53 protein-coding genes and 1 pseudogene (2 of these 54 running past the window's edge) are annotated in these 56667 nt (G+C 60.5%); 31 read left to right on the top strand and 23 right to left on the bottom strand.

The window, feature by feature from the left end; translation table 11 throughout:
* Positions 1-1278, bottom strand: partial view of a sensor histidine kinase gene (locus tag BLS87_RS25815; RefSeq protein ID WP_074757050.1) — the 5' portion only. The gene continues 690 nt to the left of window position 1, outside the view; the window shows 1278 of its 1968 coding nt (coding positions 1-1278); it begins with the start codon at positions 1276-1278; its stop codon lies off the left edge, out of view.
* A gap of 328 nt (positions 1279-1606) precedes the next feature.
* On the opposite strand from BLS87_RS25815, the gene BLS87_RS25810 reads away from it, so the two are divergent.
* The 4 genes from BLS87_RS25810 to BLS87_RS25795 all read left to right on the top strand — a co-directional run bounded on the left by BLS87_RS25810 (position 1607) and on the right by BLS87_RS25795 (position 5335).
* Complete coding sequence (locus BLS87_RS25810) at positions 1607-2404, top strand: hydroxymethylpyrimidine/phosphomethylpyrimidine kinase (protein WP_074757048.1); 798 nt, start codon at positions 1607-1609, stop codon at positions 2402-2404.
* A gap of 23 nt (positions 2405-2427) precedes the next feature.
* Positions 2428-3054 carry a thiamine phosphate synthase gene (thiE, locus tag BLS87_RS25805; protein WP_074757046.1) on the top strand — a complete coding sequence of 209 codons (627 nt, stop codon included), beginning with the start codon at positions 2428-2430 and terminating at the stop codon, positions 3052-3054.
* A 57-nt stretch (positions 3055-3111) separates the two neighbouring features.
* Positions 3112-4395, top strand: a complete 1284-nt coding sequence (gene hemL, locus BLS87_RS25800; protein WP_074757044.1) for a glutamate-1-semialdehyde 2,1-aminomutase — start codon at positions 3112-3114, stop codon at positions 4393-4395.
* Positions 4396-4771: 376 nt separating this feature from the next.
* Positions 4772-5335: a tetratricopeptide repeat protein gene (locus BLS87_RS25795; RefSeq protein WP_074757042.1), complete on the top strand. Its 564-nt coding sequence runs from the start codon at positions 4772-4774 to the stop codon at positions 5333-5335.
* A 941-nt stretch (positions 5336-6276) separates the two neighbouring features.
* On the opposite strand, the gene BLS87_RS25790 is transcribed toward BLS87_RS25795, so the two are convergent.
* Positions 6277-6603, bottom strand: coding sequence for a DUF1820 family protein (locus BLS87_RS25790; protein ID WP_062384926.1), 327 nt, complete (start codon positions 6601-6603; stop codon positions 6277-6279).
* A 129-nt stretch (positions 6604-6732) separates the two neighbouring features.
* Here BLS87_RS25790 and miaB point away from each other — a divergent pair, with 129 nt between their 5' ends.
* The 5 genes from miaB (at position 6733) to lnt (ending at position 12246) form a co-directional block, all read left to right on the top strand.
* Entirely contained in the window at positions 6733-8061 is a 1329-nt protein-coding gene (gene miaB, locus BLS87_RS25785) for a tRNA (N6-isopentenyl adenosine(37)-C2)-methylthiotransferase MiaB (protein ID WP_074757040.1), read from the top strand.
* Between the two features lie 291 nt (positions 8062-8352).
* A complete protein-coding gene (locus BLS87_RS25780; RefSeq protein ID WP_074757038.1) occupies positions 8353-9357 on the top strand; it encodes a PhoH family protein in 1005 nt (334 codons plus the stop codon).
* Positions 9350-9850 (top strand): rRNA maturation RNase YbeY, encoded by a 501-nt coding sequence (gene ybeY, locus BLS87_RS25775; protein ID WP_074757036.1) that lies wholly within the window; start codon positions 9350-9352, stop codon positions 9848-9850. Before BLS87_RS25780 ends, ybeY begins: the two co-directional genes overlap by 8 nt.
* A 5-nt stretch (positions 9851-9855) precedes the next feature.
* Positions 9856-10698, top strand: a complete 843-nt coding sequence (locus tag BLS87_RS25770; RefSeq protein WP_074757034.1) for an HlyC/CorC family transporter — start codon at positions 9856-9858, stop codon at positions 10696-10698.
* 27 nt (positions 10699-10725) lie between these two features.
* Positions 10726-12246, top strand: a complete 1521-nt coding sequence (lnt, locus tag BLS87_RS25765; RefSeq protein ID WP_074757032.1) for an apolipoprotein N-acyltransferase — start codon at positions 10726-10728, stop codon at positions 12244-12246.
* A 139-nt stretch (positions 12247-12385) separates the two neighbouring features.
* Here lnt and BLS87_RS25760 read toward each other — a convergent pair whose 3' ends face one another.
* Entirely contained in the window at positions 12386-13147 is a 762-nt protein-coding gene (locus BLS87_RS25760) for a YdcF family protein (protein WP_074757030.1), read from the bottom strand.
* 86 nt (positions 13148-13233) lie between these two features.
* On the bottom strand, positions 13234-13617 hold the full coding sequence (locus BLS87_RS25755; RefSeq protein WP_074757028.1) for a hypothetical protein: 384 nt from the start codon (positions 13615-13617) through the stop codon (positions 13234-13236).
* Between the two features lie 303 nt (positions 13618-13920).
* Between BLS87_RS25755 and leuS the strand changes: the two genes are divergently transcribed.
* The 5 genes from leuS to BLS87_RS25730 all read left to right on the top strand — a co-directional run bounded on the left by leuS (position 13921) and on the right by BLS87_RS25730 (position 20132).
* A complete protein-coding gene (leuS, locus tag BLS87_RS25750) occupies positions 13921-16527 on the top strand; it encodes a leucine--tRNA ligase (protein ID WP_074757026.1) in 2607 nt (868 codons plus the stop codon).
* Positions 16528-16614: 87 nt separating this feature from the next.
* Positions 16615-17220, top strand: coding sequence for an LPS-assembly lipoprotein LptE (locus BLS87_RS25745; RefSeq protein ID WP_074757024.1), 606 nt, complete (start codon positions 16615-16617; stop codon positions 17218-17220).
* A 42-nt stretch (positions 17221-17262) separates the two neighbouring features.
* Positions 17263-18300: a DNA polymerase III subunit delta gene (gene holA / locus BLS87_RS25740; protein ID WP_074757022.1), complete on the top strand. Its 1038-nt coding sequence runs from the start codon at positions 17263-17265 to the stop codon at positions 18298-18300.
* Positions 18301-18550: 250 nt separating this feature from the next.
* The gene (gene arfA, locus BLS87_RS25735) at positions 18551-18709 is read left to right on the top strand and encodes an alternative ribosome rescue factor ArfA (protein WP_074757020.1); all 159 of its coding nucleotides are present in this window, start codon (positions 18551-18553) and stop codon (positions 18707-18709) included.
* Positions 18710-18797: 88 nt separating this feature from the next.
* Positions 18798-20132, top strand: a complete 1335-nt coding sequence (locus BLS87_RS25730; RefSeq protein ID WP_074757018.1) for a lytic murein transglycosylase — start codon at positions 18798-18800, stop codon at positions 20130-20132.
* A 215-nt stretch (positions 20133-20347) separates the two neighbouring features.
* On the opposite strand, the gene lipA is transcribed toward BLS87_RS25730, so the two are convergent.
* The 12 genes and pseudogenes from lipA to BLS87_RS25670 form a co-directional block, all read right to left on the bottom strand.
* Complete coding sequence (gene lipA, locus BLS87_RS25725) at positions 20348-21388, bottom strand: lipoyl synthase (protein ID WP_074757016.1); 1041 nt, start codon at positions 21386-21388, stop codon at positions 20348-20350.
* Position 21389: 1 nt separating this feature from the next.
* Complete coding sequence (lipB, locus tag BLS87_RS25720) at positions 21390-22037, bottom strand: lipoyl(octanoyl) transferase LipB (protein ID WP_074757014.1); 648 nt, start codon at positions 22035-22037, stop codon at positions 21390-21392.
* Positions 22037-22312, bottom strand: coding sequence for a DUF493 domain-containing protein (locus BLS87_RS25715; RefSeq protein WP_074757012.1), 276 nt, complete (start codon positions 22310-22312; stop codon positions 22037-22039). Before BLS87_RS25715 ends, lipB begins: the two co-directional genes overlap by 1 nt.
* 96 nt (positions 22313-22408) lie before the next feature.
* A complete protein-coding gene (locus BLS87_RS25710; RefSeq protein ID WP_074757010.1) occupies positions 22409-23569 on the bottom strand; it encodes a D-alanyl-D-alanine carboxypeptidase family protein in 1161 nt (386 codons plus the stop codon).
* A gap of 195 nt (positions 23570-23764) precedes the next feature.
* Positions 23765-24796, bottom strand: coding sequence for a septal ring lytic transglycosylase RlpA family protein (locus BLS87_RS25705; RefSeq protein ID WP_074757008.1), 1032 nt, complete (start codon positions 24794-24796; stop codon positions 23765-23767).
* The gene (gene mltB, locus BLS87_RS25700; protein ID WP_074757006.1) at positions 24796-25806 is read right to left on the bottom strand and encodes a lytic murein transglycosylase B; all 1011 of its coding nucleotides are present in this window, start codon (positions 25804-25806) and stop codon (positions 24796-24798) included. The genes BLS87_RS25705 and mltB overlap by 1 nt, the downstream gene beginning before the upstream one ends.
* Before the next feature lie 17 nt (positions 25807-25823).
* Positions 25824-26927, bottom strand: coding sequence for a rod shape-determining protein RodA (gene rodA / locus BLS87_RS25695; protein ID WP_167362106.1), 1104 nt, complete (start codon positions 26925-26927; stop codon positions 25824-25826).
* Between the two features lie 31 nt (positions 26928-26958).
* Positions 26959-28860 (bottom strand): penicillin-binding protein 2, encoded by a 1902-nt coding sequence (gene mrdA / locus BLS87_RS25690; RefSeq protein WP_074757002.1) that lies wholly within the window; start codon positions 28858-28860, stop codon positions 26959-26961.
* A 31-nt stretch (positions 28861-28891) separates the two neighbouring features.
* Positions 28892-29359 carry a 23S rRNA (pseudouridine(1915)-N(3))-methyltransferase RlmH gene (gene rlmH, locus BLS87_RS25685; protein WP_062384870.1) on the bottom strand — a complete coding sequence of 156 codons (468 nt, stop codon included), beginning with the start codon at positions 29357-29359 and terminating at the stop codon, positions 28892-28894.
* A gap of 9 nt (positions 29360-29368) precedes the next feature.
* Positions 29369-29755 (bottom strand): annotated as a pseudogene (rsfS, locus tag BLS87_RS25680) (ribosome silencing factor); the annotation flags it as partial.
* A gap of 105 nt (positions 29756-29860) precedes the next feature.
* A complete protein-coding gene (nadD, locus tag BLS87_RS25675; RefSeq protein WP_074757116.1) occupies positions 29861-30544 on the bottom strand; it encodes a nicotinate-nucleotide adenylyltransferase in 684 nt (227 codons plus the stop codon).
* 43 nt (positions 30545-30587) lie between these two features.
* On the bottom strand, positions 30588-31862 hold the full coding sequence (locus tag BLS87_RS25670; protein ID WP_074756998.1) for a glutamate-5-semialdehyde dehydrogenase: 1275 nt from the start codon (positions 31860-31862) through the stop codon (positions 30588-30590).
* A gap of 364 nt (positions 31863-32226) precedes the next feature.
* On the opposite strand from BLS87_RS25670, the gene BLS87_RS25665 reads away from it, so the two are divergent.
* Positions 32227-32910, top strand: coding sequence for a DNA-3-methyladenine glycosylase (locus BLS87_RS25665; RefSeq protein WP_074757114.1), 684 nt, complete (start codon positions 32227-32229; stop codon positions 32908-32910).
* Between the two features lie 3 nt (positions 32911-32913).
* Positions 32914-34230 carry a bifunctional DedA family/phosphatase PAP2 family protein gene (locus BLS87_RS25660; protein ID WP_074756996.1) on the top strand — a complete coding sequence of 439 codons (1317 nt, stop codon included), beginning with the start codon at positions 32914-32916 and terminating at the stop codon, positions 34228-34230.
* Between the two features lie 127 nt (positions 34231-34357).
* On the opposite strand, the gene BLS87_RS25655 is transcribed toward BLS87_RS25660, so the two are convergent.
* The 3 genes from BLS87_RS25655 to BLS87_RS25645 are packed head-to-tail and all read right to left on the bottom strand — an operon-like array spanning position 34358 to position 36034.
* Positions 34358-34948 carry an LON peptidase substrate-binding domain-containing protein gene (locus tag BLS87_RS25655; protein WP_074756994.1) on the bottom strand — a complete coding sequence of 197 codons (591 nt, stop codon included), beginning with the start codon at positions 34946-34948 and terminating at the stop codon, positions 34358-34360.
* A 10-nt stretch (positions 34949-34958) separates the two neighbouring features.
* Positions 34959-35675 carry an LrgB family protein gene (locus BLS87_RS25650; protein ID WP_074756992.1) on the bottom strand — a complete coding sequence of 239 codons (717 nt, stop codon included), beginning with the start codon at positions 35673-35675 and terminating at the stop codon, positions 34959-34961.
* Positions 35672-36034: a CidA/LrgA family protein gene (locus tag BLS87_RS25645; protein WP_074756991.1), complete on the bottom strand. Its 363-nt coding sequence runs from the start codon at positions 36032-36034 to the stop codon at positions 35672-35674. The genes BLS87_RS25650 and BLS87_RS25645 overlap by 4 nt, the downstream gene beginning before the upstream one ends.
* A 327-nt stretch (positions 36035-36361) precedes the next feature.
* Between BLS87_RS25645 and BLS87_RS25640 the strand changes: the two genes are divergently transcribed.
* From BLS87_RS25640 to BLS87_RS25630, 3 genes are all read left to right on the top strand, one after another.
* Positions 36362-36817 (top strand): MaoC family dehydratase, encoded by a 456-nt coding sequence (locus tag BLS87_RS25640; protein WP_074756989.1) that lies wholly within the window; start codon positions 36362-36364, stop codon positions 36815-36817.
* 141 nt (positions 36818-36958) lie between these two features.
* Positions 36959-38683 (top strand): C13 family peptidase, encoded by a 1725-nt coding sequence (locus BLS87_RS25635; protein ID WP_074756987.1) that lies wholly within the window; start codon positions 36959-36961, stop codon positions 38681-38683.
* Between the two features lie 127 nt (positions 38684-38810).
* Positions 38811-39452, top strand: coding sequence for an oxidoreductase (locus BLS87_RS25630; RefSeq protein ID WP_074756985.1), 642 nt, complete (start codon positions 38811-38813; stop codon positions 39450-39452).
* Positions 39453-39593: 141 nt separating this feature from the next.
* Here the strand turns inward: BLS87_RS25630 and BLS87_RS25625 are convergent, their stop codons facing one another.
* The 4 genes from BLS87_RS25625 to BLS87_RS25605 all read right to left on the bottom strand — a co-directional run bounded on the left by BLS87_RS25625 (position 39594) and on the right by BLS87_RS25605 (position 44019).
* On the bottom strand, positions 39594-39884 hold the full coding sequence (locus BLS87_RS25625; RefSeq protein WP_074757112.1) for a YceK/YidQ family lipoprotein: 291 nt from the start codon (positions 39882-39884) through the stop codon (positions 39594-39596).
* A complete protein-coding gene (gene ubiX, locus BLS87_RS25620; protein WP_074756983.1) occupies positions 39877-40506 on the bottom strand; it encodes a flavin prenyltransferase UbiX in 630 nt (209 codons plus the stop codon). The genes BLS87_RS25625 and ubiX overlap by 8 nt, the downstream gene beginning before the upstream one ends.
* On the bottom strand, positions 40503-41852 hold the full coding sequence (mpl, locus tag BLS87_RS25615) for a UDP-N-acetylmuramate:L-alanyl-gamma-D-glutamyl-meso-diaminopimelate ligase (protein ID WP_074756981.1): 1350 nt from the start codon (positions 41850-41852) through the stop codon (positions 40503-40505). The genes ubiX and mpl overlap by 4 nt, the downstream gene beginning before the upstream one ends.
* Before the next feature lie 250 nt (positions 41853-42102).
* Positions 42103-44019 (bottom strand): sigma-54-dependent Fis family transcriptional regulator, encoded by a 1917-nt coding sequence (locus BLS87_RS25605; protein WP_074756977.1) that lies wholly within the window; start codon positions 44017-44019, stop codon positions 42103-42105.
* A gap of 322 nt (positions 44020-44341) precedes the next feature.
* Between BLS87_RS25605 and exaC the strand changes: the two genes are divergently transcribed.
* The 12 genes from exaC to BLS87_RS25545 all read left to right on the top strand — a co-directional run.
* Complete coding sequence (gene exaC / locus BLS87_RS25600; RefSeq protein WP_074756976.1) at positions 44342-45862, top strand: acetaldehyde dehydrogenase ExaC; 1521 nt, start codon at positions 44342-44344, stop codon at positions 45860-45862.
* Positions 45863-46210: 348 nt separating this feature from the next.
* Positions 46211-46663, top strand: a complete 453-nt coding sequence (locus BLS87_RS25595) for a GNAT family N-acetyltransferase (RefSeq protein ID WP_074756974.1) — start codon at positions 46211-46213, stop codon at positions 46661-46663.
* 348 nt (positions 46664-47011) lie between these two features.
* Positions 47012-47659 carry a DedA family protein gene (locus BLS87_RS25590; RefSeq protein ID WP_074756972.1) on the top strand — a complete coding sequence of 216 codons (648 nt, stop codon included), beginning with the start codon at positions 47012-47014 and terminating at the stop codon, positions 47657-47659.
* 4 nt (positions 47660-47663) lie between these two features.
* Positions 47664-48482, top strand: coding sequence for a M90 family metallopeptidase (locus BLS87_RS25585; protein ID WP_074756970.1), 819 nt, complete (start codon positions 47664-47666; stop codon positions 48480-48482).
* 107 nt (positions 48483-48589) lie between these two features.
* On the top strand, positions 48590-49117 hold the full coding sequence (gene ppa / locus BLS87_RS25580) for an inorganic diphosphatase (RefSeq protein WP_062384817.1): 528 nt from the start codon (positions 48590-48592) through the stop codon (positions 49115-49117).
* A 511-nt stretch (positions 49118-49628) separates the two neighbouring features.
* Entirely contained in the window at positions 49629-50351 is a 723-nt protein-coding gene (locus BLS87_RS25575; protein WP_074756968.1) for a LexA family transcriptional regulator, read from the top strand.
* An 840-nt stretch (positions 50352-51191) separates the two neighbouring features.
* A complete protein-coding gene (locus tag BLS87_RS25570; RefSeq protein WP_074756966.1) occupies positions 51192-52217 on the top strand; it encodes a glycosyltransferase in 1026 nt (341 codons plus the stop codon).
* Positions 52217-53338, top strand: coding sequence for an NAD(P)/FAD-dependent oxidoreductase (locus BLS87_RS25565; protein WP_074756964.1), 1122 nt, complete (start codon positions 52217-52219; stop codon positions 53336-53338). Before BLS87_RS25570 ends, BLS87_RS25565 begins: the two co-directional genes overlap by 1 nt.
* Positions 53325-54824: a hypothetical protein gene (locus BLS87_RS25560; protein ID WP_074756962.1), complete on the top strand. Its 1500-nt coding sequence runs from the start codon at positions 53325-53327 to the stop codon at positions 54822-54824. Before BLS87_RS25565 ends, BLS87_RS25560 begins: the two co-directional genes overlap by 14 nt.
* Positions 54821-55603: an NAD-dependent epimerase/dehydratase family protein gene (locus tag BLS87_RS25555; RefSeq protein WP_074756960.1), complete on the top strand. Its 783-nt coding sequence runs from the start codon at positions 54821-54823 to the stop codon at positions 55601-55603. Before BLS87_RS25560 ends, BLS87_RS25555 begins: the two co-directional genes overlap by 4 nt.
* On the top strand, positions 55600-56436 hold the full coding sequence (locus tag BLS87_RS25550) for a sugar phosphate isomerase/epimerase family protein (protein ID WP_074756958.1): 837 nt from the start codon (positions 55600-55602) through the stop codon (positions 56434-56436). Before BLS87_RS25555 ends, BLS87_RS25550 begins: the two co-directional genes overlap by 4 nt.
* On the top strand, positions 56433-56667 hold the 5' portion of the coding sequence (locus BLS87_RS25545) for a DMT family transporter (protein WP_074756956.1). The gene runs 122 nt beyond the window's last position; only the first 235 of its 357 coding nucleotides appear in the window; it begins with the start codon at positions 56433-56435; its stop codon lies off the right edge, out of view. Before BLS87_RS25550 ends, BLS87_RS25545 begins: the two co-directional genes overlap by 4 nt.

The following is a 56667-nucleotide window of genomic DNA, read 5'->3' as shown; positions in this document are numbered from 1 at the left end:
CAGCGTGGCCAGGAACTCGTCCTTCAACCGGTTACTCACCGCTAGCTGCTGGTTGAGCTTTTCAAGGTCTTTGCTCGACTGCGCCATGATTTGCGCCTGACGCTCGCGCATGGTGTTGATGCGGTCGGCCAACGCCAGCGACAGCAACGCGACCTCCACCACCGAGCCGATCTGGCTGGCGTACATCGTCCAGAAATTGTTCGGCAGATGCCCCAGCAGCATGGTGGCGTTGATCACCCCACCGATGAGAAACGCCGACCAGGCAAAGATGAAATACCGCGCAACCCGACGCCCTTTCAGCCAGGCAACGATGCCGATCAGGAGAATGACAGGCGTGAAGATCAACACCAATGCCGTGACCAGGCGCAGGGCAATGCCGTAATCCATGGTCAGCGACAAGACCATGATCACCGCCGCGCACACCATCATCAGCAACAGCGGGCCATCCATCCAGAAACCGAGCCGGGGCGTCTGCAGGAACTTGCGAGCAAACTGACTGGCAAACAGGATCGCGGCGGCAATCAGGAAGGTCGTGGACGTGTTGGCCCACCACGGATCGTCAGGCCACAGAAACTCGATCCCGGCACCATTGACCGACACCTGATACAGACCGAAGCAGCTGATATAGAGGATGTAATAGAGGTAGCTGGTGTCCCGCACGCTCAGGTAGATGAACAGGTTGTAGACCAGCATCACCGCCAGGACGCCGTAGATCATCCCGAGGATGTACAACCGCGACGGCTGCTCCTCGATGTACGCGTGGCTGGCCCACAGATTGAGGGGTGCCTGCATCGAGCCATGACTTTCGACGCGCACGTACGCCGTCTTGCTCTGATTGGCCTTCAGATTCAGGTCGAACAGGTAGTTGTTCTGTTTTATCTGGCGGCTCTGGAAAGGCAGCATGTCACCGGTTTTCCAGGTCAGACTCGGCTGCCCGGTGTCGCTGGCCAGGTAAAGGTCTACGTGATCCATCGGCGGGTAGGCCAGCTCAAGCAGCCAGTCGGCCGACGCCACGGGGTTGGTCGGGCTGTAGGTCAATTGCACCTTCAGCCAGAACGCCGACCGCGAGTAACCGGCGTTGAGCGACCCGGCGTCCAGTGCACGAAATTTTGCGGCGCCCTGGGGCGAGGAAACGTCTTCGATCGTGGCGGTGCCGGTGGGGTCTTCGAAGACCTGAGTCGCAGGGCCCAACGGCAACGACCGGGTGTTTTCGTCGAACTCGACGGCGCCTGCCAGCATCGGCAGCAGCATGAAAAGCAGCGTCAGTAAAAAGCGCATGCAACACCACCCGCTTCATTCTGGGCGGCGTGGTGAATGCCCCGTTCCATTGGAGACAACACGATCCTGAGAGGGGCCGACAGGCTTAACGGGCAACGCACTTGCATTCACTCTTCTGGCAGGGACGACGAACTAAGCCAACAGCATAGCGATTGATAGCTAGATGACACCATCTTAATCGTCGCACGCCAAGCTTTCCTTTTCCTTTCAAGACGATCGGCACAGGCATCCCCGAAACCATCGCGCTAGAGCCTTACAGTGCCTGGCCGCGAAAAATCTACGGCCGACCAGCGGCCCGGCAAAAGCTTTAGTGGTAAGCTCGCGCACCATGAATATCTATAGCTCCCGCCCCGTTGTCCTCTGTCTCTCCGGCCACGACCCCAGTGGCGGCGCCGGCTTGCAGGCAGATATCGAAGCCCTGCTCGCACAGGGTTGCCACGCCGCTCCTGCGGTCACGGCCCTGACCGTGCAAGACACCGTGAACGTCACTGACTTCCGGGTCCTTGACCGCGATTGGGTGATGGCTCAAGCCAATGCCGTGCTCAACGACTCGACTGTAGCAGCGGTAAAGCTGGGGATGCTCGGCTCGCTGGAGATGGTGGATACCGTTGTCGAGCTGCTTGAGGCCCATCCGCATCTTCCGCTGGTATGCGATCCGGTGCTGCGCGCCGGTGGCGGCGGACGCCTGGGCAAAGATGAAGTCGGTTATGCGATGCGCGAGCGCCTGCTGCCGCTGGCCACGATTGCCACGCCGAACCTCCCTGAAGCACGCATCCTCGCCGAACTGCCCGAGGGCACGGCCGACGAATGCGCAGAAAAGCTGCTGCCTTTCTGCGAGCACTTGCTGATCACCGGTGGCCACGGCGACGAGCACGAGGTGCACAACCGCCTTTACTTGCGCAACGGCCAGTCGCGGACATTTACCTGTCAGCGCCTGCCAGGCAGTTATCACGGTTCAGGCTGCACGCTGGCCAGCGCCCTGGCCGGGCGCCTGGCGCTCGGCCAAGACGTGATCAGCGCTGTGCAGACCGCGCTGGACTACACTTGGCGCACGTTGCGCGACGCCGAACAATTGGGCAAAGGCCAGTTCGTTCCTCGCCGCCTGCCGCTGGATTTTTGCTCGTAACGCCACGATAAAGAGGCACCTTCATGAAACTACGTGGCTTGTATGCCGTGACCGACAGTCAACTGTTGGCCGGCAAATTCCTGTCTTATGTCGAAGCCGCCCTCGAGGGCGGTGTGACCCTGCTGCAATACCGCGACAAATCCGGCGACGAAACCAAACGCCTGCGCGAAGCCTCGGCGCTGCTCAAACTGTGCGAGCGCTACAAGACCCGCCTGATCATCAACGATGACGCCGAAGTCGCCGCGCGCCTCGGCGTGGGCGTGCACCTGGGTCAGACCGATGGCTCGCTGCCGGACGCCCGCGCGTTGCTCGGCCACAAGGCCATCGTCGGTGCCACCTGCCACGCGCAGCTGGAGCTCGCCGATAAAGCCAAAGCCGATGGCGCGACTTATGTCGCGTTCGGTCGCTTTTTCAACTCCAACACCAAGCCTGGCGCGCCGACCTGTAGCCTCGACCTGCTCGATCAGGCGCGCAAACGCATCCATCTGCCGATTGCCGTCATCGGCGGCATCACCCTGGAAAACGCCGCCCCGCTGGTGGCCCATGGCGCCGACCTGCTGGCCGTGGTGCATGGCCTGTTCGGCGCTGACAGCACCCAGGAAGTGACACGCCGCGCCCGCGCTTTCAACGATTTGTTCAAGTCGGCCTGATCCCGAATCTGGCCGACCGCACGCCCTCTTATGACCGATTCAAACAGAGACCTCATCATGTCCCGTTCTGAAACCTTGTTCGCCAACGCACAGAAACACATCCCCGGTGGCGTCAACTCGCCGGTTCGCGCCTTCAAAAGCGTCGGCGGCACCCCGTTGTTCTTCAAACATGCCGCGGGCGCCTACGTCACCGACGAAGACGACAAGCGCTATGTGGATTATGTCGGCTCGTGGGGCCCGATGATTCTGGGCCACAGCCACCCGGACGTGCTGGACGCCGTGCGCAAACAGCTGGAACACGGCCTGTCCTACGGCGCGCCAACTGCGATGGAAACCGAGATGGCCGATCTGGTCTGCTCGATCGTGCCGTCAATGGAAATGGTGCGCATGGTCAGCTCCGGCACCGAAGCGACCATGAGCGCAATCCGGCTGGCGCGCGGCTACACCGGCCGTGACAGCATCATCAAATTCGAAGGCTGCTACCACGGCCACTCCGACAGCCTGCTGGTCAAAGCCGGCTCCGGCGCACTGACTCAGGGCGTGCCGAGCTCTGCTGGCGTGCCCGCGGCGTTCGCCAAACACACCCTGACCCTGCCGTTCAACGACATCGACGCGGTCAAGGCGATGCTGGCGGAAGTCGGTCAGGAAGTGGCGTGCATTATCGTTGAGCCTGTGGCGGGCAACATGAACTGCGTGCCGCCTGCGCCGGGTTTCCTGCAAGGCCTGCGTGAAGAATGCGACAAGCACGGCGTGGTGCTGATTTTCGACGAAGTGATGACCGGCTTCCGCGTCGCCCTCGGCGGCGCTCAGGCGCACTACGGCGTCAAACCTGACCTGAGCACCTTCGGCAAGATCATCGGCGGCGGCATGCCGGTCGGCTGCTTCGGCGGCAAACGCGAAATCATGTCGCACATCGCGCCGCTCGGGCCGGTCTATCAGGCCGGTACGCTGTCGGGTAACCCGCTGGCGATGGCGGCCGGACTGACCACCTTGCGACTGATCAGCCGTCCTGGTTTCCATGACGAACTGAGCGCCTACACCACGCGCATGCTCGAAGGGCTGCAACAGCGTGCCGACGCGGCGGGCATTCCGTTCGTGACGACACAGGCTGGCGGTATGTTCGGTTTGTATTTCACCGACGCCAAGGCGATCGTCACCTTCCAGGACGTGATGAGCAGCGACGCCGACCGTTTCAAGCGTTTCTTCCACGCGATGCTCGAAGGTGGCGTGTACCTGGCGCCGAGTGCATTCGAAGCGGGCTTCACCTCGATCGCCCATGGCGAAGCAGAGTTGCAGTTGACGCTGGATGCGGCCGAGAAGGCGTTTGCGAAGCTGAAGTAATGAGCCACCGGTGAAACAACGGCTGCTCAAAACTCGTAGGAGCGTGGCTTGTCCCGCGATCTGTCGCGCAGCGACAGCAGAATCGGTGAACGCGGAGTGTCAGAGATAATCGCGTCAGTAGGGGTTACTGCCGGTACCCGGCAGATCGCGGGACAAGCCACGCTCCTACAGTTGAATTGCGTTGTTCTCGGGTTATTTTGTTAGATATTTACTTTCGCAGATCGGCCAGACCGCCTGATTACAGGCGAATCAAGCCCGCGCAGCAGAAATTCTGCAAAGACTTTGTAAGGTTGGCCCTGCTTATTTCATAATGCGCAGCCAGCACGTTTAGCTGGACGGGCATGCCCGCACCTTTTTCAGAGGTAAGTCGACTTCCATGAACCGCACCGGCCGCACCCTTGCATTGGGCTGCCTGTTGCTTCTTCATCCCCTGCTGGCGAACGCAGGTGGCAACTCGTTGTTAATCCCAGCGGTGGGTCGTTGCACCCTCAATACCCAGCCAGACAACCTGCCCGCAGCGTTGTCGGCCTGCCAGCAGGCGGCGCAAGGCGGGGATGCGCAGGCACAATACGAGTTGGGACAGTTTTATTACGACGGCAAAAGCACGCCGCGTGACCTCACTCAAGCGCTCAACTATTTCGAACAGGCTTCGTTACAGGGTCATGCACAGGCGCAGTATCAACTGGGTCTGATGTTCTTCCGTGGCGAGGGCGTGCAGGCCAATAACATTCAGGCTTACATCGTGCTGAAGATGGCGGCGGTCAACGGTTCGGAAGATGCACTGGATCAGGCCGACGAAGTGTCGGGGCAGATGAAGAAGGAAGATCTGGAAGTGGCGACTCAAGTATTGGGTCAGATCTTCCGCAAGTACCTGCTTGAACTGCAAACGGCTGAAGGGCGCACGCCGTTTGCGCCGTTTCCTGATAGCGCCAAGCCCTGAGCGGATTCAATTTCGCCTGGCTTGGCGACGAAAGCTCGTCACTCCCGAAATTAGCAAAGCCTCAAAGCAAGAAGGTTTGAGAGCTTATCCATTTTCTCGGGTGGCGCTGAATCACCTTTCCGCCCTTACGGCGGGTCACTTTTTCCAAGAGCCGAAAAAGTAACCAAAAAGGCCCTGCTCCTGGTTTGGCCCTCCTCCGTCGGGTTCCTTCACTCCGGCGACGCTCCGTGGGCCCGCGCCGAACGGGCATCCATGCCCTGACGGCGCTCTCGCGGCATCCATGCCGCTCGACCCACTGCGCATCGCCTGCGTTCAGCCTGCACCCAAGTCGCGATGTGTGTCGTCTGGACTGTCGAGTACGAAGATCAAAAGCAAAGCAAGAACAGAGCTGCGAATGACCGCTCTGCTGTTGATTCTGCCGAAGGCGTAGGAGCGTGGCTTGTCCCGCGATCTGCCGGGAACCGGCAGCAATCCCTGTGAATGCGGTCTGTCGGGCAGACCGCGTGGGCATGGTTTACGACGGGTTCCCCGCCGATCGCGGGACAAGCCACGCTCCTACAGTTGAGAGTGGAGTAAGGGTAATTGATGCACGATCAAGAATGCGATGAGCGTTAGCTCCAGCCCGAGTTGCTCTTGTACGCGACGGTCCAGACACCGCCAAACGCGACTTGGGTGCAGGCCAAACGTAGACGACGCGCAGTGGGTCGAGCGGCATGGATGCCGCGAGAGCGCCGTCAGGACATGGATGTCCGTTTGGCGCGGGCCCACGGAGCGTCGTCGGAGTGCGGGAATCCGACGAAGTCGGACCCAACCAGGAGCAAAGCGTTTTTGGTTACTTTTGTCGCTTTTACAAAAGTGACCCGCTGTAAGAGCGGAACCCTAGGTCGCCGTTACCGCAGAAACGGATATTCACACCATCCAAAACCCAAAAACCCAGAAACCTACTTATCAGGCATCGGCATCGGAAACGGCATCACATTTCCGGTCTGACGCGCTTCGCTGATCTTCGCCGTCCCCATCCGCTCGACCTCATCGATGCGCACGATCGAATGCATCGGCACGAAACTGCGCACTACGCCGTCGAACTGCGCCTTCAGCTTCTCTTCGCTGGGATCCACCACCACCGTCGTGCGCTCACCAAAGACGAACTCCTCCACCTCCAGGAAGCCCCACAGATCACTCTGATAGATCTGCTTGGCGTACATTTCGTACACCTGTCCCTGGTTGAGAAAAATCACCTTGTAGATTGGAGCTTCGCGTTTGGTCATAACAGGCAGGCAATGATCGGGGTTTGAAAAAGGGCGCGAACTATAGCATGCCGCTCGGTAGACGACGCTAGGAACCCGAGGCCGGGGTCACTATAATGCGCGGTTCTTTGAATCACCTGATGAACCCGCATGGCCAAGAAGCTTTACATCGAAACCCACGGTTGCCAGATGAACGAGTACGACAGCTCGCGCATGGTCGACCTGCTGGGCGAACATCAAGCACTGGAAGTCACCGCTCGCGCGGAAGATGCTGACGTCATCCTGCTCAACACCTGCTCCATCCGCGAGCGGGCGCAGGACCGCGTCTACTCCCAGCTTGGCCGCTGGCGCGAACTGAAACTGGCCAATCCCGACATGGTGATCGCCGTCGGGGGTTGCGTGGCCAGTCAGGAAGGCGCGGCGATTCGTGATCGCGCGCCCTATGTTGACGTGGTTTTCGGCCCGCAGACCCTGCACCGTCTGCCGGACATGATCGACGCCGCGCGTTCGACACGCCTGCCTCAGGTCGACGTGTCATTCCCGGAAATCGAGAAGTTCGACCATTTGCCCGAGCCACGCGTCGATGGTCCGAGTGCGTATGTGTCGGTGATGGAAGGCTGCAGCAAGTACTGCACGTTCTGCGTAGTGCCCTACACCCGTGGCGAAGAAGTCAGCCGCCCGTTCGATGACGTCATCACCGAGGTTTTCCATCTGGCGGAAAACGGCGTGCGCGAAGTGACGCTGCTGGGCCAGAACGTCAACGGTTATCGCGGCACGACCCACGACGGTCGCGTTGCGGACCTGGCTGAGCTGATTCGCGTTGTCGCGGCCATCGACGGCATCGACCGTATCCGCTACACCACCTCGCATCCGCTGGAGTTTTCGGACAGCCTGATCCAGGCCCACGCCGAAGTCCCCGAACTGGTGAAGCACCTGCACTTGCCGGTTCAGTCGGGCTCGGACCGTATTCTGGCAGCGATGAAACGCAATCACACGGTGCTCGAGTACAAGTCACGCCTGCGCAAGCTGCGCGCGGCGGTGCCCGACATCTGCATCAGCTCGGACTTCATCGTCGGCTTTCCCGGTGAAACCGAGAAGGACCACCAGCAGACCATGAAGCTGGTCGAAGACGTCGGCATGGACTTCTCGTTTTCCTTTGTTTACAGCGCCCGCCCAGGCACGCCCGCGGCGGACCTCGCCGACGACACCTCGGAAGAGGTGAAGAAGGAGCGACTGAAGCAGCTGCAGGACCTGATCAACCGCCAGGGCTTCGAAATCAGCCGCAAGATGGCGGGTACCGTGCAGCGCATTCTGGTGACCGACTACTCGAAAAAGGACCCGGGCGAGCTGCAAGGCCGTACCGAGAACAACCGCATCGTCAACTTCCGCTGCGACAACCCGAAGCTGATCGGTCAGTTCGCCGACGTCTACATTGACAGCGCGCAACCTCACTCGCTGCGCGGGTCGTTGTTGCAATAAGCCGAAGCAAGCGCCCGCATCTGAAAGGCGATACGCCAAGGATTTTGCGGATGACTGCATGACCTGTGGGAGCGAATTCATTCGCGAGGCGGACTATCAGGCGATAAATATTTATCGACGGTAAGGGCCTATCGCGAATGAATTCGCTCCCACAGGGGTTCACATCCGGCTTGACGACAATGTGCGATTGCAACCGCGACCCAACCATTAGTAAGTGAGCCCTTTCGGACACCGTCCGCAGGGGTTATCCTTCCTTTCACCTTTATTGCCGTCGGGCGGCTAAAAACCACTTTGAACGCACCTATCGAACCACATCGTTTCAGCCTCGAACCTATCGAGGCCCACCGCTTCGCCAATCTGTGCGGGCAATTCGACGAGCATTTGCGCCTGATCGAACAGCGCCTGGACATCGAGATCCGCAATCGCGGAGGCCAGTTCGAGATGATCGGTGAGCGAAAACAAACCACTTCGGCAGAAAACCTGCTGCGCCGACTGTACCGGGAAACCAAAAGTACCGAGCTGTCGCCAGACATGGTGCATCTGTTCCTGCAGGAGTCCGGCGTTGAAGAGCTGGATAACCACCCTGCCGCCGAAGTCGGCGTAGCCCTGCGTACCAAGAAAGGCATGATTCGCCCTCGCGGCCTGAATCAGCAGCGGTACGTGAAGGAAATCCTCGCCAACGACATCAACTTCGGCATCGGGCCAGCCGGTACCGGCAAGACCTACCTTGCAGTGGCTGCCGCTGTCGACGCGCTGGAGCGCGAGCAGATCCGCCGCATCCTGCTGGTGCGTCCGGCGGTTGAAGCGGGTGAGAAGCTCGGGTTCCTGCCCGGCGATCTGGCGCAGAAGATCGACCCTTACCTGCGACCGCTCTACGACGCGCTGTACGAGATGCTGGGCTTCGAATACGTGGCCAAGCTGATCGAGAAACAGGTCATCGAAGTCGCGCCGCTGGCCTACATGCGTGGCCGGACCCTTAATAACAGCTTCATCATTCTCGACGAGAGTCAGAACACCACTGTCGAGCAGATGAAGATGTTCCTGACCCGTATCGGCTTCGGCTCAACGGCCGTGATCACCGGTGACATCACCCAGATCGACCTGCCCAAAGGCACGAAATCCGGCCTGAATCACGTCATCGAAGTGCTCAAGGACGTTCCCGGCATCAGCTTCACCCACTTCAAGCCCAAAGACGTTGTGCGCCACCCGCTGGTGCAGCGCATTGTCGAGGCGTACGAGCGCTTCGAAGAGCGCAACGATCAGGACGGCTCACGGGACAACCGCCGCGATGCTTGAGCTGGATCTGCAGGTCGCCAGTCAAGCCAGCGCGCCGAGCGAAGCCCAATTCCGCCTCTGGTGTGAAATGGGCCTGCGCCAGCGCTCGGCGGATTCAGAAATGACCATCCGGCTGGTCGACGAAGCCGAGGGCCGGGAACTGAATCACACGTGGCGTCACAAAGACTACGCCACCAACGTGCTGTCGTTTCCCGCCGATGTTCCCGACGAACTCCTGGATATCCCCTTACTGGGTGATCTGGTGATCTGCGTCCCTGTCGTGGCCCGCGAGGCCGCCGAACAGGGCAAGGCACTGGACGCGCACTGGGCGCATTTGGTGATTCACGGCTGCCTGCATTTGTTGGGCTACGATCACATCGAAGATGACGAAGCCGAAGAGATGGAAGCACTGGAACGGGAGTTGCTTGCAGAGTTGGGCTATCCCGACCCCTACGCCGACGATGAACGCGTCGACACCCCAAACACAGAAACACCAGGCAAGGACCACGAGTAAGGGCTATGAGCGAAGACCGATCGAGCAACGGGCAAAAGTCATGGTTGGGCAAACTGACCCAGGCATTTGCCCATGAGCCGAAAAACCGCCAGGAGCTGCTTGAGCTGCTGCGCGAAGCCCATCAAAACAAGCTGCTGGACAGCGAAGCCTTGGCCATCGTCGAAGGCGCCATTCAGGTCGCAGACCTGCAGGTGCGCGACATCATGGTGCCGCGCTCCCAGATGATCAGCATCAAGGCCAGCCAAAGCCCTCGTGAATTCCTGCCAGCGGTCATCGACTCCGCGCACTCGCGCTACCCGGTGATTGGTGAAAGCCACGACGACGTGCTGGGCGTCCTGCTCGCCAAAGACCTGCTGCCATTGATCCTCAAGGACAACGGCGGCGCTGGCGACGTCAAGAACCTGCTGCGTCCGGCGACGTTCGTGCCGGAATCCAAACGCCTCAACGTGCTGCTGCGTGAGTTCCGTGCCAACCACAACCACATGGCCATCGTCATCGACGAATACGGCGGCGTGGCGGGTCTGGTGACGATCGAAGACGTGCTGGAGCAGATCGTCGGCGACATCGAGGACGAACACGACGTCGAGGAAGACAGCTACATCAAGCCGTTGCCAAGCGGCGACTTCCTGGTCAAGGCGCTGACGCCGATCGAAAGCTTCAACGAGTTCTTCGACAGCGAATTCTCCGACGACGAATTCGACACCGTCGGCGGTCTGGTGATGAATGCGTTCGGGCATCTGCCCAAGCGTAACGAAATCACCGAAATCGGCGCGTATCGTTTCCGCATCCTGAATGCCGACAGCCGTCGTATTCACCTGCTGCGCCTGAGCCCGATCTCCCGCTCGTAACGTCGTATCCCTTAATAAGGAATGTAAATGCGCTGGATCACCCGCCCCGGCTGGCCCGGTAACCTGCTGGCCATGGTGGCCGGCGCGCTGATCACCCTGGCGTTGGCGCCGTTCGATATCTGGCCACTGGCGATCGTTGCGCTGGTGGTTTTTTATCTCGGGCTGCGTGACCTCAAGCCCCGCCAGGCTCTGTGGCGTGGCTGGTCTTACGGTTTCGGCCTGTTCGGCGGCGGCACCAGCTGGATCTACGTGAGCATTCACACGTACGGTGAAGCACCGGTCTGGCTCGCCGTTTTCCTTATGGTGCTGTTCTGCGCTTCCGTTGCCTTCTTCTTCGCCCTGCCCGCCTGGCTGTGGGCACGCTGGATCCGCCGCAATGAAGCGCCGCTGGCCGATGCGCTGGCGTTTGCTGCGCTGTGGTTTGGTCAGGAAATGTTTCGTGGCTGGTTTCTGACCGGTTTCCCGTGGCTGTACTCCGGTTACAGCCAGCTTGACGGGCCGCTCAAAGGCCTCGCCCCGCTCGGCGGCATGTGGCTGATCTCCTTCAGTCTGGCGCTGACCGCAGCACTGCTGTGCAATCTGCACCGCTTGCGCGCACGTAAAAGTTTTCTGGCGACCGCCATTGTTCTACTGCTGGCACCGTGGGTGATCGGCCTGGCACTCAAGCACCACGCCTGGACCGAACCGTCGGGCGAGCCGCTGAAGGTCGCGGCCATGCAGGGCAACGTCGAGCAAAGCATGAAGTGGGACCCGGCGGCGCTGAATGCCCAGCTCGCGCTTTATCGGGACATGACGTTTACCGCACAAAAAGCCGATCTGATCATCTGGCCGGAAACAGCCGTGCCCGTCCTCAAAGAGTCGGTCGAAGGCTACCTGTCGGTGATGGGGAAATTCGCAGCCGAACGCAACTCGGCATTGATCACGGGCGTCCCTTTGCGTCAGAAAGGTGGCCGTGGCGAGTACCGCTACTACAACGCGATTACGGTCGTCGGGGAAGGCGACGGCACTTACCTGAAACAGAAGCTGGTCCCCTTCGGCGAGTACGTGCCCTTGCAGGACCTGCTGCGCGGGCTGATCACCTTCTTCAACCTGCCGATGTCGGACTTCGCGCGCGGCCCTGCCGAGCAGCCGCTGCTGCAGGCCAAGGGCTATCAGATCGCGCCGTTCATTTGCTATGAAGTGGTGTATCCAGAATTCGCGGCCAGCCTGTCGGCACAAAGCGATCTGTTGCTGACGGTGAGCAACGACACCTGGTTCGGCACGTCCATCGGGCCTTTGCAGCACCTTCAGATGGCGCAGATGCGGGCACTGGAGGCCGGCCGCTGGATGATTCGTGCGACCAACAATGGCGTCAGTGCGCTGATCGACCCGTTCGGCAAGATCACCACCACCGTGCCGCAATTCGAGCGAGCGGTGATGTACGGCGAAGTCACGCCCATGCACAACCTGACGCCTTACCTGCACTGGCGTTCGTGGCCGCTGATCATTGTGTCGGTGCTGCTGATTGGCTGGGCGCTGGTGGCGAGCCGGATTGCAAAAACCGTTTAACAGGCTAGCAGCGACGAATATTATCTGTGGGAGCGAATTCATTCGCGATGCGTTTGCACATCCAATAAACATCTGTCGGATGTAACGCCTCTTCGCGAATGAATTCGCTCCCACAGTTGAATCCGACTCGTCAGCCCGATCATCGGTAAAACAACCGATACCCCACCAGCCCCGCCACTTCGTTCAACAGCTGGCCGCTCTGCCAGACCGCCTTCGATTCGGGCATCCAGCCGCCAAACGGCCGCGCGTTGTCCACGCTCAAAAAACCGACTGGCGCCGGGACCACGCTGAATCCGGCCTTTTCGAAACTCCACACCGAACGCGGCATGTGCCAGGCCTGGGTCACCACCACCACGCGCTTGATCCCTTGTGGCAGCAGGATCGCGGCGGTCATGTTGGCGTTTTCCCACGTCGTGCGGCTCTCGCCCTCCTGCCAACGCACATTTACGCCGAAGTCATCACGCAACGAATCGGCCATGATCGCCGCCTCACTGGGCGGCTCACCGTAATGCAGCCCGCCCGTCGTCAGAATCGGCAAGCCGGATGCCTTCGAAAGCCTTGCTGCAAACCGCATTCGCTCCAGCGCCACGCCCGTGGGGATATCGCGGTCCCACGTCGGATCGTTTCGCTCTCGCCCGGACCCCAGCACCACGATGGCGTCCGCGCGCTGGGCCAAAGTGGTCCATTGATCCTGTGGCAACGGCGGGATGCTTTCGATGCCCCGCGCCGACCACTGCACCACCACCGGCAGGCTCATGGACAACATGCCGACAAACCCGATCACAAACAGCGCGCGCGCCAACCGTGGCCTGCGACTTCTCAGCCACCAGGCAAGCACTAGAAGAAGCAGGAAAATACCGGGCGGCAACAACAGGTTTTTGATGAAGTAACGAAAAGGCATCGGGCATCTCCAGAAGATGCCCGAAGCCTAAAAGGATTGACGCTAAGCAACAATGCTTAATCAGACGGGGTTAATACCCGTGAAGGTTAACGCTTGAAATGCTTACTGGAACTGTAACGACTCAACTTTGCCGACACTTTGGCGCGACGCTGATCCTTCAGCCAGATGACATTGGCTAGAGGGTGCGGGGCGCGCATCGGCTCCGAAGGCTCCCGTGAAGTGCTGGAACTCCCCTTCTTTGTGTTCAGTGAATCCTCTTTTACAACGATGTTCTTCGTATCCGGACAGGCATCCAGATACGCCTCGATCAACTGGAATTCGGCTTGGCTCAATCCACGCAACTCCAGTTCAACGGGGTATTCATTGCGAAGCCGGACTGATGTTTTCGCCATGTCCAGAGCAAGCCCCAGACGATCAATCAAACGGTCATACAGATCAGGTTTCTTTACTTGGTGCCGCAGCTCTGCCATCCGTTCACCTCACTGAAGATAGACACATACCCTCGTAATTGAGCTTAGCGGCACTGCAAAAACAGGCGCGATGCCGCGACCAACGGCGGCTAGCGGGGCTTATGCGGTTATCAACGGCACAATCTTGGTTTCCCTCGATCCTTCGGCCTCATGTATGCTACGGCGCTTTCCTGTAATTCCACTTCGGCTCACTCGGACCCGAATGCATCGCACCGCCGAAGGCTCAGCCAGGCAAGCGAATGTGTCCGCTCCGGGAACGCAGCGAAGCGGTCAAGGGTCACCAATCTCTAGTCAAAAGTAGCCATGCACGAACTCTATCAGCCCCGCGAAATCGAAGCCGCCGCTCAGTCGTTCTGGGACGAGCAAAAGTCCTTTGAAGTCAGTGAACAGCCAGGCAAGGAAACGTACTACTGCCTGTCGATGTTCCCTTACCCAAGCGGCAAGCTGCACATGGGTCACGTGCGCAACTACACCATCGGCGACGTCATTTCCCGCTACCAGCGCATGCTCGGCAAGAACGTCCTGCAACCCATGGGTTGGGACGCCTTCGGGATGCCGGCTGAAAACGCCGCGATGAAGAACAACGTGGCGCCTGCCAAGTGGACCTACGAAAACATCGCCTACATGAAGACCCAGCTGCGCAGTCTGGGTCTGGCGGTTGACTGGTCTCGCGAAGTCACCACCTGCAAGCCGGATTACTACCGCTGGGAACAATGGCTGTTCACGCGCCTGTTCGAGAAGGGTGTGATCTACCGCAAGAACGGCACCGTGAACTGGGACCCGGTCGACCAGACCGTTCTGGCGAATGAGCAAGTGATCGACGGGCGCGGCTGGCGTTCGGGCGCGGTCATCGAAAAACGCGAAATCCCGATGTACTACTTCAAGATCACGGCCTACGCCGATGAACTGCTGGAGAGTCTCGACGAGCTGCCGGGCTGGCCTGAGCAGGTCAAGACCATGCAACGCAACTGGATCGGCAAGTCGCGCGGCATGGAAGTGCAGTTTCCGTACGATCAGGCGTCCATCGGAGAAGCCGGTGCGCTGAAAGTCTTCACCACCCGCCCAGACACGTTGATGGGCGCGACTTACGTCGCCGTCGCTGCCGAGCACCCACTCGCGACACTGGCCGCGCAGAACGACCCGGAACTGCAAGCGTTCATTCACGAATGCAAAAGCGGCAGCGTCGCCGAAGCTGACGTCGCCACGCAGGAAAAGAAAGGCCTGCCGACCTCGCTGTTCGTCGAGCACCCGCTGACAGGCGAAAAACTGCCGGTGTGGGTCGCCAACTACGTACTGATGCACTACGGCGATGGCGCTGTAATGGCAGTCCCTGCACACGACGAGCGTGATTTCGAATTCGCTAACAAATACAGCCTGCCGATCAAATCGGTGGTCCGCACCAGCGCGGGCGACACATCGCCTGCGCCATGGCAGGACGCTTACGGCGAGCACGGTCAACTGATCAACTCCGGTGAGTTCGACGGCCTGGACTTCGCGGGCGCATTCGATGCCATCGAAGCCGCCCTGCTCAAGAAGGAGCTCGGCAAGTCGCGCACCCAGTTCCGTCTGCGTGACTGGGGTATCAGCCGCCAGCGCTACTGGGGCTGCCCGATCCCGATCATCCACTGCGACGCCTGCGGCGACGTGCCTGTGCCGGAAGACCAACTGCCTGTCGTCCTGCCGGAAGACGTGGTGCCGGACGGCGCAGGTTCGCCATTGGCGCGCATGCCCGAGTTCTATGAGTGCAAGTGCCCGAAATGCGGACAGCCTGCCAAGCGTGAAACCGACACCATGGACACGTTCGTCGAGTCGTCGTGGTACTACGCTCGCTATGCTTCGCCGCACTTCGAAGGTGGCCTGGTGGAGAAATCCGCAGCCGACCACTGGCTGCCGGTAGATCAGTACATCGGCGGGATCGAACACGCCATCCTGCACCTGCTGTATGCGCGCTTCTTCCACAAGCTGATGCGTGACGAAGGCCTTGTGAGCTCCAACGAGCCGTTCAAGAACCTGCTGACTCAAGGCATGGTGATCGCCGAAACTTACTACCGTCGCGAAGCCAACGGTGCCTACACCTGGTTCAACCCGGCGGATGTCGAACTCGAGCGTGACAGCAAGGCCAAGGTCATCAGTGCAAAACTGATCGCGGACGGCCTGCCGGTCGAGATCGGCGGCACTGAAAAGATGGCCAAATCGAAGAACAACGGCGTCGACCCACAGTCGATGATCGACCAGTTCGGCGCAGACACCTGCCGCCTGTTCATGATGTTCGCGTCGCCACCTGACATGAGCGCGGAATGGTCCGACTCGGGTGTCGAAGGTTCTCACCGCTTCCTCAAGCGTGTCTGGCGCCTGGCGCAAGCCCACGTGTCTCAGGGCTTGCCGGGTAAACTCGACATCGCCACCCTGAATGAAGAGCAGAAAGCCGTTCGCCGTTCGATTCACCTGGCCATCAAGCAGGCCAGCCACGACGTCGGGCAGAACCACAAATTCAACACCGCCGTCGCTCAGGTCATGACGCTGATGAACGTGCTGGAAAAAGCCGCGCAAGCCACTGAACAGGATCGCGCGCTGCTTCACGAAGGTCTGGAAACCGTGACGTTGCTGCTGGCGCCGATCACACCGCACATCAGCCATGAGCTGTGGGCCCGACTGGGTCACGCCGACGCGGTGATCGATGCGACCTGGCCCGTGCAGGATGACAGCGCGCTGGTACAGGACAGCCTTACGCTGGTGATTCAGGTCAACGGCAAGCTGCGCGGCCAGATCGACATGCCGGCCAGCGCCAGCCGGGAAGACGTGGAAGCCGCAGCACGGACCAACGAGAACGTCCTGCGCTTTATCGACGGCCTGACGATCCGCAAAGTGATCGTGGTGCCCGGCAAACTGGTGAATATCGTCGCCAGCTGATTGGATCGGGCGCCCGGTGAGCCGGGCGCCCAACATACTTCCAGGGCCCGCACTTCGGGCTCAAACGGATTCAAGGGGAGCAACAAGATGATCAAACGCAATCTGCTGGTAATGGGCCTCGCTGTTCTGCTGAGCGCCTGCGGTTTCCAGCTGCGTGGCACCGGCACCAACGCCTTGTCGATCAAGGAACTGGACGTGAGCGCGCGTGATGCCTACGGCGAAGTCGTGACTCAACTGCGTCAGACGCTGACCAACAGCGGCGTGCACGTTTACACCGGCGCGCAATACAAGCTGTTCCTGGCCCGCGAAGACGAAACCCAGCGCACTGCGAGCTATGTCGGGTCGGGCCGCTCGGCTGAATACGAGCTGACCACCGTGCTGAAGTACGAAATCCAGGGCAGCAAGGGCGTTACGCTGCTGGACGATAACGTGCAATCGACCAAAATCTTCGTTCACGACGGCAACAACCTGATCGGTTCCGACCAGGAAGCCGATCAGATCCGCAAAGAGGTGCGCAGCGACCTGGTGCAGAAGATGTTGGCCCGCCTGCAACAGCTGACACCTGAGCGTCTGGATGAACTGCAAGCCAAGGCGGACGCCGCTGCTCGTGCACAGGCTGACGCGGAAGCGGCCGCTCAACGCATTCGCGACGAGACGCCGCAGCAGTCTCCCGTCGAAATCCCGTCCAAGTAATGGCACTGGGGCCGGTTCGCCGGCCCCATCCTTTTCTGACTCATGAAACTCGCCCCCGCCCAGCTCTCCAAACACCTCCAGGGTGCGTTGTCGCCCGTGTACATCGTCAGCGGCGATGACCCGCTGCAATGCCAGGAAGCCTGCGACGCCATCCGTGCCGCTGCCAGGCAGCAGGGTTTCGATGAACGCCAGGTATTCAGCGCCGATTCAAGCTTCGACTGGGGCACCTTGCTGCAGGCGGGTGCGAGCATGTCGTTGTTCGCCGAACGTCGCCTGCTGGAACTGCGTCTGCCGTCTGGCAAACCCGGCGATAAAGGCGCCGCAGCACTTCTGGAGTACTGCAGCCGCCCTGCCGAAGACACGCTGCTGCTGATCAGCCTGCCCAAGCTCGACGGCTCCGCCCAGAAAACCAAGTGGGGCAAAGCGCTGGTTGAAGGCGCTCAAACCCAGTTCGTGCAGATCTGGCCGGTGGATGCGAGCCAGTTGCCACAATGGATTCGCCAACGGCTTTCGCAGGCAGGTCTGGCCGCAAGCCCCGACGCCGTCGAACTGATCGCCGCGCGCGTTGAAGGCAACTTGCTGGCAGCGGCGCAGGAAATCGAGAAGCTCAAGCTGATGGCCGAACAGGGTCAGATCACCGTCGAAACCGTGCAGGCCGCCGTGGCGGACAGTGCGCGCTTCGACGTGTTCGGGCTGACCGATGCCATTCTCAATGGTGAAGCCGCCCATGCCCTGCGCATGCTCGAAGGTCTGCGCGGCGAAGGCGTTGAGCCTCCGGTGATTCTCTGGGCGCTGTCCCGTGAATTGCGCGTGCTCGCCAACCTGGCCTTGCAATACAGCCAGGGCGTGCCACTGGACAAGGCGTTCAGCCAGGCGCGACCGCCCATCTGGGACAAGCGCAAACCGCTGATGAGCAAAGCACTGCAACGGCACTCGGCGCGTCGCTGGGCACAATTGCTGATGGACGCGCAGCACATTGACGCACAGATCAAGGGCCAGGCCCAAGGCTCGGTGTGGAACGGCTTGAGCCGGTTGTCGCTGCAAATGGCGGGACAGCGGTTGGCGTTGCCGCCGGAATGATTCACAACGCCCCCCTGTAGGAGCGTGGCTTGTCCCGCGATCGGCGACGCAGTCGTCGTAAATTCGAAAGACGCGGTGTGTCAGCCAAGCTGCATTTGCCTGATTTTGCGGCGGGTTCCCCGCCGATCGCGGGACAAGCCACGCTCCTACAGGTCGCACGTCTAACCCATAGCGCAGATCAATTAGACCTCTGCGCTGACATGCCCGATGATCACCGCCGCTTCCACCACCCCGCAGAGAGAGACCTGCCATGAGCAAGCCAAAGAAACGGCCGAACAAGGCCAAATCCATCATCGCCCAGCCACTGTTCCGAAGCCGTCAGGAACAACCCGCCAAGGGCAAAGGCAGCTACCGCCGCGAAGCCTTCCAGTCGAACAACTGGGAGGCTTCTTCCGTTATGGCGGCCTGAAAACATTTCAGGTTACTGACCGGCGCCCCGCCAGCCGGGCCAGCATGTTAAGGTCTGCACCTTACGGTTTATACCTGTGGACCCCAGAATGCCCTTTAGTTTTCCCCGTCGTTGGCCTGTTCGCCAACTGATCGCCGCCTCCGGTCTCTCTGTACTGGTCGCCTGCGCGGAGCAACCCACCGCTGCCGTCGCAACACCTCTTCAAACCGCGCCTCTCAATGTCGCCAAAGCTTCGCCCACCGTGCCCTCTGCCGTGGCCCAGCCCGACGACAGCAACTTTGAAATCCAGCCTGCGATGAGCTTCAGCGAGTGGCAGAGCATGTTCCGCGCCCAAGCCTTGAATGCAGGCATTCGTCCTGACGTGTTCGACCGCGCCTTCGCCGGTGTCACACCGGACATGAGCGTGGTCAAGGCTGATCGCAGCCAGCCCGAATTCACCCGTCCAGTCTGGGAATACCTCGACAGCGCGATGTCTGCCGTGCGCGTACGCAAAGGCCAGGCATTACTGGCGCAGTACGCGGACGCCCTGACGGCGATCGAACAGCGCTACGGCGTGGATCGTCAGGCACTGGTCGCGGTGTGGGGCATGGAAAGCAGTTTCGGCCAGTTTCAGGGCACGCAATCGGTGATTCGCTCATTGGCGACCCTGGCCTACGAAGGCCGACGCCCGCAGTTCGCTCAGGATCAGTTGATCGCAGCCTTGCAGATCATTCAGCACGGCGACATTGATGCGCCTAGCATGCTGGGCTCGTGGGCGGGCGCGATGGGGCAGACGCAGTTCATTCCCACGACCTACAACACCCACGCTGTGGATTTCGACGGTGACGGTCGCCGCGACATCTGGAACTCGCCACTGGATGCGCTGGCGTCCACCGCGCACTATTTGCAAAGCTCGGGCTGGCAAAAAGGCCAACCGTGGGGCTTTGAAGTGCAACTGGCCCCGGGCTTCGATTACGCCCTGGCTGACGCCTCGACACGCAAAACCATCGCTGAATGGCAGCAGATGGGCCTCAAGCTGCCAAACGGTTCGGCGCTACCGGCCAATCTGTTGCAGCAGCAAGCCGCCTTGTTGCTGCCAGCGGGCTACAAAGGCCCCGCATTCCTGGTCATGGATAATTTCCGGGCGATCCTCAAGTACAACAACTCGTCTTCCTACGCACTGGGCATCGGGCTGTTGTCGGAACGCTTCACCGGTGGCGGCTATGTGTCAGGCCAATGGCCACGCGGTGACCGCCCACTGAGTCGCTCTGAGCGCATCGAACTGCAAACCCTGCTCTCGGCCCGCCAGTACGACGCCGGCGCTCCAGACGGGATCATCGGCGCCAACACACGCAAAGCCATTCGCAGCGCCCAGCAATCCTTTGGCTGGCCGGCCGATGGTTATCCGACGCAAGAGCTGCTGGATAATCTCAGAAGACCCTAGAAATCCGCTGTAGGAGCCGGCTTGCTGGCGAATGCGGTGTGTCAGTCAACTGTTTCGTACCTGACTCACCGCGTTCGCCAGCAAGCCGGCTCCTACGAGAGGTGGCCTCAACCGAAGCACCGTGAACGTTCATAAAGCGGTATTGGCGGGCAAACAAAAACGGGCCGGATATTGCTATCCGGCCCGTTTTTTTTGCGGGTCGATAACGCTGGCGATCAGCCCGCCGTCAGCAACGACTTGACCAGCTTGGCCTGCTCGTCGGCGTGGTACGAAGAACGCACCAGAGGACCCGACGCAACGTTCTTGAAGCCCATCTTGTAGCCTTCTTCGGCGAACCAGGCGAAGGTGTCCGGGTGCACGAAACGCTGAACCGGCAAGTGGCTGCGCGAAGGCTGCAGGTACTGGCCCAGCGTCAGCATGTCGATGTTGTGCTCACGCATGCGCTGCATCACTTCGATCACTTCTTCGTCGGTCTCGCCCAGGCCCAGCATCAAGCCGGATTTGGTCGGCACGTGAGGAACCATTTCCTTGAAGCGTTGCAGCAGGGTCAGCGACCACTGATAGTCCGAACCCGGACGCGCAGCCTTGTACAGGCGCGGCACGGTTTCCAGGTTGTGGTTGAACACGTCTGGCGGCGTGGCTGCGGTGATTTCCAGCGCAATGTCCATACGGCCGCGGTAGTCCGGCACCAGCGTCTCCAGTTGCACGTTCGGCGACAGGGCACGGATTTCACGGATGCAATCGGCAAAGTGCTGGGCACCGCCGTCACGCAGGTCGTCACGGTCAACCGAAGTGATCACGACGTATTTGAGTTTCAGGTCGGCAATGGCAACGGCCAGGTTCTTCGGCTCGTCGACGTCCAGTGCTTTCGGACGGCCATGGCCGACGTCGCAGAACGGGCAACGACGGGTGCAGATGTCACCCATGATCATGAACGTCGCGGTGCCGCCCGAGAAGCACTCGCCCAGGTTCGGGCAGGAAGCTTCTTCGCACACGCTGTGCAGCTTGTGCTTGCGCAGCAGCGCCTTGATACGGTCGACCTCAGGCGATACTGGAATACGGACACGAATCCAGTCCGGCTTTTTCGGCAATTCAACCGTCGGGATGATCTTTACCGGGATGCGCGCCACTTTTTCCGCGCCACGCAACTTCACACCCGCTTCAACTTTCGGACGTGCAGCACGCTCAGGCGTCACCACGTTCGCTGTCGGGATCAGGGTTTGCACGGCATCTGCCGTCTCATGCGCAGTAGTCATATCAGTCGATTCCGCCCGTTAGGGTCGTCTGCTCAGCGTAGTCGAGGTGTTTGACGAGCTGCGCACGCAGCCGGGCACTAACCTCGGCAAATTCAATCGGGCCTGCCTGTTCGCGCAGCTGGGTCATCGCCAGCCCCGCATACCCGCAGGGATTAATCCGTTTAAACGGGTCCAGATCCATGTCGACATTCAGCGCCAGTCCATGGAATGAACAGCCATTACGGATACGAAGGCCCAGGGACGCAATTTTCGCCCCGTCGACGTAGACCCCCGGTGCTTCGGGTTTGGCTGCTGCCGTTACGCCGTAACTGGACAGCAGGTCGATCAGGCTGTGCTCGATCCGGGTAACCAGTTCGCGCACGCCATAACCCAGGCGGCGGACATCCAGCATCAGATAGGCCACCAGTTGACCGGGGCCATGATAAGTCACTTGGCCACCGCGATCGACCTGTACCACCGGAATATCACCCGGAAGTAGCAGATGCTCGGGTTTTCCGGACTGTCCCTGAGTGAAAACCGGCGGGTGCTGCACCAGCCACACTTCATCGGGCGTGTCGCGGTCGCGTCCGTCCGTGAAGCGTTGCATGGCTTGCCAGGCGGGCTCGTAGGCGACCGTTCCCAGATCGCGAAAGCCCAGACAACCGCCCATCACAGCACCATGTGCACTTTGCCCGTGGCGCGCAGCTCGCTGTTGATGTCGTAAAGCTGATCCTGGCCGGTCGCGACGATATGCAGCTGCAGCGTGGTGTACTTGCCGTTGCTGCTTTGGCGCTCGGCCTCCTTCTCATCGAGGAGCGTTGCGTGCTTCTTGACGATGGCGATGACCTCGTCTCTGAAGCCCACCCCGGTGTCGCCGATGATCTTGATCGGGTAGTCCGCGCAAGGGAATTCGATTTTCGGTGCTTTTACTTCGGAATCTGTCATGGCAGTGACGGCCTCGTAAGCCGGAAAACGGACAGTCCCCCACCGCGATGGCGGCAGGGGCGTAGGGAGCAACGGTCAGTCAGTGATCAATCGCGATCAGTTGAACAGACTGTAGAAGAACATGCGAATGCTGTCCCACAGGCGGCGGAAGATACCACCTTCTTCGACAGCGTCCATGGCGATGAGATTAGCGGTGCGAACGACCTTGTCGTCCAGCTTCACTTCAACCTGACCGATCACGTCGCCTTTGGCGATGGGAGCAACCAGTTTCGGGTTGATGGTCATGCTGGCGGTCAGCTTCTTCATCTCGCCCTTAGGCATGGTCATGGACAGATCGTCCGCCAGACCGGCCTTTACCTGACGCTCGGTGCCTTTCCAGACGGCAGCCTGAGCCAGCTCGGTGCCCTTCTGATAGAAGGTCTGGGTTTCAAAGAAACGGAAACCGTAGGTCAGCAGCTTCTGGGTTTCAGCCGCACGAGCCTGTTCACTGTTGGTGCCGAACACCACGGCGATCAGACGCATGCCATCACGAACGGCCGAGGACACCATGCAGTAGCCCGCTTCTTCGGTGTGACCGGTTTTCAGACCGTCGACGGTCTTGTCACGCCACAGCAGCAGGTTACGGTTTGGCTGTTTGATGCCGTTCCAGAAGAACTCCTTCTGCGAGTAGATCGCGTAGTGAGCCGGGTCTTCGTGGATGATTGCACGGGCCAAGATCGCCATGTCGTGAGCGGTGGCGTAGTGATCAGGGTTTGGCAGACCGGTAGGGTTCATGAAGTGGCTGTTGACCATCCCCAGATCGCCTGCGGTCTTGTTCATCATGTCGGCGAACGCGTCTTCGCTGCCGGCGATGTGCTCGGACAGCGCCACGCTGGCGTCGTTACCGGACTGGATGATGATGCCGTGCAGCAAGTCGCTGACGGTCACCTGGCTGCCCACCTTGATGAACATCCGCGAACCGCCGGTACGCCAGGCGTTTTCACTGACGGTGACCGGGTCGTTCTCACCGATCTGGCCACGGCGGATTTCCAGCGTAGCGATGTATGCGGTCATCAGCTTGGTCAGACTGGCCGGCGGCAGACGCTGGTCACCGTTGTTTTCGACCAGAACGTTGCCACTGTTGGCATCCATCAGCACGTAAGCCTTGGCAGCCAGTTGGGGTGCCGACGGCGTCATCTGTTCTGCTGCGAACGCGACAGGTGCGGTGAATAGCGGGATTAACAGGCAAAGGCGTTTTGCAAAGGTGGTGATGTTCATCCGTCTCTCGAAAATGCTAATGGGCAAACATGCCCTCGCGGGCAAAGCGGTGGTGCCGGGCTACCCCGGCAAACGGGCTCACATTCTACAGATGAACCCGTGAAATGCTGCTGACAACGCTTGCTCTGGCGGCAAGTCGCTTGCCAGGCAACGTCGACTCGCTCCCGTTACGGGAAGCGAATCACTGGTCTGACGTTACTGATCCGATGTAACCACGCTTGGCGAGCCCAGATTGGCCGACCTTACGCTGTTTTGCAGTTGCTGGGCTTCACCCGGCGTGTCGACCGGCCCCATCCGCACGCGATAGAGCGTCTGTTGATTGCGCGCTATCGAGCTCACGAAAACCGGGGCCCGAACCATCCCGCTCAGTTTCGACCTCAGGAGTTCCGCAGCGTCCGGGTTGGCGAAGGCTCCCACTTGGAGAAACAGCCCAGACGCTTGTCCGGAAACGTTTTTTTTTGCGTCGATCGGAACCGGTGATACCGGCGCGGCGTGTTGGGCCGGTGGCGGCGTCCATTGCTCGATGGTGCCCGCCGATGCGGTGATCACCGGCGCTGCAACCGGCGCCTGCCGTGGCGGAGGATTACTTGCCACTTGCGGCTGATCGAGCATCAGCGGCGCAGGTTTGCCGCGCTGCGCCCAATACTGGGCAGGATCGATGCCTTCAACTTTTACCCGAGCGGTGCCGATTTCGGCGTAACCCAGTTTTTTCGCTGCGGCGTAGGACAGGTCGATGATGCGATCCGAATAGAACGGCCCACGATCGTTGACCCGCAGGATCACAGTGCGGTTGTTGTCCAGATTGGTGACGCGTACGTAACTGGGCAGCGGCAGCGTCTTGTGCGCCGCACTCATGCCGTACAGGTCATACACTTCACCGTTGGCAGTGTTCTGCCCGTGAAATTTGGTGCCGTACCAGGACGCAGTGCCGGTCGCGGTGTAGTTACTGGAGTCGCTGAGCGGAAAATACGTCTTGCCCAGGACGGTGTACGGGTTGGCCTTGTAAGGACCGGTGTGCAGGGTCGGCACGGCATCGGGGATACGCGACACATCAACGTCCCACCACGGCGCACCGTCTTTATGGGCGCGGTTGATGTCCAGCCCTGGCTGCGCGCGGATAACGTTGCCCTGCTGGGTCGGTCGACTGGTGGAGCAACTGACGACCAGCAATGCCAGCGCCGCGAAGGCCATCAACTTCAATGGTTGTTGCATCGGCAATGACCGCATTACTTGACGCCCCGAGCTTGAACAAGCATTTCAGACAGCTGATGCACGGCCATGGCGTACATCACGCTGCGGTTGTAACGCGTGATTGCGTAAAAATTCTTCAAACCCATCCAGTATTCAGGGCCTTTGTCGCCCTCAAGGCGAAACGCCGTGACCGGCATATCATCGCGCAGCGCATCATGACTCGCCCACCCCAAGGCTCGCAACTCCCCGACGGTCTTCACCGGCTCGATTCCCGGGCTCAAACCCTCGTCGACCCGATCACCGCGAACGCTGGCCTGGCTGACCACGGGCTCGCCCGCGACCCAGCCATGGCGTTTGAAATAGCTGGCCACACTGCCAATCGCATCATCCGGATCGTTCCAGATGTTGATGTGGCCATCACCGTCAAAATCCACCGCATACGCGCGGAAACTACTGGGCATGAACTGCGGCAACCCCATGGCACCCGCGTACGAGCCTTTGAGGGTCAACGGGTCCACCTGTTCCTCGCGGGACAGCAGCAAAAACTCACGCAGCTCCTTGCGGAAAAACTCGGCACGAGGAGGATAGTCGAAACTCAGCGTCGATAAAGCATCGATTACCCGGTAATTTCCGGTATTGCGACCAAAAAAGGTTTCGACACCAATGATCGCGACGATCACCTGGGCGGGCACGCCGTACTCTTGTTCGGCACGCGCCAACACCGCCTCATGCTGCCGCCAGAAGTCCACACCTCGCGCGATACGCGCGTCGGTCAGGAACATCGGCCGGTAATCCTTCCACGTCTTGACCCGCTCGGCGGGCCGCGAAATGGCGTCGAGAATCGACTGTTTGCGCTCAACATTGCGAAACACTTCGATCAATTGCTCGCCCGCGAAGCCGTAATCCCGAGTCATGTCACTGACGAACTGTGCGACCTGAGGAGAGCCCTCATAGTCACCCGCAAGCGACTCCTGCACTGAACCGAGGATGCCCATCAGACCGACCAGCGGCGCATATCGAGCAGCCCAGCCACGCACTACTTGCATTGAATTGTTCACCTTAATCAAACCTGAGCGATCCACTTGCGATGGGTATGGATCGACATCAAAACCCCAAACGCTGACAGCAGCGTCACCAGCGAAGTTCCGCCGTAACTAATGAAGGGCAATGGAACGCCCACCACCGGCAGCAAGCCGCTGACCATACCGATGTTGACGAAAACATACACAAAAAACGTCATGGTCAGACTGCCTGCGAGCAGCTTGCCGTAGAGCGTCTGCGCCTGAGCCGTGATGACCAGGCCGCGACCGATCAACAGCAGGTAGATCAGCAGCAAGGCACAGATACCCACCAGACCGAACTCCTCGCCCAACACCGCAATGATGAAGTCGGTGTGGCTTTCCGGGAGGAAATCCAGGTGAGACTGGGTGCCCAGCAACCAGCCCTTGCCGAAAACCCCGCCCGAGCCAATCGCCGCCTTGGACTGGATGATGTTCCATCCGGTGCCCAGCGGATCGCTCTCAGGGTCAAGGAAGGTCAGGATGCGTTGCTTCTGATAGTCGTGCATGAAGAAGAACCACATCGCCACCGCAACGGGCACAGCCGCTGCGATCACACTGATGATCCAGCGCCAGCGCAGGCCTGCCATGAACAGTACGAAGGTCCCGGACGCCAGAATCAGCAGCGAGGTGCCAAGGTCCGGCTGGCGCACGATCAGGATGAACGGCAACCCGATCAACCCAAGGCTGACGGCCACGTGCTTCAGATGCGGAGGCAACGTGCGCTTGGAGAGGTACCAGGCGATGGTCGCCGGCATGATGATCTTCATGAATTCCGACGGTTGGAAACGGATCACGCCAGGAATGTTGATCCAGCGCGTGGCGCCCATGGCGTTGTGGCCCATCACGTCCACCGCGACCAGCAGCAGCACACCGAAGACGTAAGCGATCGGCACCCAGCGTGCCATGAAGCGCGGCTCGAGTTGCGCGATCACGAACATCGACACCAGGCCGATGCCGAACGAGGTCGCCTGTTTGATCAACAGGTCCCAGCTCTTTCCGCTGGCGGAATACAGGACGAACAGGCTGCCGGCCGCCAGTGTCAGCAGCAGGATCAGCAACGGGCCGTCGACATGGATTTTCTGCAGGAAGGTGGCGCGACGGCGCATCACGTCTTCGCTGGAGAGGATGCGGTCGAAATTACTCTTCACGGGCCGCGGTCTCCGGAGGCAGTGTATTGCTGGCGTATTCGGGTTTCAGATGACCCTGAGGGTCCAGAAGCCAGGCATCCATGACCTGACGCACGACAGGTGCAGCGGCGCCGGAGCCCGATTCACCGTTTTCAATCATGACCGCCACGACGATTTTCGGGTTGTCGGCCGGCGCGAAGCCCACGAACAACGCGTGGTCACGGTGGCGCTCCTGCACTTTCGAGCGATCGTATTTTTCACCCTGACGGATCGCGACGACCTGCGCCGTACCGCTCTTGCCCGCGATGCGGTATTGCGCGCCGATGGCCGCCTTGCGCGCGGTCCCACGGGCACCGTGCATCACCTGCTGCATGCCGTGATTGACCTTGCCCCAGTCGGACGGGTCGCGCAGGACAATATCGGGAATCGGGTTTTCATCCACCGGTTTCTGGCCTTCGATGGTCCTGGCCAGATGCGGACGGTTCCATTTGCCTTTGTTCGCCACCAGCGCCGTGGCCTGAGCCAGTTGCAGCGGCGTGGCCTGCATGTAGCCCTGACCGATACCGAGGATCAGCGTTTCGCCCGGGAACCAGGCCTGACGTCGGGTGACCCGCTTCCAGTCGCGGGACGGCATCAGGCCGGGCGATTCTTCGAACATGTCCAGCGAGACCTTTTGCCCGATGCCGAACTTGTTCAGGTACGCCGACAGCCTGTCGATGCCGACCTTGTGCGCCAGGTCGTAGAAATAGGTGTCGTTGGATCGCATGATCGCGGTGTCCAGATCGACCCAGCCGTCACCGGTACGGTTCCAGTTACGGTATTTGTGATCATAGTTGGGCAGCATGTAGTAGCCGGGGTCGAACACCCGGGTACTGGCCGTCACGACGCCCGAGTCCAGGCCCGCGATGGCCACGGCGGGTTTGATGGTCGAACCCGGCGGGTACAGGCCTCGCAGAATGCGGTTGAACAGTGGCCGATCCACCGAATCCCGCAGTTCCGAGTAAGCCTTGAAGCTGATGCCGGTGACGAACAGATTAGGGTCGAAGCTTGGCTGACTGACCATCGCCAGCACTTCGCCGGTGTTCGGGTCCAGCGCCACCACGGCGCCACGACGTCCGGCGAGCGCGGTTTCGGCCGCTTCCTGCAACTGAATATCGAGGCTCAGGACGATGTCCTTGCCCGGCACCGGATCGGTCCGCTTCAGAACCCGCAGCACCCGACCACGCGCGTTGGTTTCGACTTCTTCGTAGCCCACCTGACCGTGCAATTCGGGCTCGTAGAACCGCTCGATCCCAGTCTTGCCCATGTGGTGGGTGCCGCTGTAGTTCACAGGGTCGAGACTTTTCAGCTCTTTCTCGTTGATACGCCCCATGTATCCCACGGAGTGGGCGAAATGCGCGCCCTGCGGGTAATGCCGAATCAACTGCGCGACCACTTCGACGCCCGGCAGGCGAAACTGGTTGACCGCAATCCGGGCGATCTGCTCCTCGGTCAGCTCGAACAGGATCGGCACCGGCTCAAACGGACGGCGCCCCTGTTTCATGCGTTTTTCAAAGATGATCCGGTCATCCGGCGTCAGCTCCAGCACTTCGATGATCGTGTCGAGAACCTTGGCCCAGTCACCGCCCGAGCGCTCGCGGGTCATGCTCAGGTTGAAGCTGGGCCGGTTGTCGGCGATCACCACGCCATTGCGGTCAAAAATCAGCCCGCGACTCGGCGGGATCGGCTGCACATGAACCCGGTTGTTTTCCGACAGGGTCGAGTGATAGTCGTACTGGATGACCTGCAGGAAATACAGACGCGCCACCAACACGCAGATCAGCACGATGACGGCCACGGCACCGACCACGACTCGGCTGCGCACCAAGCGTGCGTCCTTTTCGTGGTCTTTCAGGCGAATCGGCTGAGACATTTAGGGCGTGTTCACAGTGAAGGCAGCAGCGCTACTTGTGATAAGGGTGACCGGACAACACTGTCCAGGCACGATAAATCTGCTCACCGATGAGGATGCGCACCAGCGGGTGCGGCAACGTCAGCGGCGACAACGACCAACGCTGCTCGGCACGGGCACAGACTTCCGGCGCCAGCCCTTCCGGGCCACCGACCATCAGGTTGACTGTGCGCGAATCCAGCCGCCAGCGGTCGAGCTCGACCGACAGCTGCTCGGTGCTCCACGGTTTGCCGTGCACTTCGAGGGTGACGATCCGCTCGCCCGGCTGCACTTTCGCCAGCATGGCCTCACCTTCCTGACGGATGAGGCGTGCCACGTCGGCGTTTTTGCCACGGGTGTTGAGCGGAATCTCTACCAGTTCCAGCGCCAGTTCGGATGGCAGACGCTTGGCATATTCATGCCAGCCTTCTTCCACCCACTTGGGCATGCGTGAACCGACAGCAATCAGACGCAGACGCACAATGAGCCCTTATTGTTGCTCTTTGTTGAGCTTGGTGAAGTGCTCATGCGCGACTTCCGGGCTGTGGTGTGCAGCACTGGCCGAACGGCTCTGCTCGGCACCGGCCCACAGACGCTCCAGGTCGTAGAACTGGCGTGCGGAGGCGGTCATCATGTGCACGATGGCGATGTCCAGGTCCAGCAGCACCCAGTCGCTGTCGCCCTTGCCTTCTTCGCCCAACGGCTTGAGACCGTTTTTCTTGACCTCTTCGCGAACCTTGTCGAGCATCGCGTTGATCTGGCGATTGGAGGTACCGGTCGCGATGATCATGTAGTCGGTGATGCTCTGCTTGTCGCGTACGTCCAGCACCTGGACGTCCTGCGCCTTCACGTCCGCCAGGGCATCGGTGATCACTTTGATCATCGGGTTTTCAATCACTGCATCTTTGTTCGTCATATAAAACTCATTCAGCTCGTGTGTTTGGGTGTTTCTTCGCGCTCTCGGCAGCGTCGAAACACACCTTCAGTTCGACGCACGGTAAAGCCCGTGCGTATCGATATAGGCCAGTACCGCGTCTGGCACCAGAAAACGTACCGACTTCCCGCTGGCCAGCAGTTGGCGGATCTGGGTGGCAGACACCGAAAGCGGCGTCTGCCAGACGAATGTAATGTGTCCGCCAGGACCCTTCAGGGCCTTCGGATCGCTGACCGCGCGCGCCGCCAGCAGGTTACGCATGGCGTCCGGCGACTCGCTGTCGGCGTCCGGGCGTTGCAGCACCACGATATGGCAGTGCTCCAGCAACTCTTCCCATCGATGCCAGGAAGGCAGCCCGCAGAAGGCGTCCCATCCCAACAACAAAAACAGCTGGTCATCGACGGCCAGTTCAGCGCGCATCGATTCCAGCGTGTCGATGGTGTACGACGGCTTGTCCCGCAACAATTCGCGGTCATCCACCGTCAACGGCGACACGCCCTGGACCGCGCACTGAACCATCGCCAGACGGTCCTGTGCCGAAACACTGGGCGTATCGCGATGAGGCGGTCTGGCGCTGGGCGTCAGACGCAACTCATCGAGTTCAAGCAGCGCGGCGACTTCCAGCGCGCCGCGCAAATGGCCGATGTGCACAGGGTCGAACGTCCCCCCCAGCATGCCGATACGCTTCGGCTTGCGTGCAGTGGAAGGTGCTTCCCCGGCAGGCTCGTTCACAGCTTTCGCAAGGTTGCCTGCGTGCTGCCGAATATCGGCCAAGTCAGGCAGGCCCCTGCCCACGCAACTGGCGACCGTCACCGACGACGATGTACTTCTCGCAGGTCAGGCCTTCCAGACCGACCGGCCCACGGGCGTGAATCTTGTCCGTGGAAATCCCGATCTCGGCACCCAGGCCGTACTCAAAACCATCGGCAAAGCAGGTGGGCGCGTTGATCATCACCGAACTGGAGTCGACTTCCGCCATGAAGCGGCGCGTCTGGGCCTGAGAGTCGGAGAGGATGGCGTCGCTGTGGTGCGAACCGTAATGGTTGATGTGCTCGATGGCCTGATCCAGCCCGGTCACGACGCGGATTGACAGGATCGGCGCCAGATACTCGGTGTGCCAGTCCTCTTCGGTCGCCGGGATCGCATCGATCAGCTCACGGGTACGCTCGCACCCGCGCAGCTCGACGCCTTTTTCGCGGAACTGACCGGCCATTTGCGGCAGGAATTCAGCGGCAATCGCCTGATCCACCAGCAGCGTTTCCATGGCACCGCAGATGCCGTAACGATAGGTCTTGGCGTTGAAGCAGATGCGCTGCGCAGACGCCAGGTCGGCGTGTGCACTGACATACACATGGCAGATACCGTCCAGATGCTTGATAACCGGCACCTTGGCATCGCGACTGACGCGCTCGATCAGGCCCTTGCCGCCGCGAGGAACGATGACGTCCACGTATTCCGGCATGGTGATCAAGGCGCCAACGGCGGCGCGGTCGGTGGTTTCGACCACTTGCACCACGGCAGCCGGCAGGTCGGCTTCGGCCAGACCACGCTGAATGCAGGTGGCGATAGCGCGATTTGAATGAATGGCCTCGGAGCCGCCCCGCAGGATGGTCGCGTTGCCGGACTTCAGGCACAGGCTGGCGGCGTCGATGGTCACGTTCGGACGGGACTCATAGATGATGCCGACCACGCCGAGCGGCACGCGCATTTTGCCAACCTGAATGCCCGAAGGCTGGAAATTCATGTCGCGGATCGTGCCGACCGGATCGGGAAGGCTGGCAACCTGACGCAAACCGGCGATCATGCTGTCGATACGAGCCGGGGTCAGGGCGAGGCGTTCAAGCAAGGCAGGTTCCAGACCGTTCGCGCGACCAGCCGCCAGATCCTGCTCGTTGGCGGCGGTCAGTTCGTCACGGGCGGCGTCCAGCGCAGCAGCCGTGGCGGCCAGCGCGCGGTTTTTCTGCGCCGTACTGGCACGACCGATCACGCGCGAAGCTTCGCGGGCGGCGCGACCCAGGCGGGTCATGTAGTCAAGAACGGACTCAGTCATGGTCTCAGAGGTCTTGGCAGAGAGGAAAGCGGCCGATTATAGCTGTCGGGCGGGCTGAACGACAGCGGCGACAGGCGGATGGTCGATATAAGCCGGTTTTGTTCGGTGATAACGGCGTTTGCAATGATCGTTCCCACGCTCTGCGTGGGTAATGCAGCCTTGGACGCTCCGCGTCCGCCGATGATGGACGCGGAGCGTCACGTACGGCACTACCACGCAGAGCGTGGGAATGATCATCAACAAAACGCATCGCGGGCAAGCGCGCTCCTGCAAAGAAACCGTCCGAACGCTCCCTCGCCATTCAGCTGCAATTAAGCCCGACGTTGCTATCATCGCGGTCCGATATGCGGATACCCCAAACGCCATGCCCGACCAGCCCTCCCGCGCCTTGCCCGACAGCTTCTTCGACCGTGACGCTCAGACGCTCGCCCGCGATTTGCTGGGCAAAGTTGTCCGTCACAAGGTCGGTGAGTTGTGGCTGTCGGCGCGCATCATAGAGACCGAAGCCTATTACCTCGAGGAAAAAGGCAGCCACGCGTCGCTCGGCTATACAGAAAAACGTAAGGCTTTGTTTCTGGATGGCGGCCACATCTATATGTATTACTCACGCGGCGGCGACTCGCTGAACTTCAGCGCACAGGGACCGGGCAACGCGGTGCTGATCAAATCGGCTTATCCGTGGGTGGATGCGCTCTCGGACGTAAACAGCCTGGCGCAGATGCAACTCAACAACCCCGACGCCAGCGGCAATGTCCGCCCGCCAGAGCGCCTGTGCGCGGGACAAACGCTGCTGTGCAAAGCCCTCGGCCTGAAAGTGCCGATGTGGGACGCCAAGCGCTTCGACCCCCAGCGGATCTTCGTTGAAGACGTCGGGCAGCGACCTGCGCAAATCATTCAAGCGGCCCGTCTGGGCATCACCGCAGGACGCGACGAGCACTTGATGTACCGCTTCGTCGATGCCGAATACACACGGTTCTGCACGCGGAACCCGTTGCGACGCGGACAAGTCGAAGGCCGCGACTACTTCATTATCGAGCAAGGACACTGACCCATGGGCGCATGGCTCGACAGCATCACCGCGTGGCTGACCGTCAACCCGTCGTGGCTGGGCGCTGCGATTTTTCTGGTTTCGTGCCTGGAATGCCTGGCCATCGCCGGCATCATCGTGCCGGGTACCGTGGCCTTGTTCGCCATCGCCGCGCTGGCCGGCAGCGGCATCCTGCCTTTGAGCGAAGCGCTGCTGCTGGGTTTTCTGGGTGGCCTGCTGGGCGATGTCGTGTCCTACTTTGTGGGGCGACGCTTCCATCAGAACATCCGCCGCCTGCCGGGTTTGCGTCATCACCCGGAATGGATTGCAGGCGCCGAAACCTACTTCCAGCGCTATGGCATCGCCAGCCTGCTGGTCGGTCGCTTCATCGGCCCGCTGCGCCCGATGCTGCCGATGGTGGCCGGGATGTTCGACATGCCGTTCGTGCGCTTCGCCGGCGTCAGCCTGATCGCAGCGGCCGGTTGGTCAGTGGCCTACATTCTGCCGGGTTGGGCGACCGGCGCGGCCATCCGCCTGCCGTTGCCTGAAGGGTTCTGGCCGGAGGCCGCGTTTGTGGGCGCGGGGCTGGCGTTGCTACTCGGCGTGGCGATACAGAGCAGCCTGCGGGCCAGGCGCAACGCGACCAGGCTGATCGCCCTGACCAGCCTGATCATGCTGATCGCGGTGTTTCTGGGCTGGCCGTATCTGGCGCACCTCGATCAGGGCGTGATGACGCTGGTGCAGGAACATCGCAGCGAAGCGGCGCAAAACTTCGTTATTTTGGTCACCGGTCTTGGCGACTTCAGGACACAGTTCTGCGCGGCTGCCCTGCTGCTGATCATCCTGGTGGCCACTCGCCAATGGCGCCATGCGATCTTCGCCTGCGCCACGACGCTGGGCGCGGCGATCATCAATCAGAGCATGAAGCACACATTCGCCCGGGCGCGGCCAGAGGTGCTGGCCGAACCGCTCTCGACCTTCAGCATGCCGAGTGGACATGCCTCGGCGTCGTTCGCGCTGTTCATGACGCTGGCGGTTCTGGCGGGTAGAGGGCAACCGGCACGGTTACGCATGACCTGGTTGCTGCTTGGCGCGATCCCTGCGGCATCGATCTGCGTGTCGCGAGTGTACTTGGGCGTTCACTGGCCGACGGATGTCCTGGCGGGAATGCTGCTGGCGTTCTTCACCTGTGCGGCGAGCCTGGCGTTCGTGCAGAACAAGGACGTGTTGCCACCCTTGCCGTTACGGGTGTGGTGGCTGCTGTTACCGGCCATGGTCGCGCTGTTGGGAGGGTTTGCCTTCCACTCGATGACGCATGGCTTGATTCGGTATGAGTATTGAGCGCAGCTCGAACGAGCGACACATTGCAGGAGCGCGCTTGCCCGCGATGAGACCGTATCAGTCGACACCGACGCCAGGGATGTATCGCAATCGCGGGCAAGCGCGCCTACCGTTCAAGCGAGCAAGGTCATGCCTGCATATCGCCCTGCATCTCATCCAGCAAATCCTGGATCGCGTCGAGGCGCTCTTCCGCGTCGTCGATTTCCAGCAACTCGATCTTGTCTTCCTCGGCGAACGGCAGCAGGTAGGCCAACTGATTGGCCAGTGACTGTTGGCCGCTGGCCGTCAGGCCCATGTTCAGCGCGGCGACCATAGGGTGTTCTGCCAGTGCGGCCAGCAGCGCAACGAGGTCTTCGTCCTCTTCCTGGAGCGGCTTTTCGTCCGGCTCCTCCAGCCACGCCACCTCGGCCAGCAACAGGTTGTCGCGCTGGGTCTGGGCTTCGACCACCCGAAACCGTCGACCGCCCACCACGCGAATGCCCAGCAAACCGTTGTCCTGTTGCTGGAAATCAGTCACCAGCGCTTCACACCCGATCTGCGAGAAACCTTCAGGCACGTTGCCAACTTCACTGCCCTCGGTGATGCAGACCACACCAAAGCCCTCACCCTGTTTCATGCAGCGGCCAATCATGTCCAGGTAGCGCGCCTCGAAAATCTGCAGATCGAGCACACACCCCGGGAACAGCACAGCGTTCAGCGGAAACAACGGCAACGACATAGACACACCCTCAAGCAACCAGAGACACCGCCAACGGCAGGAACAACGCCGTGGCGACACCCATCAGACTCATGGCCAGTGCCGCAAAGGCACCGCACTCTTCACCTTCCTGCAAGGCGGCCGACGTTCCCACCGCGTGGGCCGTCAGCCCCAGGGCCATGCCCCTTGCTTCCGGGCTTTGCACACCCGCCAGGGTCAACAGGCCGGGGCCGAATATGCCGCCAATGACGCCTGTGATCAACACGAAAACCGCAGCCAGCGCCGCTACACCGCCAATCTGTTCAGCCACCAGCATGGCAATTGGCGAGGTCACCGACTTGGGCGCCATGGTCATCAGGATCATGTGATCGGCGCCCAGCACGTAACCCAGCCCCACGCACAGTGCCGTCGCAAACACCCCGCCAATCACCAGCGTAGTCAAGACCGGCCAGAACAACTGACGGATACGCCGCAGATTCAGATAAAGCGGCACTGCCAGCGCCACGGTCGCAGGCCCCAGCAGGATGCTGAGGATCTCGGTGCTCTTGCGGTACTCGACGTAGCTCAACCCACAGGTGAGCAGCACGCCGATCACCACCAGCATCGAGACCAGCACCGGCTGCAGAAAGACCCAGCGGGTTTTCTCGTAACCGGCCAGCACCACTTGATAGGCGCCCAGCGTGATGGCGATGCCGAACAGAGGGTGATGGATCACCGACAACCAGGCGCCCTGCCAATCCAGACTCATGATGGCTCCCGGCGACGGGCCTGACGGTCGATGAGCTTCTGCATCAACCAGCCGGCAAAGGTGAGCGAGATCATCAGGGACAACACCAGCGACCCGACAATGGCCCAGAAATCGTCAGCGATCTGCCCGGCGTACACCATGACGCCCACGGCAGGCGGCACCAGCAACAACGGCAGGTAACGCAACAGACTGCTGGCGGCCAGGCTGATAGGCTCGGTAACTTCTCCACGGATCATCAGGTAGACCATCAGCAGCACCAGCCCGATGATCGGCCCGGGCAGGATCGACAGGAACAAATGATTCAGCGCCGTTCCCACCAGCTGGAACAGCACCAGCCATGTCAGGCCTCTTAGCAACATAAAAAACTCCAGCAAATTCGCGGCGCCATTATACGCACGCAGTCTCGTCGGCTATGGGTCGGTATTCGCAAGCCTTCGGATTCTTGACCAATGGCCCTGAGCGTGCTGATCTTCAAGTCCGGCGCAGCCCTTGTGGGAGTGAGCTTGCCCGCGAATCGCGGAGTGTCCGTCGACGAATGCATCACAGACGTACCGCAATCGCGGGCAAGCGCGCTCCTGCATGAGCTCATAAACCGCGATCGAGCGAAGCAATAAAGAAGCCTATAGCCGCAGATCCCTGAAAAAACAAAACCGCACGCCGAAAACGATTCACTAAGGAGAGTATCGATGCCCTATGTACCTGTTGCAGCGCTCAAGAGTTATGAAGGCAAGGAACTGGGAAGTTCCGAATGGCTGACCATCGACCAGGAACGTATCAATCTGTTTGCCGAAGCCACTGGCGACTTCCAGTTCATCCACGTCGACCCGGTCAAAGCGGCGCAAACACCGTTTGGCTCGACCATCGCCCATGGTTTTCTGTCCCTCTCGCTGATTCCCAAACTCATGGAATCGCTGCTGGTGCTGCCAGAAGGCCTGAAGATGGTAGTCAATTACGGCCTGGACAGCGTGCGTTTCATTCAACCGGTGAAGGTGGATTCGCGCGTTCGTCTAAAAGTTGCCCTCACGGAAGTCACCGAGAAAAAGCCCGGCCAGTGGCTGCTCAAAGCCACCGCAACGCTTGAAATCGAAGGCCAGGAGAAACCTGCGTTCATCGCTGAACCCCTCTCTCTCGCCTTCGTGTAAAACGCCTGAAACGTGAAACAGTCGTAACAGACTGTTTCACCACGCTTCCCGGCTACGGCATACTCGCTGCGGCTGTGTGAGCGACTCGATACAAGTCCACGAATCTGATCACGCCGAAACACCTCATTTTCGGGATTTACCATGCGCGCGCTTGCCCCTCTGGCCCTTACCCTTCTGATTACCGCGTGCGGTGACGGCGAATCGCTGTTGCCGGCTGACGCACGCTTGCCCGACGGCGGCCGCTATCGGGGCGATGTCGTCAACGGCGTGCTGCAAGGCAAAGGGCGCATCGACTACCCCAACGGCAGCTGGTATGCCGGAGAGTTCGCCAAGGGTCAGTGGAACGGTCAGGGCGAGTGGCACGCGAGCAACGGCGATGTCTATAAAGGCGGCTTCCGGGACGGTTTGTTCGACGGTCAGGGCACGCTGACGACCAGCGGCGGCAGTTACGTCGGCGGCTACAAACTGGGGCGACGCGACGGCGAAGGCACGCTCAAAGAGCACGGCATGAGTTACCGCGGCGAGTTCAAGGCCGACCTTTATGACGGCCTCGGCCATCTGGAACTCGAAGACGGCAGCGAATACCAGGGCCAGTTCTCCCATGGCAAACCCAACGGCGAAGGCCAGCGCAGCGACGCGGCGGGCAATCAATTCAGTGGCAAATTCGTCGACGGCCAACTGGAAGGCACCGGCAATTTCACCAGCGCCGACGGCGATCAATACGTCGGCGGCTTTCACAACAATCAGTTGAACGGTCGCGGCCGCTATGAAAACGCCGATGGCGATGTCTGGTCCGGCCAGTTCAAGGACGGCGCATTCACCGGCAAAGGTGAGCTGATCGGTTCAGACGGCACCAACTATCAAGGGCAATTCCGTAACTGGCGTTTCGCAGGCGAAGGCCGCTTGAAATTGCCCGACGGCAGCCTCTATGTCGGCCAGTTCGACAACGACAACTACCAGGGCGCTGGCGTATTGACCGCTGCAGACGGCAGTGTGCAAAGCGGCACGTGGTCCAACGGTCAGCGCGTGCGCGACGCGATGGGCAAGCTGCTGCCCGATCCGCTGGAGGTCGGCTTGCTCGCACAAGGGCCGTTGCTGGAAAAGGCCCTCGCCGCCGTACCGGCCTCCACGCCGGCGACTGAGCTGTACAGCCTGGTGGTTGGCGGCGACGGCAAGCAGAGTGTCTTCCTGCGCGAAGCGGATTACGTCAACACGCTGCTGTCGAGCCGCTTCGGCGCTTACGGCCAGATTTCACTGGTGAACCACCGCGACCACATGGCCGATCGCCCGCTGGCGACCCGAGAAAACATCAGCCGCGCCGTGCAAACTTTGGCCCAGCGCAGCGGCCCGGAAGACTTGATCTTCATTTACCTCACCAGCCACGGCACCCACGATCACGAACTGGTGCTGGACCAGCCGCGCCTCGAACTCTCGGACTTGCCCGCCAACGAAATGGCCGGCGTGCTCGCGCCGTTGAAAAATCGAGACAAGGTGGTGGTGATCTCGGCCTGCTACTCGGGCGGTTTCATCCCGGCCATCAAAGACGACAAAACCATGGTCATCACGGCATCCCGTGAGGATCGCGTGTCGTTCGGTTGCTCCGAAGAAGCTGACTTCACCTATTTTGGCGAGGCCCTGTTCGGCAAGGCGCTGGTGGAAACCGATGACCTGATGCAAGCCTTCAACGACGCCAAAAAAATCGTGGCGCAGCGGGAAATCGAAGAAAACTTCGACGCCTCCGAACCGCAGATCTGGGCGCCCAAAGGCGTGCTCGCACGCTGGCAGCAACTGCGTAAAAGCCAGGCAGAGCGGGCGTTGAACACCGTGTCGGTCGGCAAAGGCATGAAGGCGGCGGCCAGCCACTGATACCCTGCTTCGGCGGCCAACATCACCGCAACATGAAAAATTGGTGAGTTTTGTGAAACCAGCGTCATCCGTACATAGTCTGTTCCGATAGAGCGCCTATGCTTGTGCGTATCAAGGGAGAAAGACCATGTACTTGACGCCGCAACACATCCTGCTTGCCGGAGCGACTGGATTGACAGGCGAGCACCTGCTCGATCGCTTGCTCAATGAGCCCACCGTCAGCCGCGTATTGGCGCCAAGCCGCCGCCCGCTGGCCGAACATCCTCATCTGGAAAACCCCGTAGGCGACTTCACTTCCCTGCTCGCCGAACTGGGCGGTCGGGTCGATATCGCGTTTTGCTGCCTGGGCAGCACGATCAAACAAGCCGGTTCTCAAGATGCGTTTCGCGCCGTCGACATGGACATGGTCGTGGCCTTCGGCAGGCGCGCCCGGGAAATGGGCGCGCGTCATTTGCTGGTCATCAGCGCGGTAAACGCCGACCCTGAATCCAGCATTTTCTACAGCCGCGTCAAAGGCGAAATGGAAGAAGCGTTGAAGGACCAGAACTGGCCGCAACTGACCATCGCCCGCCCTTCCCTGTTGATTGGCGAGCGCGAAGACCAGCGCTTGGTCGAGCAGTTGGCGGCGCCAATTGCCAAGCTGATTCCCGGCAAATACGGCGGCATCGAAGCCTGCCAGCTGGCTCGCGCGCTGTGGCGCCTGGCGCTGGAAGAACAGGACGGGATTCGGGTGGTGGAATCGGATGAGTTGAGGCGGCTGGGGAAATAATCCCAGGACGAAAACCAACGTTGACCTGTGGGAGCGAGCTTGCTCGCGAATGATCGTTCAACCGATGCATCAGTGTCGGTTCTACTGGCCATTCGCGAGCGAGCTCGCTCCCACAGGTCATTTATCAGGCCATTAACAAACCTACAACCCACCCGTCGCCTGAAACCCCACACCCAGCGCCGTCAGAATCGACAGCGGCAGCAGCAGGGTGTCCAGCACCGCGCTGCCCGGCAGGTCCAGCATGGGGTATTTTGGCGCCTCGGCACCGAAGCGGTCCTTCTCGCAGCAACCGCCTCGGATCGCATACAGATCCAGCCGCGTGCCTGAATACACCACAGGCGCGCCCGGCTGATTGGCATCCAGCGTGCGCACCGTTGCACAACCGGTGGTAAGCAGAAGGCCAAGGGTGAGGACAAACAGCTTCTTATTCATCGGCGCCAAAATGATGCTCGCCCCAACGCGGCAGCATGTCCTGAGGGATGTTGAGCAGATTGAGAATCCGTGCGACGACGAAGTCGACCAGGTCATCAATGGTCTGCGGCTGGTGATAGAAACCAGGCGAGGCCGGCAGAATCACCGCGCCCAGATTCGACAGCTTGAGCATGTTTTCCAGATGGATGCTGGAAAACGGCGCTTCGCGCGGCACCAGGATCAGCTGACGGCGTTCCTTGAGGGTCACGTCGGCCGCGCGTTCGATAAGGTTGTTGCAGGCGCCAGTGGCGATGGCCGACAAGGTGCCGGTCGAACACGGTACGACGACCATGGCACTCGGCGAGCCGGAACCGGACGCCACCGGGGACATCCAGTCTTCCTTGCCGTACACCCGAATCTGCCCCGCCGCCGCGCCGGTGTATTCGGTGAGGAACGCCTGCATCATTTGCGGTTTGGGCGGCAGGGTGACGTCCGTCTCGGTGGCCATGACCAACTGCGCGGCCTTGGAGATCAGGAAATGCACTTCACGATCTTCACGCACCAGGCAGTCGAGCAGACGCAGGCCGTATTGCGCGCCGGATGCGCCGGTCATCGCCAGGGTAATGCGCTCCGGGCCGCTCATTTCAGTGCCTCGGCGAGCTTGCCGTGCAGACCGCCAAAGCCGCCGTTGCTCATGATCACCACGTGAGTGCCGGGCTGGGCCTGACTTTTCACGCGCTCGATGATGCCTTCCAGCGAATCGCAGACCACCGCCGGCACCTTGCACTGAGCAGCGGTCGCGCCCAAGTCCCAGCCCAGATTGGCCGGGGCATACCAGACCACCTGATCGGCCTGATCGACGCTTTCCGGCAGCCCGTCCCGATGCGCGCCGAGCTTCATGGAGTTGGAGCGTGGCTCGACGATGGCAATGATCGGCGAGTCGCCGACTTTCTTGCGCAGGCCATCCAGCGTGGTGGCGATGGCGGTCGGATGGTGGGCGAAGTCGTCATAAATGGTGATGCCGCGCACGTCAGCGACTTTTTCCATGCGTCGCTTCACGCTTTTGAACGCGCTCAACGCTTCGACGCCTTGTTGTGGAACGACGCCAACGTGCCGAGCGGCCGCAAGGGTGGCGAGGGCGTTGGCGACGTTGTGTTGACCGGTCATGCCCCAGTCCACCACGCCTTGAGCGACGCCTTCAAAGAGGACTTCGAACTTCGAGCCGTCCTCGCTCAGCAGCTTCGCTTGCCACTGACCGCCCTGCCCGGTGGTTTGTACCGGCGTCCAGCAACCCATCTCGATCACGCGCTGCAGCGCAGGCTCGGTGATTGGATGAATCACCAGGCCTTCGCTCGGAATGGTGCGCACCAAGTGATGGAACTGACGCTCGATGGCAGGCAGATCGGGGAAGATGTCGGCGTGATCGAACTCAAGGTTATTGAGGATCGCGGTACGTGGGCCGTAGTGAACGAATTTCGAACGTTTATCGAAGAACGCACTGTCGTACTCGTCGGCTTCGACCACGAAGAACGGCGTGTCACCCAGGCGGGCGGACACCGCAAAGTTCTGTGGAACGCCACCGATCAGGAAGCCAGGGCTCATGCCCGCGTGCTCCAGCACCCAGGCCAGCATGCTGCTGGTGGTGGTCTTGCCATGCGTACCGGCAACCGCCAGCACCCAGCGACCGCGCAACACGTGATCGGCCAGCCACTGCGGCCCGGACACATACGGCAGGCCTTTGTTGAGGACGTATTCAACCGCCGGATTGCCGCGCGACATGGCGTTGCCGACCACCACCAAGTCCGGTGCAGGTTCCAGGTGTGAAGGGTCGTAACCCTGCATCAGCGTGATGCCCTGCGCCTCGAGCTGCGTGCTCATCGGCGGGTAGACGTTGGCATCGGAGCCGGTGACTGTGTGGCCCAAATCCTTGGCGAGAACCGCCAGCGAACCCATGAACGTGCCGCAGATACCCAGAATATGAATGTGCATGACCGACCTCTTAAAACGTTCGCGCAGGTTAGCGTAGAGAGGGTCGATTCGCACAGTTCAATTGCTGGAATGCCCTTGATTCTGCCCGAAGGGCGCGGGAGCTTGGCTTGCCAGCGATCTGCCACGAAGCGATAGCAAAGTCAGACGACTCGGTAGTACCTGACACACCGCACGCGCTGGTTTTACTGCCGGTTCCCGGCAGATCGCGGGCAAGCGCGCTCCTACGGCCTTCGGCCAGAATCAAAAGCCGCTAACGTGCAATCCCATGCTTGCGCAGCTTTCTATAGAGGGTGTTGCGACTGACGCCCAACTCCTTCGCCGCGTGGGTCATGTGCCAGCGTTGCGCCTCCAGGGTCGCGATCAATGCAGCGCGCTCGGCATCGTCCAGTGGCGACTCGACGTGGTCGGCCTCGGGCGTTTTTTGCACAGCGCCCTGACGCATCAAGACCGGCAAGTCGGCGACACAAATTTGATCGTCCTCGCACAGCGCTGCCAGGGTCCTCAACACATTACGCATCTGCCGCACGTTACCCGGCCAGTTGAAGGCCAGCAGTGAATCCCTCGCCGCAGGCTCAATGACTACGGCATGGCCACCCGCCTCTTCTTCCAGCAGAAAATCCAGCAACTGAGACTTGTCTCTGCGTTCACGCAACGGCGGGAGGGCGATTTCCAGGCCGTTGAGTCGGTAGTAGAGGTCCTCGCGGAAGCTGCCGTCCTCAACCCGGCCCAGCAAATTTCGGTGCGTCGCGCTGATGATTCGTACATCCACCGATTGCGGTTCGCCGCCAATCGGCACCACCAGCCGATCCTCCAGCACCCGTAACAAGCGGGTCTGCAACGCCACCGGCATGTCACCGATCTCGTCGAGAAACAACGTCCCGCCATCGGCCTGCTGCAACTTGCCGCGCATCCCTTCCTTGCGCGCGCCGGTGAAACTGCCGCCGCGATAACCGAACAGCTCGCTTTCAATGAGGCTTTCCGGAATCGCCGCGCAGTTCAACGCGACAAAAGGCTTGCCTGCCCGCTGGCTGGCCTGATGCACCGCCTTGGCGAACGCTTCCTTGCCAGAGCCGGTTTCGCCATTGATCAACAACGGCACGTCACGCTCGAAGACCTTGAGCGCCCGACGAAAATCCGTTTGCAGCGACGGATCGCCCAGGCAGATACCGCTTAGCGCAGGCTGCGAAACCGATTTACTCGCAAGAGGAGCAGAGCGCGCTTTCGCTCCGGGCCGCGACTGCCCACGCAGCAGTGCGAAGAATCCGCGCCCGTCGCGCGTCCGCAAGGGCCAGCGGGTGGCTGCATCGGGTGACGCACGGCCCATGAGTTCGTCCAGTGAACAATCGAACAACGAAGCGACAGACTGCCCGACCAGCTCGGCGCGGCCGAGACTCAAGAGGTTCAGCGCACTTTGATTCAGCGCGCTGACGCGACCCTCGCCATCGAATGCCAACAAGCCTTCGCTGAACAGCCCGACCGACCCCGCCTGCAAATGGAAACGCAGCAGCCACTGATCGTCGCAGTGACGAAGGAAATAACTGCTTTCAATCATCTTCGCCGACAGATTGACCAGCGCCATGGTGTGGAACTGGCTTTGCCGGGACACATCATGCCGAGCGGAGGAAACGTCCAGCACCGCGAGCAGATCGCCATGGGGATCGAACACAGGGCTCGCCGAGCAGGTCAGCCCGGTGTGCCGGCCGCGAAAGTGCTCGTCGCGATGAATCGTCACCGACTGCCGCTCGACCAGGCAGGTGCCAATGCCGTTGGTGCCCTCGCTGGCCTCGCTCCAGTCAGCGCCCAGCCACAATCCGGCGCGCTCGAAAATCCTGCGCTCGCCCGGTTCGGTCACGCAATTGAGGATGACGCCACGCGCATCAGTCAGCAGCACGGCATTACCGCCCGATAACTGCTGATGCAGGTTGTTCATCTCGCCACCGGCAATCGTCAGCACTTGCTGCAGGCGCTCGCGGCTTTCCAGCACGCGGGCATGCTCAAGCACCGTGGGCGCCATGGCCTGGGCGGGATCGAGGTGATAGTCCTCAAGGCAACGCAGCCACGAACGGGCGATGGAAGGATCGGCGCCGGGGCCGTATTGATGATGCGCGTTGCCTTGGGCGACGGTCAGGACTTGCTGGGCATGTCGAGAGAAGGGGCTGCTGTGCATTTTTATTGTTCTTCCTAGGTTCTGCCTGGGGAGCTGTGGACCAGCATCCTCCTCGTCCCCGGTCATTGCAATGCTTCCAAAGGTGCAACTCGGCGGGCTGTCCCACATTCGATACAAAGTGTCACCCTGGCCGTATCGACGCTGGCACAACGACATCCGCCAAACATCTCATTTATCAGCAAAACCCTTATAAACCGGGGCCCTCGCGGCAGTGGCCCGCGCTTTGCTCTACGCTCTTATCAAGCACAGCCGCCTCACCGCCGCTGAAGCAAGCAGCCGTGCGTTATCCCCACACAATCACAAGAGCAAGGAGATATTCACCATGCGTTATGCCCATCCCGGTACTGAAGGCTCGCTCGTTACCTTCAAGACCCAGTACGGCAACTACATCGGTGGCGAATTCGTGCCGCCGGTCAAAGGCCAGTATTTTGAAAACACCTCGCCGATCACCGGCAAGCTGATCGCGACCTTCCCTCGCTCCACAGCCGAAGACATCGATAAAGCCCTGGATGCTGCCCACGCCGCGGCCGATGCGTGGGGCAAGACGTCTGTTCAGGAACGCTCGCTGACCCTGCTTAAAATCGCCGACCGCATCGAGCAGAACCTTGAGCTGCTCGCGATCACCGAAACCTGGGACAACGGCAAAGCCGTTCGCGAAACCCTGAACGCCGACATTCCGCTGGCGGTCGATCATTTCCGTTATTTCGCGGGCGTGCTGAGGGCTCAGGAAGGCAGCGCCGCCGAGATCGACGGCAACACCGTCGCGTATCACATTCACGAGCCACTGGGCGTGGTCGGCCAGATCATTCCGTGGAACTTCCCGATCCTGATGGCCGCCTGGAAACTCGCGCCTGCACTGGCGGCCGGCAACTGCATCGTGCTCAAACCCGCCGAGCAAACCCCGCTGGGCATCACCGTCATGATGGAGCTGATCGGCGATCTGCTACCAAAAGGCGTGCTCAACGTGGTGCAAGGTTATGGCCGTGAAGCCGGTGAAGCGCTGGCCAGCAGCAAGCGCATCGCCAAAATCGCGTTCACCGGCTCGACTCCGGTGGGCTCGCACATCATGAAACTGGCGGCCGACAGCATCATCCCGTCCACCGTAGAGCTGGGCGGCAAGTCGCCAAACATCTACTTCGAAGACGTAATGAGCGCCGAGCCTGAATTCATCGACAAATGCGCAGAAGGCGTGGTTCTGGCGTTCTTCAACCAGGGCGAAGTGTGCACCTGCCCTTCGCGCTGCCTGGTTCAGGAATCCATCTATCCGCAGTTCATGGAAGCGGTGATGAAGAAGGTCCTGAAGATCAAGCGTGGCGACCCGCTGGACACCGACACCATGGTTGGCGCTCAGGCGTCGCAGCAGCAGTTCGACAAGATCCTCTCCTATCTCGACATCGCCCAGGGCGAAGGCGCCGAGCTGCTTACCGGCGGCAAGGTCGAGAAAATGGAAGGCTCGCTGGCAACCGGTTACTACATCCAGCCGACGCTGCTCAAAGGCAACAACAAGATGCGCGTGTTCCAGGAAGAAATCTTTGGTCCGGTGGTCAGCGTCACCACCTTCAAGGATGAAGCCGAAGCCGTCGCCATCGCCAACGACACCGAGTTCGGCCTGGGTGCAGGCGTCTGGACCCGCGACATCAACCGCGCTTACCGCGTGGGTCGTGCGATCAAGGCTGGTCGCGTATGGACCAACTGCTACCACCTCTACCCGGCACACGCCGCGTTCGGTGGCTACAAGAAGTCCGGCGTCGGCCGCGAAACCCACAAAGTAGCCCTCGAGCACTACCAACAGACCAAAAACCTGCTGGTGAGCTACGACATCAACCCGTTGGGCTTCTTCTGATTCAGCGGTAAAGCTTCACATGACGGCCTCTTCGGAGGCCGTTTTTATTGCAGGCGAGCCCACATTTTGGCCACCCCACCGTACCTGTAGGAGACGTCGGAGGTTACGACGGCAGCGATAGTGGTGGGTCAATCAGAGTTGAGTTGCCTGACACACCGCCTTCGCTGCACTCGTAACCTCGGACGTCTCCCACAGAGGTCTGCGGTGTTGCGGGCTTGGCAAACAGGAATCCAACCCGCTTTTGGATTGCGCTTTCTAAACCGCTTAGGCACAGTCAAAACCGTCTGTCCCAATGCCAGGCGCGCCCTCCCCCTTCCATGAATTGCACAATGAAGCTGAGGCCCAACCATGCGGATCATCAAAGCCACCCTGGAGCACCTGGACCTGTTGACCCCCTTGTTCGTCAAATACCGTGAGTTTTACGGCGAACTGCCTTTCCCCGATTCCTCTCGTGCGTTCCTTGAAAAACGCCTGCGTCGCGATGAATCGGTGATTTACCTGGCCTTGCACGATGACGACGAGAGCAAGCTGCTCGGCTTCTGTCAGCTCTACCCAAGCTACTCCTCGCTTTCGCTCAAACGCGTCTGGATCCTCAACGACATCTACGTCGCCGAAGACGCACGCCGCATGCTTGTCGCCGACCACCTGATCAAGGAGGCCAAGAAGATGGCCCGGGAGAGCCAGGCCGTGCGCATGCGCGTCTCCACCAGCGCCAACAACGAAGTCGCCCAGAAGGTCTACGAATCGATCGGATTTCGCGAAGACACTCAATTCAAGAACTACGTGCTGCCGATTAATTGAAACAGCGCCGCAGCGCCCTTGTAGGAGCGCGCTTGCCCGCGATAGCGTCGGGTCAGTCGACATCGACGTTGCAGGCACACTGTAATCGCGAAACAACGCCGCAGCTCCCCGTGTAGGAGCGCGCTTGCCCGCGATGGCATCGGGTCAGTCGACATCGACGTTGCGGGCGTACTGTGTGCGCGGGCAAGCGCGCTCCTACAAGAGGTCTGTGTCGCATCACTACCAAATGTTTCAATCTCCCTCTCACCCTAAGCAACATCCCGTTTCTTCCCTCTATAATGCGGCCCACATCGCCTCTACTTAACGACCCGCACGACCCGGATCGGGTCTCACACTCAGGTGCCGTACATGGACTTCAACCCCCTCGACATCATTCTTCACCTCGACGTCTACCTCGACATGCTGGTGACCAACTACGGCACCTGGGTCTACGCGATTCTGTTCCTGGTGATTTTCTGCGAGACGGGGCTGGTCGTTACACCGTTCCTCCCGGGTGATTCCCTGCTGTTCATCGCAGGCGCCGTCGCGGCGGGCGGTGGTCTGGACCCCGTGCTGCTGGGCTGCCTGCTGATGGCCGCTGCCATTCTCGGCGACAGCACCAACTACGTGATTGGCCGAACAGTGGGCGACAAGCTGTTCAAGAACCCCAACTCCAAAATCTTCCGTCGCGACTACCTGACCAAGACCCACGAGTTCTACGAGCGCCACGGCGGCAAAACCGTGACGCTGGCGCGCTTCCTGCCGATCATCCGCACCTTCGCCCCGTTCGTTGCAGGTCTGGGCAAGATGAACTACCTGCGCTTCGTCAGCTTCAGCGTGCTGGGTTCGATCCTCTGGGTCGGCAGTCTGGTGACGCTCGGTTACTTCTTCGGCAACATCCCGTTCATCAAGAAAAACCTCACCCTGCTGGTGCTGGTAATCATCCTGATCTCGCTGGCGCCGATGATCATCGGCCTGGTTCGCAGCCGCATGAGCCGTTCCGCCGAGGCGCGCTGATTCCATGTGGTCGCTGGGCGGCTGGCTCAAGCGCCGCACGCTGGCGCGCAACCCCGTTGACCCTGAGCTTTGGGAACGGGTGCGCCAGCGCTTGCCGATCCTCGATGGCCTGAGCGCCGAAGAGGACCGCTACCTGCTCGACAGTTGCGTGCTGTTCCTGCAAGCCAAACACCTCACGGCGCTGGAAGGCGTCGATCTGGATGACGAGTCGCGGCTGTTTCTTGCTGCGCAGGCGCAACTGCCCTTGCTCGCGCTGGGCGATTTGAACTGGTATCAGGGGTTTCACGAGATCGTCCTCTATGGCGACGACTTCATCAGCCCGCAAAAGCACCGCGACGCCAACGGCATCGAGCACGAGTGGGACGGCGAACACAGCGGCGAAGCCTGGTCGCAAGGCCCGGTCATTCTCGCGTGGCCGGGCGTGCTGTCGAGCGGCGGCTGGGAAGCCTACAACCTCGTCATCCATGAACTGGCGCACAAGCTCGACATGCTCAACGGCGACGCCAACGGCCACCCGCCGCTGCACAACGACATGCGCATCCGCGACTGGACCGACGCGATGCAAACGGCCTACGACGACATGAACCGGCAGCTGGACGCCGACCCCGACGCCGAAACCTCCATCGATCCTTACGCTGCTGAAAACCCTGCGGAGTTTTTCGCCGTCACCAGCGAATACTTCTTCAGCGCCCCGGATTTACTGGTCGACGCCTATCCAGCGGTCTATCAGCAGCTCAAGGCGTTCTATCGGCAGGATCCTTTGGCGCGCTTGATGGCACTTCAAGTGGAAAACCCGGTCTATCAGGCTCAACACGACGCCTGAAGCCGACCGCCACGCATGGCATCGCTTCTCGAATGTGCCTATAATCCGGCCCACTTTTTGGCGTTGCACGCCAGATTCTGAATGGTCAACCAAGGGGGCAAAGCCCAATGAGCTACAGCAAGATTCCGGCCGGTAAAGACCTGCCGAATGACATCTACGTCGCAATCGAGATCCCGGCTAACCACGCGCCGATCAAGTACGAGATCGACAAAGAAAGCGACTGCCTGTTCGTTGACCGTTTCATGGCCACCCCGATGTTCTACCCGGCCAACTACGGTTTCATCCCGAACACCCTGGCGGACGACGGCGATCCCCTGGACGTGCTGGTTGTTACCCCTTACCCGGTCGCGCCAGGCTCGGTCATCCGCGCCCGTCCAGTTGGCGTGCTGAACATGACCGACGACGGCGGCGGCGACGCTAAAGTCATCGCCGTCCCACACGACAAGCTGTCCCAGCTGTACGTCGACGTGAAGGAATACACCGACCTGCCACCGCTGCTGATCCAGCAGATCGAGCACTTCTTTGCTAACTACAAAGACCTCGAAAAAGGCAAATGGGTGAAGATCGAAGGCTGGGCCGGCGCAGACGCCGCTCGCGAAGCCATCACCAAATCGGTCGCTGCCTACAAAGGCTGATTCGATTCGCTCGCTTCAGAACGCCCGCCTTGGGTGTTCTGAAGGGGCAACCCTCGGAACTCGACTCATCCCCCTGTGGGAGCGAACTCATTCGCGATCGGCTGCGAAGCAGTCGCAAACCCTTCCCCACCTCCGCCTCTAACGCCCCCTCGCCCTCAAACCCGCACCCGTTCCCCACGATTTCACACGCAAATGTTTAATTAAATCGAGACCCAAACAATCCGTTTACCCCAATAAAACATCCGCCCATTCAGGCAACAATCAAGACACTGATATTCATCAGCCACTCAACAACCAGTGCTCTAAAAAGCCAGCCTCTGCAACATCCCTTCAAAACCGCCACTCTCACGCCCCTCCAAACACTGTTGAGCACAAACAAAACAGTGAAAGAAACAACCTACAAATGCCTTCAAACCCTGTAATCCCGACACTCAATTACAACGTTGACGCTCCACTCATTTGAACACTTCGTTCATTTAAACAAACTTGAACCTTCCGTAAACTTCGGGCCATGAATACATCAGGTGATCGACTACGCGTCCTTCTGCGGGAGTGCCATCTCTCCGCCACAGACTTCGCCGCCAACCGAAAGGTGACGCCGCAACACGTGAACAACTGGTTCAAACGCGGCATCCCCATGGCACGCATCGAAGAAGTCGCCGAACTGCTCAGCGTCAACGGACGCTGGCTGCGCACGGGCGAGGGGCCCAAACACCCCGGCGAAGATCGCGGCAAGCGCGGCCTGAGCGGCCTTGCGAAACTGCGCCCGGAGCGCAGCGGCCGCGAAGAACTGGACATCCCGCTGTACACCGAACTGCCCACCCAGAACCCCGGCCAGACCACCGTCAGCGAAACGCCCAACCACCGCGTCAAACTTGCACGACGCATCCTCGAAGCCATGGACGTCGTACTGCAAAACGCCATCTGCGTCGCCATGTACGGCAACAGCATGGCCGACAAGATTCAGGACGGCTCCCTCATCGGCGTCGACAGAGGCCGCACCCACGTCATCGACGGCGAAATCTACGCCCTCGAACACGACGGCATGCTGCGCGTGAAATACCTCTACCGGCTCCCCGGCGGCGGCCTGCGCCTGCGCAGTCACAACGCCGCCGAATACCCCGACGAAATCTTCAGCGCCGAGCAGATCCAGGAACAGAACATCCACATCCTCGGCTGGATCTTCTGGTGGTCCACCCTCAACAACCGCCGCCACCCCGCGACAATGCCTTGATTCACAAGGAAAAGGACAATGGCAGCGCATCAAGGCTGGGCATCCGCCGCGAACATGAGTATCCTGCACGCCTTCGTTTCAACACCCCTCGGCTACCCGCGGACGGGTGACCGACCAGGCAAAGTCCCCGCGACCGCCTCGTCTACCTCACAAGCGCCTCTTCGTAGCGCGCACTTTTGCGGATGGGTGCGGATAGCCAAAAACTAACCAAACCTGTCACCGAGAAGCCGGCCACAAGCCGGCTTTTTAATGTCTGAAAGCCGCTCAAATTCGTCTGGACTGAGTCGTAGCCACTGCCCTTCCATGAGGACGAACCCTGGAACGCCGAAGTCGCCGTCGTCATCTAGCCCGACTTACACCTGATGCGTGAAAGCCGCCCACCGTGCTTGGTAGCGGACCCCAACGTTCCGAGTCGTCTGGTTCTACTGCCGGTGCCCGGCAGATCGCGAGCAAGCTTGCTCCCACGGCCTTCGGCAGAATCACATGCGTTTGAGCGCGCGATACGCCAAACACCGGCGCCAGTATTCCCTCCTCCCCCGCCTCACCTATGCAAACTTTAAATAACCTTCACCCAACTTAATTAGCTGTAAAACCCCTGACGCCTGTCTCCCTTTATAGAAAAAACACCCTCGCGCGTTACACCCAACCCATTGATTCAAAAGCCGCTCGTGCAAAACTTCGTTATTTAAATACCCAACAACACACCCGCTCAAACCGCAAAAGTACCCCGCACCCGCTCTTTGAATATTTCCTGTTCCCTGCGTGTTCTCCTATCAATACCTGTCTGCACACCCTAATAAAAACACTGCCAGGGAAGGCCGTTTTTCAGAGTATTGCGCCATGGCCTTTTTTCCCTGTTTTCTGTCGGTGGTGTTTGTCGTTCGTAATCAGGCCGATGGCCTTGAGGGGATGTTGTGCGAGGCGACGGATGTGATTGCGTCGATGGTGTCGGACTATGAGTTGATCATTGTCGACAACGCGTCGAGCGATGACAGCGTGGCGCAGTTGAAGCGGCTGACGGCTGAGGATGGGGTGGCGAATCTTCAGGTGTATGCGCTGACCAAGGAGGTCGATCTGGACACGGCGTCGTGGGTCGGTCTGGAGAATGCGCTGGGTGATTACGCGGTGGTGCTGGACCCGCTGGCGGACGACATTGCGTTTTTGCCGAATATGCTGGAACACGCGGCTCGCGGTGCGGATGTGGTGTTTGTCTGCAACACCGAGCACACGCCGCAGCCTTTGTTGTATTGCTTCGCCTTCAAGCTGTTTCACCGGGCGTATCGCTGGTGCAACGGGATTCACCTGGTCAAGGACGCGCCGCAGTTTCGGTTGCTGACCAAGAAGGTGATCAATTTCATTCTGCAGCATCCCAAACCCACGATGATTTATCGGCATTTGCCGGCCACGGGCGGTTTTGCGCGTACGTGCCTGACGTATTCAGCGCCACCCAAGGCGCAGCCGCGCAGGCATCTGGGGGAAAGCGTCGACCGGGGTATTCGGATGCTGGTGTCGAGCACCCGCGCGCCGATGCGGCTGGTGACAGCGCTGTCGTTGTTTGGCGCGGTGATGAACCTGCTTTATTGCGCGTACGTGGTGGGCATTGCGCTGTTCAAGACCGATGTCGCGGCGGGCTGGATCAGTCTGTCGTTGCAGGAGTCGGGCATGTTTTTCCTGATTTCGCTGGTGCTGTTGGTGCTCGGCGAATACATCCTGAACATGGGGAGTTTTTCCGGCGACGGGCCGCTGTATTACATCGGGCAAGAGTTCACGAGTTGCCGAATGACGCGGCTCGAAAAGCTCAACGTCGAGGACGCCGCGCCAGTGATCAGCATGGCGAGGGCCTGGGGCGGAGAGCGCGCATCTTGATGAGCCATCCGGTGCCTTGCCATGAGGCGATCATTATTGGCGGCGGCTTCTATGGATCGGCGATTGCCATCCATCTGGCCCGGCAACGCGGGTTCAAGCGCATCGTGCTGCTGGAGCGCGAGGGCGGCTTGCTCAGGCGCGCGTCTTACAACAATCAGGCGCGCGTGCATAACGGCTATCACTACCCGCGCAGCTTCACCACGGCCTATCGCAGCCGGGTCAACCTGCCGCGTTTCGTGGCCGACTGGCCCCAGGCGGTGAAGCGCGATTTCACCAAGCTGTACGCGATTGCGCGGCACAACTCGAAGGTCACAGCGCGGCAGTTCGAAAGGTTTTGCCGTGATATCGGTGCGCAGATCCAGCGTGCGGACTCAGCGGCGCATGCGCTGTTCGAGCCGCGTTTGATCGAAGAGGTGTTTCAGGTTCAGGAGTACGCGTTCGACGCCACGCAACTGGCGCGATGGGCCGTGCAGGAACTTGAAGAATGCGGCGTGCAGGTGCGGTTGCTCACCCGCGCGACGGAGATCTATCAGGGCGCAGAACACACGCTGCAGGTGGTGACCGAAAGCGAAGGCGGCCCGCAACGCCTCAGCTGCCGCTATCTGTTCAACTGCACCTACAGCGGCAGCAATCATTTCAACGGTGACTTTCCGGGGCTGGACACGGACCTGCGCCACGAGATCACCGAAATGGCGCTGATGCAGATGCCGCCTGCTCTCGAAGGCCTTGGCGTGACGGTCATGGACGGGCCGTTCTTTTCGATGATGCCGTTCCCCTCCCGCGACCTGCACACCTTGTCCCACGTGCGTTTCACCCCGCATGTGCAGTGGAACGACGACAAGTCGATCAACCCTTACGACAAGCTCGCCCGACATGAGCGCACCAGTCGCGTGGAGCGAATGGTGCGGGATGTCGGTCGTTACATTCCGGCAATCCTCGACTCGCGGCACAGGGACTCGCTGTACGAAGTGAAGACCGTGTTGGCGAAAAACGACCGCAACGACGGTAGGCCGATTCTGTTCGAGAAGCACGCCAGCTTGCCGGGCTGCTACTCGGTGCTCGGCGGCAAGATCGATAACATCTACGACGTGCTGGAGAAACTGGACAATGAAGTCTTTTGACCTGCCGCGTATCGCCCCGGCGCTCGTCCTGCCCCTCGCAATCGCGGTGCTGGCGAGCCTGTTCCTGACCCTCGCCACGCGCTCGATCTGGATCGACGAAGCCATGCTGCTCAAGGACATCATCGCCTTGCGCAGCCCTGCCGAATTTCTCAAACCCCTGCCGTATTACGATCAGGCCGAGCCGGTGCTCGCGTCGCTGTTTTTCAAAGGGATCATGTGGCTGTTTCACTACAACATCGAGCCGTTGCGGCTGTCGGTTCTGGCGCTGTCGTGCGTACTCATCGCGCCGATGTTTGCCGTGTTTCGGTGTTACCGCTGGGGCGCGGTGGTGTTTCTGTTGGCGCTGATCGGCCACTCGTTTTCGATGGGGCTGTTTCTGACCGAGCTCAAGCATTACTTCCTGGAAGTGTCGGTGAGTTTTCTGGCGATCTTCGCGCTGTGGCAGGCCGAGGAGCATGACAACCTCTATTGGCCAATCGTGATGGCCGCGCTGCTGAGCGTGCTCGGCTTCTCGACGCTGATCGTATCGGGTGCGCTGCTGGTCTATGCGTTTCTGCGGCTCGCGTTTCGGCCGTGGGATGAACGTGGCAAGGCGACAATGGCCGCGCTCTTCGCCTCGGCAATGATCGTCGTCGCGTCTTACGCCTACATGAAGTACCTGACGGTCTACCAGTTGAGCAACTACGACGATTACTACTCGACTTCGCCCTTGGGCTCGCTGGGCGTGTTGAAGGAGGCAATTCTCGGTGCGTACGGCAAGGCGTTGCTGGTGGTGTCCGCCGTGGCCAACGTGGCGGTGCTGTTCACCCATAGGCGCGGCTTCGTGTTCACGCTGAACCTGTTTTTCATCGGCATTCTGATGGTGGTGATTGTCGGCAGAATCGTCGGGTTCTATCCGGCGACCTACCCGCGTCATGTGGTCTGGCTGGTGCCATTCAGCATGACCCTCGCCTGCTGCGCGGTGCTGGAATTCACCGCCAGCCCGTCTCGCCCGCTCAAGGCGTTGGGTCTGGTGTTGCTGGCGCTGATGACGCTGCAGGCCGGCAAGGCCTGTTACAACAACCTCAAGGGCGTGAACTACGAATACGTCGACAACAACGCGCTGTACGAGCACGTCGCACAACTGCCGCCCACCGAGTTTCTGGTGTACCCCGACGCCCAACCCTCGCTGGAGTACTACACGTTGCTGGACCCGCGTCTGAGCAAGCATCAGTACGTGCGCGTGTACGACGAAATCACCAAACCCCGCGACCCGAACATGGGCAGGGTCGAATACCAGGACTCGCTCGCCGAACTGCTGCGGCAGCGGCCGTCCAGGGATTTTTCCGTGCTGGTGTCTCACGTCAATCTGGACAAGGACATCAGCGGTCGAGGCAAGGCGCTGGAAGCCGAAATCAGTCGACTGAACTGCACCTACACCTCGTATTTCTACGTCTACAACGCCCAACTGATCCGGGTGCATTGCCCGCTGGATGCGCAATTATGAGCAACGGTCTGATCGGCTTCACCGGTTTTGTCGGCTCGACCCTGATGCGTCAAGCGCGATTCGACGCGCTCTTTCGCTCCACCAACATTCACGAGATCGAAGGGCGCTCGTTCGACACGCTGGTCTGTGCGGGCGCCTCGGCGCAGAAGTGGATCGCCAATCGTGAGCCCGAGGCCGATCGCAAACGCATCGAGAACCTGATCGATCATCTGCGAACCGTGCGCTGCAAGACCTTTGTCTTGATCAGCACCGTGGACGTGTTCCATACCCCCATCGGCGTGGATGAGGACTCGGTCGTGGATGAGGTCGGTCTGCATGCATACGGCATGAATCGGCGCCTGCTGGAGTGCTTCGTCGAGGACTTTTTCCCACGTTATCTGATCGTGCGTCTGCCGGGCCTGGTTGGCCCGGGACTGCGCAAGAACGTGATTTTTGACTTCCTAAACGAGAACAATCTGACGGCCATCGACAGCCGCGGCCTCTTCCAGTTTTACCCGATGGTCAACCTCGCGAGCGACATCCAGATCGCGCTGAATGCGGGCTTGAGCCTGGCCCACCTGTGCGCCGAGCCGATCACGGTCGCCGAAGTTGCAGAGCAGGGGTTCGGCGTTCCGTTCGACAACGTACGCGGGGTCATGGCCGCGCGGTATTCCATGCAGACCTGTCATGCCGCGCTGTTCGGTGGCCGGGGCCGTTACCAGTACAGCGCCCGGGAAACGTTGCAGGCGGTGCGCGCATACGCGCAATCTGAACCGCGCTCGATGGGAGCGAAAGCATGAGGCTGGCCATCTCCAACATTGCCTGGGACATCGTCGAGGACGAGGTCATCGCCGCATTGCTCAAGCGCTACGGCGTCGATGCCATCGATGTCGCGCCGGGCAAATACTTCCCTGACCCAGTGGCGACAACCAAGAGCCAGATCGCGGAGGTGCGTGACGTGTGGGCGGACCGTGGAATCGGCATCACCGGCATGCAAGCGTTGCTGTTTGGCACCCAGGGGTTAAACGTGTTCGGTTGCGCCGCCAGTCAGGCGTCGATGCTGCAACATTTGAATGAAGTCTGTCGGATCGGTGCCGGACTGGGCGCCACCCGATTGGTGTTTGGCTCGCCGAAGAACCGGGACCGCAGCGGCCTGAGCGATCGGGAAGCCCAGGACATCGCGGTGACGTTCTTTCGCGCGCTCGGCGACATCGCTCAGGATTACGCGCTGGCATTCTGTCTGGAGCCGAACCCCGAATGTTACGGCGCCAACTTCATGACCAACAGCCCGTCGACCGCGCAGGTCGTGCGCGAGGTCGATCACCCGAACATCCTCATGCAACTGGACACGGGTTCCCTGACGATCAATGGCGAAGATCCTTTCGCCGTGCTGAAAGATGACGCTGACCTGATCGGCCATGTGCACGCCAGCGAGCGGGATCTTCTGACACTCGGCGACGGCGATACCGCACACGTCGACATGGCAGAGGCCATCAGCCGCTACCTGCCGGATCACGTGGTCAGCATCGAAATGCTGCCTAACCGGGTCGAACCGCATCTGGACACCATCGAGCGTGCATTGAATGTGGCCATCCAGCATTACCGTGCAGAAGCCTGGGGGATGCTGCGATGAAATGGGCCATTCTGATTTTGGGGATTCTTTCCAACGCGTCCGCCAGCGTGCTGGTGAAGATGGCGATGATGCCGCCGCGTCGGCTTCCTTCACTCACCGCGCCGCTGGAGGCCCTGGGCAACTGGCCGTTCTGGGTCGGCCTTGGCCTGTACGGCACAGCGTTTCTGCTCTACGCCGCCGCCCTCGCCCGCTTGCCGCTGAACATCGCTCACCCGGTGCTGACCGCCGGTG

The organism is Pseudomonas abietaniphila, from assembly GCF_900100795.1.
Lineage (GTDB): Bacteria > Pseudomonadota > Gammaproteobacteria > Pseudomonadales > Pseudomonadaceae > Aquipseudomonas > Aquipseudomonas abietaniphila.
This window is presented reverse-complemented; position numbering and strand designations above follow the sequence as displayed.

Excerpts from the sequence above, each read along its gene's own strand:
- BLS87_RS25810 (WP_074757048.1), top strand. The coding sequence starts at position 1,607 with ATGAATATCTATAGCTCCCGCCCCGTTGTCCTCTGTCTCTCCGGCCAC.
- thiE (WP_074757046.1), top strand. The coding sequence starts at position 2,428 with ATGAAACTACGTGGCTTGTATGCCGTGACCGACAGTCAACTGTTGGCC.
- hemL (WP_074757044.1), top strand. The coding sequence starts at position 3,112 with ATGTCCCGTTCTGAAACCTTGTTCGCCAACGCACAGAAACACATCCCC.
- BLS87_RS25795 (WP_074757042.1), top strand. The coding sequence starts at position 4,772 with ATGAACCGCACCGGCCGCACCCTTGCATTGGGCTGCCTGTTGCTTCTT.
- BLS87_RS25790 (WP_062384926.1), bottom strand. The coding sequence starts at position 6,603 with ATGACCAAACGCGAAGCTCCAATCTACAAGGTGATTTTTCTCAACCAG.
- miaB (WP_074757040.1), top strand. The coding sequence starts at position 6,733 with ATGGCCAAGAAGCTTTACATCGAAACCCACGGTTGCCAGATGAACGAG.
- ybeY (WP_074757036.1), top strand. The coding sequence starts at position 9,350 with ATGCTTGAGCTGGATCTGCAGGTCGCCAGTCAAGCCAGCGCGCCGAGC.
- BLS87_RS25770 (WP_074757034.1), top strand. The coding sequence starts at position 9,856 with ATGAGCGAAGACCGATCGAGCAACGGGCAAAAGTCATGGTTGGGCAAA.
- lnt (WP_074757032.1), top strand. The coding sequence starts at position 10,726 with ATGCGCTGGATCACCCGCCCCGGCTGGCCCGGTAACCTGCTGGCCATG.
- BLS87_RS25760 (WP_074757030.1), bottom strand. The coding sequence starts at position 13,147 with ATGCCTTTTCGTTACTTCATCAAAAACCTGTTGTTGCCGCCCGGTATT.
- BLS87_RS25755 (WP_074757028.1), bottom strand. The coding sequence starts at position 13,617 with ATGGCAGAGCTGCGGCACCAAGTAAAGAAACCTGATCTGTATGACCGT.
- leuS (WP_074757026.1), top strand. The coding sequence starts at position 13,921 with ATGCACGAACTCTATCAGCCCCGCGAAATCGAAGCCGCCGCTCAGTCG.
- BLS87_RS25745 (WP_074757024.1), top strand. The coding sequence starts at position 16,615 with ATGATCAAACGCAATCTGCTGGTAATGGGCCTCGCTGTTCTGCTGAGC.
- holA (WP_074757022.1), top strand. The coding sequence starts at position 17,263 with ATGAAACTCGCCCCCGCCCAGCTCTCCAAACACCTCCAGGGTGCGTTG.
- arfA (WP_074757020.1), top strand. The coding sequence starts at position 18,551 with ATGAGCAAGCCAAAGAAACGGCCGAACAAGGCCAAATCCATCATCGCC.
- BLS87_RS25730 (WP_074757018.1), top strand. The coding sequence starts at position 18,798 with ATGCCCTTTAGTTTTCCCCGTCGTTGGCCTGTTCGCCAACTGATCGCC.
- lipA (WP_074757016.1), bottom strand. The coding sequence starts at position 21,388 with ATGACTACTGCGCATGAGACGGCAGATGCCGTGCAAACCCTGATCCCG.
- lipB (WP_074757014.1), bottom strand. The coding sequence starts at position 22,037 with ATGGGCGGTTGTCTGGGCTTTCGCGATCTGGGAACGGTCGCCTACGAG.
- BLS87_RS25715 (WP_074757012.1), bottom strand. The coding sequence starts at position 22,312 with ATGACAGATTCCGAAGTAAAAGCACCGAAAATCGAATTCCCTTGCGCG.
- BLS87_RS25710 (WP_074757010.1), bottom strand. The coding sequence starts at position 23,569 with ATGAACATCACCACCTTTGCAAAACGCCTTTGCCTGTTAATCCCGCTA.
- BLS87_RS25705 (WP_074757008.1), bottom strand. The coding sequence starts at position 24,796 with ATGCGGTCATTGCCGATGCAACAACCATTGAAGTTGATGGCCTTCGCG.
- mltB (WP_074757006.1), bottom strand. The coding sequence starts at position 25,806 with ATGCAAGTAGTGCGTGGCTGGGCTGCTCGATATGCGCCGCTGGTCGGT.
- rodA (WP_167362106.1), bottom strand. The coding sequence starts at position 26,927 with ATGCGCCGTCGCGCCACCTTCCTGCAGAAAATCCATGTCGACGGCCCG.
- mrdA (WP_074757002.1), bottom strand. The coding sequence starts at position 28,860 with ATGTCTCAGCCGATTCGCCTGAAAGACCACGAAAAGGACGCACGCTTG.
- BLS87_RS25670 (WP_074756998.1), bottom strand. The coding sequence starts at position 31,862 with ATGACTGAGTCCGTTCTTGACTACATGACCCGCCTGGGTCGCGCCGCC.
- BLS87_RS25665 (WP_074757114.1), top strand. The coding sequence starts at position 32,227 with ATGCCCGACCAGCCCTCCCGCGCCTTGCCCGACAGCTTCTTCGACCGT.
- BLS87_RS25660 (WP_074756996.1), top strand. The coding sequence starts at position 32,914 with ATGGGCGCATGGCTCGACAGCATCACCGCGTGGCTGACCGTCAACCCG.
- BLS87_RS25655 (WP_074756994.1), bottom strand. The coding sequence starts at position 34,948 with ATGTCGTTGCCGTTGTTTCCGCTGAACGCTGTGCTGTTCCCGGGGTGT.
- BLS87_RS25650 (WP_074756992.1), bottom strand. The coding sequence starts at position 35,675 with ATGAGTCTGGATTGGCAGGGCGCCTGGTTGTCGGTGATCCATCACCCT.
- BLS87_RS25645 (WP_074756991.1), bottom strand. The coding sequence starts at position 36,034 with ATGTTGCTAAGAGGCCTGACATGGCTGGTGCTGTTCCAGCTGGTGGGA.
- BLS87_RS25640 (WP_074756989.1), top strand. The coding sequence starts at position 36,362 with ATGCCCTATGTACCTGTTGCAGCGCTCAAGAGTTATGAAGGCAAGGAA.
- BLS87_RS25635 (WP_074756987.1), top strand. The coding sequence starts at position 36,959 with ATGCGCGCGCTTGCCCCTCTGGCCCTTACCCTTCTGATTACCGCGTGC.
- BLS87_RS25630 (WP_074756985.1), top strand. The coding sequence starts at position 38,811 with ATGTACTTGACGCCGCAACACATCCTGCTTGCCGGAGCGACTGGATTG.
- BLS87_RS25625 (WP_074757112.1), bottom strand. The coding sequence starts at position 39,884 with ATGAATAAGAAGCTGTTTGTCCTCACCCTTGGCCTTCTGCTTACCACC.
- ubiX (WP_074756983.1), bottom strand. The coding sequence starts at position 40,506 with ATGAGCGGCCCGGAGCGCATTACCCTGGCGATGACCGGCGCATCCGGC.
- mpl (WP_074756981.1), bottom strand. The coding sequence starts at position 41,852 with ATGCACATTCATATTCTGGGTATCTGCGGCACGTTCATGGGTTCGCTG.
- BLS87_RS25605 (WP_074756977.1), bottom strand. The coding sequence starts at position 44,019 with ATGCACAGCAGCCCCTTCTCTCGACATGCCCAGCAAGTCCTGACCGTC.
- exaC (WP_074756976.1), top strand. The coding sequence starts at position 44,342 with ATGCGTTATGCCCATCCCGGTACTGAAGGCTCGCTCGTTACCTTCAAG.
- BLS87_RS25595 (WP_074756974.1), top strand. The coding sequence starts at position 46,211 with ATGCGGATCATCAAAGCCACCCTGGAGCACCTGGACCTGTTGACCCCC.
- BLS87_RS25590 (WP_074756972.1), top strand. The coding sequence starts at position 47,012 with ATGGACTTCAACCCCCTCGACATCATTCTTCACCTCGACGTCTACCTC.
- BLS87_RS25585 (WP_074756970.1), top strand. The coding sequence starts at position 47,664 with ATGTGGTCGCTGGGCGGCTGGCTCAAGCGCCGCACGCTGGCGCGCAAC.
- ppa (WP_062384817.1), top strand. The coding sequence starts at position 48,590 with ATGAGCTACAGCAAGATTCCGGCCGGTAAAGACCTGCCGAATGACATC.
- BLS87_RS25575 (WP_074756968.1), top strand. The coding sequence starts at position 49,629 with ATGAATACATCAGGTGATCGACTACGCGTCCTTCTGCGGGAGTGCCAT.
- BLS87_RS25570 (WP_074756966.1), top strand. The coding sequence starts at position 51,192 with ATGGCCTTTTTTCCCTGTTTTCTGTCGGTGGTGTTTGTCGTTCGTAAT.
- BLS87_RS25565 (WP_074756964.1), top strand. The coding sequence starts at position 52,217 with ATGAGCCATCCGGTGCCTTGCCATGAGGCGATCATTATTGGCGGCGGC.
- BLS87_RS25560 (WP_074756962.1), top strand. The coding sequence starts at position 53,325 with ATGAAGTCTTTTGACCTGCCGCGTATCGCCCCGGCGCTCGTCCTGCCC.
- BLS87_RS25555 (WP_074756960.1), top strand. The coding sequence starts at position 54,821 with ATGAGCAACGGTCTGATCGGCTTCACCGGTTTTGTCGGCTCGACCCTG.
- BLS87_RS25550 (WP_074756958.1), top strand. The coding sequence starts at position 55,600 with ATGAGGCTGGCCATCTCCAACATTGCCTGGGACATCGTCGAGGACGAG.